Source organism: Enterobacter cloacae complex sp. XAL002 (assembly GCF_049236805.1).
GTDB classification, from domain to species: Bacteria; Pseudomonadota; Gammaproteobacteria; order Enterobacterales; family Enterobacteriaceae; genus Enterobacter; species Enterobacter intestinihominis.
In genome coordinates this window covers 113,626-170,753 of the sequence record NZ_JBMKJN010000007.1, presented here as the reverse complement: position 1 = coordinate 170,753, position 57,128 = coordinate 113,626, and the positions used below count along the sequence as shown (strand labels likewise).

Here is a 57,128-nt window from a genome sequence, read left to right as displayed (position 1 = left end):
CAGGAGATCTGGCAGCGGGTGGGCAAAGATCCCTCCGGTCAGCCCTTCAACTCCCTTCTCCAGCTTGAAATCGAACAGGGTAAGCCGCGCAACCCGTTTATCAACGCCGGGGCGCTGGTGGTGTGCGATATGCTGCAAAGCCGTCTGAGCGCGCCGCGCCAGCGTATGCTCCAGATTGTGCGGCAGCTTTCCGGCGTGCAGGACATCGCCTACGATCCGGTGGTAGCGCGCTCTGAGTTTGAACACTCTGCACGTAACGCCGCCATCGCCTGGCTGATGAAGTCCTTCGGCAACTTTCATAATGATGTCGCCACGGTTCTGCAAAACTATTTTCATTACTGCGCCCTGAAGATGAACTGCGTTGAACTGGCGCAGACTTTTCTGTTTCTGGCGCATCAGGGCCATGCCCCGCATCTGGGCGAGGACGTTGTCTCCCCGATGCAGGCCCGGCAGATCAACGCCTTAATGGCAACCAGCGGAATGTATCAGAACGCCGGGGAGTTTGCCTGGCGCGTGGGGCTGCCGGCTAAATCCGGCGTTGGCGGCGGCGTTGTGGCCATTGTTCCGCACGAGATGGCGATTGCCGTCTGGAGCCCGGAACTGGACGAGACCGGCAACTCACTGGCGGGCGTCGCGGCGCTGGAACAGCTGACCAAACGCCTTGGACGGTCCGTATACTGATGTCCACGTTAGATCCTCTGTTCACGCGCCTGGCTCGCTCCACGTTTCGTTCACGATTTCATTTAGGGATGAAAGAGCGGCAATACTGCTGGGATAAGGGCGCGGACACTATCGATAAGCATGCCGCTGATTTTATCGCCGCGCGGCTGGCGCCTGCACACCCGGTGAATGACGGTAAGCAGACGCCGATGCGCGGCCATCCGGTTTTTATCGCCCAGCATGCCACGGCAACCTGCTGTCGGGGCTGTCTGGCTAAGTGGCATGCTATCCCGCAGGGCGTGCCGCTGAGTGCGCAGCAGCAACAGTATATCGTCAACGTGATCCATCATTGGCTGGTCATTGAGGTAAATCGTGCCTCCTGAACTGACAATGTCTCTGTTTAAGCTACGCTTTTACTAATGCTCAGCGTCAGGAGACGTCATGAAAGCACCTCTAATTCCCGTGAATGAAACGGAGCGCATGAATGCGCTGCGCGAGTCCGGTCTGCTTGAGATCGACAATTATCCCGCGTTTGATCGTCTCACGCGGCTGGCAACACGCTTTTTCAGGGTGCCGCTGGCGATGATTACGCTGGTGGATGACCACGCTGCGATCGTGAAATCTGCCGACGGGCGGGCACTCGCCAGCCAGCCTCGCGATCTCTCGTTTTGTGGTCATACGATCCTGGGTGACGCGCCGCTGGTGGTGGCTGACACGCTGCTGGACGAACGCTTTGCGGATAATCCGCAGGTGGCGGGAGATCCGGGCGTGCGCTTTTATGCCGGTTTCCCGCTGCGTTTACGTGACGGGGCGTGCGTAGGATCGTTGTGTCTCATTGATTACGCACCGCGTGAGTTTACCGCGGCGGATTCCGCCGTACTGGCCGATCTCAGCGCGCTGGCAGAAGATGAATTTGCAGCCGTTAGCGCCGCCACGACCGATGAACTCACGGGCCTGTTTAACCGACGCGGGTTTAACCAGTTTGCGCAGTTTGCACTGTCGGTTTCGCAGCGTAGGGCAGAACCGTTAACGCTTGGCTGGCTGGATCTGGACCATTTCAAAACCATTAACGATCGCTTCGGGCATCAGGAGGGCGACAAGGCCCTGAAAGCGATGGCCGCCCTGATGCGCTCCTCATTCCGCGAGGCCGATATGCTGGTGCGTTTCGGGGGAGATGAGTTCGCGGTGCTGTTTGCGGATACCGATGAACCTGGCGCCTGGATCGCCATGCAGTATCTCGTCGAACAAACGGAGAAGTATAACGCGCGTCAGCTGCATTCCTGGTCGTTACAGTTCTCCTGGGGGCTGAGCGAGTTCGATCATCACCGCAACGATATGCAGGCATGGTTAAAACACGCGGATGCGCAAATGTACGCCATGAAGCGGCAACATCACGGCGAAAAATGACATAACGAAATCCTATGTCATCGCTTATTGCGTAACAAAAATGTTAATAGCAAAGTGGAGAGATTCAACCTAAGGACGCGCAATGAACTCTCCCATGCTGATTAAACCTCTCTCCCGACAGGACATCCTCACCCACATTGATGCCCTGAGCGATATCCTCGTCAACTGTGTAAACGGCGGCGCCTCCGTCAGCTTTATGCTGCCTTTTTCTCCCGAGAAAGCCCAAACCTTCTGGCTCGGCGTCGCAGACAGCGTCGGGCGCGACGAGCGTACCGTCCTGGGCTGTTTTGACGCGGAGCAGGGGCTGGTTGGCACGGTCCAGCTGATCACCGACCAGCCGGAAAACCAGCCGCACCGCGCAGATGTCGCGAAACTTCTGGTACATGAGAAGGCGCGCCGTAAAGGTGCGGCAATGGCGCTGATGGAAGCCCTGGAGGCGGTTGCGCGTGAAAAAGCGCTTACGGTGCTGGTGCTTGATACCTCGACCGGCAGCGGCGCGGAGACGTTTTATCAGAGAGCGGGCTGGCAAAAGGCGGGGGAGATCCCACGCTACGCCCTGATGCCGAACGGGGACATGACGGCGACCTCGGTGTTCTATAAATTTCTTTGATATTTTTCACCATCGCGTCCTGAGTTGATCCAGACAGGGGTTCTGGTCCTGAAGTTTTGATAAGTTATCACACCAATCTTATCAGGCTGTATGACTAATTATAAAGGACCTCCATTGTGAACACACTCAACCGTCGTGATTTCCCCGGTGCGCGCTACCCTGAACGTATCATCCAGTTTGGCGAAGGTAACTTCCTCCGCGCGTTCGTTGACTGGCAAATCGACCTCTTAAACGAGCATACCGATCTCAATGCAGGTGTGGTGATTGTACGGCCGATCCAGAGTGATTTTCCGCCGTCGCTGAGCACCCAGGATGGTCTGTATACCACGATTATTCGTGGTCTGAATGAGGAGGGGGATGCGGTAAGCGATGCGCGTCTTATTCGTTCCGTGAATCGTGAAATCAGCGTCTACAGCCAGTACGATGAATTCCTGAAACTCGCCCATAATCCGGAGATGCGGTTTGTCTTCTCCAATACCACGGAGGCGGGGATCGGCTATCACGCGGGCGATAAGTTTGACGATGCGCCAGCTGTCAGCTATCCGGCCAAACTGACGCGTCTGCTGTTCGAACGCTTTACCCACTTTAACGGGGCTGCGGATAAAGGCTGGATCATCATTCCTTGTGAGCTTATCGACTATAACGGCGATGCCCTGCGTGAACTGGTGCTGCGCTATGCACAGGAGTGGGCGCTGCCAGCGGCATTCATTGCGTGGCTGAATAACGCTAACACCTTCTGCTCGACGCTGGTTGACCGCATTGTTACCGGCTATCCGCGTGATGAGGTGGCAGAGCTGGAAGCCGGGCTGGGCTATCACGACAGCTTCCTCGACACGGCAGAACATTTCTACCTGTTTGTTATTCAGGGGCCAAAATCACTTTCAGCTGAATTGCGCCTGGATAAATACCCGCTCAACGTCCTGATTGTTGACGATATCAAGCCTTATAAAGAGCGTAAGGTGGCGATCCTCAACGGCGCACACACGGCGCTGGTTCCGGTCGCTTTTCAGGCCGGGCTGGATACGGTAGGGGAAGCCATGAACGACGGGGAGATTTGCGCGTTCGTAGAGAAGGCTATTTATGAAGAGATTATTCCGGTCCTGGATCTGCCGCGCGATGAGCTGCACTCCTTCGCCAGTGCCGTAACGGGGCGTTTCCGTAATCCGTATATTAAGCATCAGCTGCTGTCGATTGCACTGAACGGGATGACCAAGTACCGCACCCGCATTCTGCCGCAACTGCTGGCAGGGCAGAAGGCGACCGGTGAACTGCCAGCACGTCTGACCTTTGCCCTGGCGGCGCTGATTGCATTTTACCGTGCCGAGCGCAACGGTGAGCGCTATCCGGTGCAGGACGATGCGCACTGGCTTGAACGTTACCAGCAGCTGTGGACGCAACATCACGACAAACAAGTCACTACCCGTGAACTGGTATCGTCGGTGTTAAGCGTGAGCGAGCACTGGGAACAGGATCTCGCTCTGGTGAACGGACTGGTAGACCAGGTTGCGCAGGATCTGGAAGCAATTTTAAGCAAAGGCATGCGCGAGGCGGTGAAACCGCTCTGCTAATCATAATGCCCGGCGTTTGCCGGGTTTTTTACAGATCACTATTAGTTACAACATACTATACGTCCTTTTTTTAAAAAGCACAGGCAGCACCGTGCGGTCAGGGCTTAACAGGTCAGAAAATGCAATGAACTATTAACATGCTTGCAACCGTGATGAGGATCACGTTTAATAGCCGCGCTCTTTACTTTTCTGAAGCTGATTATGATTGTTCGTCCTCAACAGCACTGGCTGCAACTGATTTTTGTCTGGCATGGTTCGGTACTTCCCAAAATTTATACCCGACTGCTGCTTAACTTCCTGCTTTCCATCGCCGTGATTGTCATGCTGCCGTGGTACACCTCGCTGGGTATCCGCTTTACCGTCGCGCCGTTCAGCATTCTGGGCGTGGCTATCGCCATCTTCCTGGGATTTCGCAATAACGCCTGTTATTCGCGCTACGTTGAGGCGCGTCTGCTTTGGGGGCAGTTGATGATAGCGGCGCGCTCGCTGTTTCGCGAGGTAAAAAACACCTTGCCGGATGATAAACATCTTGGAGAGTTTGTCCGCCTGCAAATCGCGTTTGCTAACTGTCTGCGTATGACACTGCGCAGAGAAACCAATGCCGATCAGCTGTCCCGCTATCTGGCTCCAGACGATTTACGCAAAGTGATGGATGCCAACTCGCCGGCGAACCGTATCCTGCTGATCATGGGGGAGTGGCTGGCCGTGCGGCGGCGCAGCGGGCACCTTTCAGACATCCTGTTTCACAGCCTCAACAACCGCCTGAACGATATGTCCATCGTGCTGGCAGGCTGTGAGCGTATCGCCAATACGCCAGTCCCGTTTGCCTATACGCTGATCCTGCACCGAACGGTGTATTTGTTCTGCATCATGCTGCCGTTTGCGCTGGTTGTTGATCTGCATTACATGACGCCCTTTGTCTCTGCGCTGATTTCCTACACTTTTATCTCGCTTGATACGCTGGCGGAAGAGCTGGAAGATCCGTTTGGGACGGAAGATAACGATCTGCCGCTGGACGCCATCTGCAACATGATGGAGCGCGATCTGTTGCAGATGAACGATGAAGAGAACATCCCTGAAAGGCTAATGCCGGATAAGCATTATCAGCTGACCTGACGGGCATTCCACTCGTCGCGGGTGATTTCCCACAGCTCCGAATCCAGCAGGCCGCTGACATAGGCTTTCTTCTCTGTCCTGATGAGTCGCATGCCGCTGCTGTCTGAAATACGTCGGGAGCGGCTGTTGGCCGCCGCTTTCGGCGCGCGTAACACCGCTTTGTTAAGCGTATTGAACCAGTAATCCGTTGCCGCAATACTCGCCTCGCGCATATATCCCTGGCCCTGAAATTCCGGTGCGAGCCAGAAGCCCCGGTTGTTGTCTTCGACGTCGTACAGGCAAATTAACCCCATCAGTTCATCAGGCGCTTCACGGCTGCGAATCGTCCAGAACCACGCAATCCCTTTGGCCATATCGGGTAGTGCAACGTTATTAACATAATTTTCTGCACCGTTTTCCGGGTAGGGCCAGGGGACTGAAGCCACCATATAGCGGACAATTTCCCAGCGCGGATAGCGTTGCTGGATCTGGACGGCATCGGCGGCAACAAGGGGTTTAAGTAATAAGCGTTCTGTCGTAAGCGTGGGTATCGTCATCCGGTGATCTCCATATTTGAGCGTTATCATTTGTTTGGGTTCTGATATTTCATCAATATCACATTCCAGTTGGTCGTGCTTTTGTTATTCAGATTTATCCATAAAGGAGTATGTAATGCCAAGAAAAGCCAGGCCCGAAGAAGCCGAAACACTCTGGCACGTCCGTAACGAAGCGATGCGCCATGGCTGTAAAATCTGTTACGACGCAGAAGTGATTGCGCGCTGGACGTCAGAAAAGATGCCTGAACATTACCGTACCTCCAGGTCGATTTCGTGTTATAGGCCTGCCCATGCAGGAGCTGAACTGCTCCCAAATGGAGCTACGGTTTACGAAGTTCAATAGATTATTTACATATGCTTACATAAATACACTTTCTTTACATTAAGTAATGTAAGATATTTTTTTAGCACAAAATGCAAAACTAAATTAAATGGAGATGATTTATGTCGAATATAAGAGCATTAAGCCTTAATGAGATAGCATTAGTAAGTGGCGGCAATGGAAGCGGTAATTATGAAGGTGCCGGTAGTCGTAACACCAGCTCTAAATCTGGTAATTCAAAAGGAAACAATGGCTCTATTTACAAGGGCGTTGACTCATGCGGCGCAGGAATCATCGGTGGTCTAATCGCCGGCTCTCCTGGGGGGCCAGTGGGTATGACCGCTGGGGTAATTGGTGGAGCTATAGCTGGCCAGTGCACAAAAGATAGTTTTTCAGATCGTGGTAGTAAAGATAAAAGTAATAATTACAACGGCCCCGGACAATGCCGTTGGTAAGTAATTTGAGTTGTGTGTGATAATAATTTAAAAGCTCATTATAACTGAATGTTATTCTAGGTGTTTCGATATTTAATGATTATTCGAAGTAGTCATGATGAGCTATTATTTTTGATAAAGTTAATGTAATCACAAGTATCGGGTTAAGCATGAAACAATTTTTAAATTTCCTAATTTACTTATTTTTTTTCATTATCGCATTTACCCTTTTGAAATACGCTGAAGTTCTTGAGTTTGACGAAGTATCACGGCCAGGGATTATATCAAGGTTTCTTATTGCGTTGATTGTATTAATAGCAGTAACTCGATGGGGCGTTAACTTGATGAATAGGTTTAAAAGTAAATAAAGTACACTCCGATAAAAATTGTTGTGTTGCAGAATGGAATCATTACAAATGTTCACTGAAGTTAAAGTGCATGATATCAAAAAATGGTTACGATATCATAGCCATATTTGTTGATTCTTATATAAAATATGAATTAATAATAGGTTGAACATGATAATCTTTAGGCATGTCTATCCATTCATTTATAGTAAGAAAAACGTAATTGTTCTTTTTATTGCGTCTGTTATCTCAATAATAATTACGTTATCGCCATCCATAACCCTCCGCTATCTTACTCTCGATGTGTCATTTTTCTTATTGTTTATTGCGGAATTTTCAATTGCAATTTTCTTGTATATTTTTTACTTAAGGAAGTTGGATGGTTTTAAATTACGCCCAAGTAGAGATTTAACTTCAATAAAATTTTCTATTGTTGTGTTGTTTGTCATTTTGCTGGTTCAGTATAATGTTTATCTTTACAGGGATAATTTATATCATTATGGACCTTCCCATATTAGTTTTATAGCATTTATAATAGCCACATTCGTAGTCCCATATTATGAGGAGATTATATACAGGGGCTGTATCTTCGGTGTTTTCCACTCAATTTTTAATAAAAAGTATATTATCCCATGTATATTGACTTCATTGTCTTTTTGTCTAATGCATGGACAGTATTATAACATTTTAGATCAATCCATTCTTTTTTTGGTGTCAATATTGCTATTAATAGTTAGAATAAGAAGCAGAGGGCTTTTTTATCCTATTATAATTCATTCGTGCATGAATGCTTTTGTTTTGTCGTTAAATTTTTGAAGGGTATTTGGGATATGAATATCTTCAGGGAAGAGGCTTTAAATCATCAAACAGATTCTGATTATGGTGAGATTGTCTTACCTGCGTCATTCGGTTTATCAGTAAGCGCACTCACAACGTTATTCATATTTCTGTGCCTGATACTCTTTATTCTTTATGGTAGCTATACACGTAAGGCTCACCTTTCCGGAATCGTTATGGCCTCATCCGGGCTGGTAAAAATCACTCCTCAATATGCTGGCTACGTAACCAAATTGACCGCCTCAGAAGGTCAACACATTATTGCCGGTGAGACTCTTTATCATATCAGCGGTGAACATTTCAACGAACAGGGGGCAGGTACACTCGCTGCTATAAGACTTTCCCTACAAACTCAGTTTACAATGCTGACTTCTCAACAGACCCTGGAATTGCGTGACAACAGTCAGCAGCAGCATGCCATACAACAGCGAATAGTTTCCCTGAAACCTCAGGTTAAAAGTGCAGAAAAGCGTCTGTCACTTGCCGTGCATCAGGCTGCGCTGGCCGTGTCTGTTATGGAGCGCTATAAGAAACTTGCTGATACGCATTACGTATCAGATATCGAATACCAGCAGAAGCAGATTGACGTTTCAACGTCACAGCAAAACGTTGAGGATCAGCGTCAGGGGCTTCTGCAACTGCACACCGCGATGGAGGCTGCTAAAGACGACCTTGACCATCTCATCGTTCAGGGTGAAAGCCGGAAGGCTGAAATGGACAGGCAGTTGCAGGTTATCAGGCAACAGCAGGACGAACTGGCAGGTAAGGAAAATTTCACGCTGACTTCACCGGTATCCGGAACCGTTGCTGCCGTGCTGGTCAGACAGGGACAGTCTGTCAGGGCATCTGAACCTGTCATGACCCTCATTCCCGACAATGCCCGTTTGCAGATAGAACTCTATGCTACCAGTCAGAATGCTGGCTTTATTCAGGCGGGGCAGCGTGTTGCCCTGCGGTTCTCTGCCTTCCCCTATCAGAAGTTTGGTGTGCAGTACGGGACTATCCGTGAAATAAGCCATACAACGCTGACATCTTCTGATTTACTCTCCGTATCTCCTGTGACCTGGAAGGAGAATGAAGGTCATTACCGCGTCATCGTTGAACCTGAAAATACTTTTATTCTGGCTTATGGGAAACAGGAAGCCCTGCGCCCCGGCATGGTTCTTGAGGGGGATGTCAGCCTGGATACCCGCAATTTGTGGGAGTGGCTGACTGAGCCGCTCTGGAGCCTGAAAGGAAAGCTGTGATGGATACACTCAAATGGACCGGGAGAAAACAGCTTCCTCTCACCCGACAGACAGAGTCAGCGGAATGTGGTCTGGCATGCCTGGTCATGATGGCCTGCTGGCATGGTCTGCAAACAGACTTACCCACACTGCGCGAACGTTTCAGTATCAGCTCACAAGGGATGACCCTGCAGAGACTGACTGAATGTGCGGCCGGTATCGGATTATCCAGCCGGGCAGTTCGGCTGGAGCTTGAGGACCTAAGATCCCTTTCTCTCCCGTGTATTCTCCACTGGAACATGAATCATTTTGTTGTGCTACATAAAGTTCGCGGAAGCAGGCTGGTTATTCATGATCCGGAAAAGGGAAAAGTAACGCTCTCCCTACAGGATGCTGGAAAACATTTCACCGGCGTCGCGCTGGAGCTGATGCCAGCCAGTGATTTTACCGCTCGGGATGAAAGGAAAAAAATCCATCTGCGCCAACTGACAGGTAAAACACCGGGTCTGTTGTCGGCAATGTCGCGAATTATCGTTTTTGCCGTGGCACTCGAAATCCTGACACTGGGAAGCCCGCTTCTCAACCAGCTGGTGATTGATGAAGTCCTGGTGGCTGCCGACCAGAGTTTGTTGACCTTCATTATTATTGCGCTTCTGCTGATGTCACTGACCCAGATGCTGCTGTCACTGGCCCGCCAGTGGGCGAGTATTACACTGTCCGTCAATTTTAACATGCAGTGGACAGCACGGGTTTTCCATCATCTGGTCCATCTTCCTCTGGCCTGGTTTGATGCACGCAGTAAGGGGAGTATTAATGCTCGTTTTGAGGCGGTAGATACCATCCAGCAGGCGCTGACTACGCAAGTGCTGGAAGGTATTCTGGATGTGTTGCTCGTGGTGACTGCGCTTTGCATGATGCTGCTGTACAGTCCTGAAATGACATTGATCGCCGTACTTGCAGCCATTTTCTATGGTGTGTTGAGGGCACTGTGGTATCCGTCCCTTCGACAGTCGGCAGAAGATGCCTGGGATGCAGGTGCCAAGGAGTCCGGGCATTTTCTTGAAACACTCAACGGGATCCTCAGCCTGAGAATTAACGGTGTGACGGCACATCGTGAGGCCGCCTGGCTGAATCTCAACGTTGCCCGCAGAAATACGCAGTTGCGTCAGAGCCGTCTGCTGATGTGCTATGACATTGCTCACACTCTTACCGGCAGCGTGGTATCAGCAATCATTTTGTGGAAAGGCGCCGGGGAGGTATTGAATGGTACCTTCACCGTCGGCATGCTGGTTGCTTATTTATCCTATCAGACGCGTTTTTCTTCCAGTATCAGTAGCCTGACTGATAAGTTTTTTTCCTGGCGTATGCTCGATGTTTACAACGAACGACTGGCTGATATTGTACTGACCCCGACAGAAGGCCTTCAGCAACAGCCTTTTCGTGAGCATAACAACGCTTCGCACATTCCTTCTGTATCCCGCAGGGAGATGGATGAATATGCTCATGCTCCTCTAGTACTTGAGCACATCATCTTCAGCCACAAGGGAGGGGAAAATCCGATAATCGGCGGGGTGTCGCTGACACTCAATCCCGGAGAAGTCGTTGCCATTACAGGTAAATCCGGATGCGGGAAAACGACACTGGTGAAGCTTATCCTTGGGATCCACATCCCTGATGAGGGCAGGATCAGGGCATTTGCCATATTGCATACGCATCCGGATTATTTTCAGGTTCGTCAGCGTATCGGTACCGTACTGCAGGATGACCATCTTTTCAAAGGTTCTGTAGCAGATAACATTATTTTTTTCAGTGATGACCGAAATTATGAACGAATGATCCAGTGCGCAAGACTGGCACTTATCGACAGCGATGTTATGGCAATGCCGATGGGGTATCAGACGCTGATTGGTGAAACCGGCGGAGGGCTTTCCGGAGGACAAAAACAACGCATTCTGCTGGCAAGGGCGTTGTACAAGAAACCGGGATTCCTGTTACTGGATGAAGCGACCAGCCACCTTGATGTTGAGAGTGAAATCCGGATAAGCCAGACCTTACGTCAACTGGGGCTTCCTGTTCTGCTGATAGCCCATCGCCCGGAAACCATAGCCTCTGCAGACCGGGTTTTGTATCTGGCAGACGGCTACTTAACGGAGCTGAATCTCCAGCATACAGTCAATAATGGCGAGTCTGTTTGTGAATATACTAATGACGTGATGGCAAAAAATTAACCTTAACGTACATAATTTTCGATATCCAAACTTACCCCTATCTGGAAGATCTATTTGTTGACGCTGCCGAACGTGGCGCAGGGGCGGGTAAAGCGCTTATCGACGCCCTGATCGATGAGGGTAAGCGGGAAGGGTGGTCAAAACTCTACTGGGTAACCCGCATGCACAATCCGGCGCGTAAGCTGTATGACCACTATGGTGAAGCCGACGATTACGTCCGGTACCGAATCACCCCTTAACCGGGTTTGTATCACACTGTATCTGCGTCTGTGATACATACACAGGTATGCAATAAAACCGCATCCGCACACATCCTTTATACAAACGCATGGTGTTATATCTCCGTCAACTGAACTCACCCGGAGATAACATCATGTTTAACAAACTCGCATACTCAGCAGTCGCCCTGACCGTTTCGCTTGGCACCGTGATGTCCTGTCAGGCGGAAGCGATGGGCAAGGATTACGCGTCGGCCTTCAACCAGGTAAAACAGATTAACGCTGGCGATCTTAACGTCGGTTATGTCGATATCGGGCCGAAAGAGGGGCAACCGGTGATCCTGCTGCATGGCTGGCCGTACGACATTCACAGCTACGCTGAAGTGGCCCCCGCGCTGGCCGCGAAAGGGTATCGTGTCATTGTGCCGTCCCTGCGCGGGTACGGCACCACGCGCTTTATTTCTGATAAAACGCCGCGAAACGGCCAGCCTTCGGCAATGGCGAAAGACATCGTCAACCTGATGGACGCCCTGGATATCAAACAGGCGGTGTTTGCCGGTTATGACTGGGGTGCACGTACGGCGGATATCGTTGCGGCGCTCTGGCCGGAACGGGTGAAATCGCTGGTCTCGGTAAGTGGCTACCTGATCAGCAGCCAGGCGATTGGCAAACAGCCTTTACCGCCGAAGGCAGAAGTTCAGTGGTGGTATCAGTTCTATTTCGCCACGCCGCGCGGGGCGGAAGGCTATGCTAAAAATACGCACGATTTTGCCCGGCTGATCTGGTCCCAGGCTTCGCCGGACTGGAAATTCAGCGATGCCACCTTCAATGCCAGCGCCAAATCCCTCGATAACCCGGACCACGTTGCCGTCACGCTCAGTAATTACCGCTGGCGTCTGGGTCTGGAAAAAGGGGAGCCTAAATATGACGCCTATGAACAAAAACTGGCGACGCTGCCGAACATTACGGTGCCGACCATCACCATCGAAGGCGGTAATAACGGGGCGCCACACCCTGCACCTGCGGCCTATGCCGGGAAATTTACCGGAAAATATGAGCACCGTACTTTCGGCGCAACGGTGGGCCACAACCCGCCGCAAGAAGATCCGCAGGACTTTGTTAAAGCCGTTGTCGACGCGGATAAGCTCTGATATGTGCTATTTTCAATCCGTTACCTCTTAATCAGGAGCCTGCGGTGGAGCATATTGATCACATCCTTGTCGTCGATGACGACAGGGATATTCGTGAACTGATTGTCGATTACCTCGTGAAATCCGGCTACCACGCCTCTGGCGCGGCGAACGGGAAAGAGATGCGCGTAGTGCTCGACAAACAGCATATCGACCTGGTGGTGCTGGACGTGATGATGCCCGGTGATGATGGCCTGACGGTGTGTCGACAGCTGCGCAGCAGCAGGCATAAGGATCTGCCGATCCTGATGCTCACCGCGCGCAACGAGGACATGGACCGGATCCTGGGACTGGAGATGGGCGCCGACGATTATGTGGTAAAACCGTTTGTGGCCCGCGAACTGCTGGCGCGTATCAAAACTATCCTGCGCCGTTTTCGTACTATGCCGCCTAATCTTCAGGTGACCGAGGCAGGGCGCCTGGTGGTGTTCGGTGAATGGCAGCTGGATACCGTGGCGCGTCATCTGATTGATAACGAGGGGATGGTTGTGGCGCTCAGCGGGGCGGAATATCGCCTTCTGCGTGTATTTCTCGATCATCCTCAACGGGTGCTGACCCGCGATCAACTGCTGAACCTGACGCAGGGACGTGATGCCGAGCTGTTTGAGCGTTCGATTGATCTCCTGGTGAGCCGCGTGCGACAGCGCCTGAATGAAGATGCCCGCTCGCCAGCCTACATTAAAACCGTTCGCAGCGAAGGCTACGTTTTTACTATGCCGGTGACCATCGTCGAGGCCAATGAATGACGCTGTGGCCCCGCACCTTACTGGCCCGGCTGCTGATCATTGTGCTGCTTGGACTCTTGCTGGCTAACGCGCTCAGCCTGACGCTGGTCATGGTTGAGCGAATGCACAGCGCGCGCACGGTTATGCTGGGCAATCTTGAGAATGACGTGGCGACCAGCGTGGCCATTCTCGACCGGCTTCCGGCCAAAGAGCGGCCAGAGTGGCTGGAACGGCTCGGTCGCGGTAATTATCGTTATATCCTTGGTCCCGGCGAGGCAGGCGCTGCGCCAACGGACAAGCGCTCGCGGGATGCGATTCGCACCCTGAAAGAGACGCTTTCAGTTCAATATCCGCTCCAGTTTACGGCAGTGCCGGGGCCTGTTTCCCACATTCAGGCCCATCTGACGCTCCGCGACGGCGCATCGCTCACTATCGATCTGATCCCGCGCATGCCGCCAGTCGCCAGCTGGTTACCCGTGGTGCTGGTTCTTCAGTTGTTACTTGTCGCGCTCTGCTCCTGGATTGCCGTGCGCCAGGTTGTCCGGCCTTTCCTGCAATTCACGCGCGCGGTTGATTCCCTCGATCCTGCGGCCCATTCTCCTATGACTGAAAAAGGTCCGGTTGAGGTGCGACAGGCGGCGCAGGCTTTTAATGAGATGCAGTCGCGGATACAAACTTATCTGCGTGAACGCGCGCAGATTCTGGCGTCCATTTCTCACGATCTTCAGACGCCCATCACGCGTATGAAGCTGCGGGTCGAAATGGCGGATCAGCCCGAACTCCACGATAAGTTGTTGAGCGACCTGGATAATATGTCGCGCCTGGTACGAGAAGGTATTGCCTATGCCCGGTCATCAGAATCACTGAAAGAGACCACGCTTAAGCTGGAGCTGAACGCGTGGGTTAACAGCATCGCCAGTGATTATCAGGACATTGGTAAAAACGTGCAGTTTCATGCACGCAGTACACGTCTGCCGATCGTCACCCGCCCCCAGGCATTGCGCCGGGTAATGACCAATCTGCTGGATAATGCGCTCAAGTTTGGCCATAGCGCGGTAATAGAGATTGATGAAGATGAAAGGCAGGTAGCGATCCGCATTATGGATAACGGCCCCGGCATCCCGGAGGCAGAACTGGGGGCGGTGTTACAGCCGTTCTACCGGGTTGAAACGTCGCGCAACCGCGAAACGGGCGGCACCGGATTAGGCCTCGCCATTGCCGCGCAGCTCACCGCCCAGCTTGACGGGAAATTGCATCTTGCAAACCGGGCAGAGGGCGGGCTGGCCGTAAGCGTGACTCTTCCGCGCGTTTAATTGTACGCCTGTGTATCTGCGCGCCGTGCGGATACGAAGGCAGACAAAATTCAGTTTTTTGCACACGGCCTGAACACATTCGCAGGGTGAAATGACCTCACTGCACCTTCGCAGCAACTGTATCGTGAGGTCGTTATGTTTCTGATAATCGCTTTTTTAGGCGGCATGATTAGCCTGCTCAGTCCGTGCACGCTTCCCGTTATTCCTCTGCTGTTCGCCGGCTTTCAGGGGCAGCGCAAACACATTCTGGCGCTTCTGGCGGGAATGATAGTGATGTTCACGTTTGTGGCGATGGTAGTAACGGTTGCCAGTGACTGGATCGCTGACGCCACCGTTATCGGTCGCTGGATTGCGCTGCTGGTACTGAGCATTGCCGCCCTGGCCCTGATCTTCCCGCAGTTCGCTCAGCGCATTGCCAGCCCGGCGGTCAGCGCGGGGAACGTTCTTAACACCCACAGCGTTCAGCGACACGGCATGTTTTCGGCTTTTCTGGCAGGGCTGGCCGTTGGACTTCTGTGGTCCCCCTGTGCAGGACCGATTCTCGGGGCGATCTTCGGCATTAACATTACTGGCCACTCGGCCATCGCAACCGGAGCGCTGTTAGCCGCTTACGGCAGTGGGTGCGCGTTGATGCTGGGGCTGCTTGTCACGGGTGGCCGTAAGCTGATAACCCCTCTGAGAGCCAAATCCGCATTGATGGAGCGTCTGCGTCAGGGCGCAGGGGTGATGATGTTAGCCGCCGTGGCTTTCAACGCCTCAGGAATGACGTCGGTCCTGAAAGGCGCCAGGGGTATTACCGACCAGCTGGAAAACGCTCTCTTGAGCCTTGCGCAACCAACCTCCACGCAGGTGAAACTGCGACCGATCGCTGACGCAATGCCGAGCAGCCAGCTACCGACATTAAGCGGCGGTACGGGCTGGGTAAACGGTGACCCTGTCACGTCTAAGGCCTTGCGGGGGAAAGTTGTGCTTATCGATTTCTGGACCTGGGACTGTATCAACTGCCAGCATACCCTTCCGCATGTTCGAGACTGGGCGAAGAAATATGAGTCACAAGGTCTGGTGGTGATTGGCGTCCACACCCCTGAATACCCCTGGGAAAAGCCGTTATCATCGGTGAAAAACGCGGTCAACGAATGGCAGTTGCCGTACCGCGTAGTGACGGATAATAACTACAAAATCTGGAGCGCGTTCGGTAATCAGTACTGGCCAGCACATTACTATTTCGATGCGAAAGGGCAACTGCGTTACACCTCGTTTGGCGAAGGCAACTACGACAAGCAGGAGGCTGTAATTCAGCATTTGCTCAAGGAAGCGCGTTCCTGATTCGGCTTACGGAACCCGCTGAGCAACCATAAACAGGCGCGGAAAAGCCAGCAGTATCTGCCCGTTCTCCTGGAGCGGATACTGCTCTTCCAGCAGCTCGAGGTAGCGTTTCAGAAAGTTTTGCTGCTCGCTCTCGTTGAGATCCTGTAGCCACGGCCGTAACCCCGTCGCGCTGACCCAGTCAATAATCGCCTGATGAGAGCTCATCTGATGAAAGTAGGTGGTGCGCCAGATATCCACGTCGCATCCCGCGTCCGTCAGAATATCATAGTAGGCATGAATACCCGGCAGCTGCTCGCGGCCACGATCGGGGTAGCCCTGTTCCCAGGCAACTTCACGCATCAGGGCGTGCGTCGGCTCAAGCCAGTTGTCAGGCATTTGTATCGCCAGCACGCCGTTTAACTGGAGCAGTGAAACCAGATGCGGCAGAAGGTGGTAATGGTCCGGGATCCATTGCAGGGAAGCGTTGGCGTAGATCAGGCTGAGAGGCTGGTCAGGTTTGTAGTGACGGATATCCGATTCAACAAAGTGGCAGTCTGGCAGGGCCTGTCGGGCTTCCTCCAGCATCGCCGGGGAGTTATCCACACCGGCTATCTGCGCTGAAGGCCAGCGTTGTTTCAGCAGCGCGGTGCTGTTGCCTGGCCCGCAACCCAAATCCACGCCAGAGGTTATGTCAGCAAGCGGCACCCGGGTCAGTAACTCAGCGGCGGGACGTGTGCGTTCTGCGCTGTATTGTAGATATAGAGAAGGATCCCAGTCGGCCATTTTCGCATCTCCATGTTGAGGTGTTCAGCAAGAATAGCACAGGCAAATACCTGCGCCGGGGCAGGTATCCGGATAAACGTGAGATTATAAAATGCCTTTCAGGGCCAGGTGATACAGCAGCATGATGGTTTTACCGTCGACGATCTGGCCATTCTCGATGCCACGAAGCGCGTCGTCCAGCGTCATTTCCAGCACGTCGATATCTTCCCCCTCTGCTTTAACGCCGCCGCCCGCGCTGGTCCGATCCTGCGGGTGATATTCCGCCAGATAGAAGTAGAGTTTTTCGGTAACGGAGCCCGGGCTCATATAGGCCTCAAAAATTTTCTCTATGCGCGTCACCTTATACCCGGTTTCCTCTTCCGCTTCGGCCTTAATCCGGCTTTCCGGGTCAAGGTTATCGAGCAACCCGGCAGCCGCCTCAATGAGATCCTCTTCGTGACCATTGATAAACACAGGGAAACGAAACTGACGTGTAAGAATGACTGTTTTGCTGTCGCGATTATAGAGCAGGATCGTCGCGCCATTCCCGCGGTCATACACTTCACGCTCTTGCCGCTGCCAGTCACCATCGCTGCGCTGGAGGTCAAAAGTGTATTTTTTCAGGTTATACCAGTTGTCGGACAACGTTTCGCTGTTGATGATGCGTATATCTGCACGTTTTGATTGCACGTTTGGCTCTCCTCTCGTAGAGTATGCATCATAAACAGCATTTTCGTGTAATTACAATAATTATCGTGCAATATCAGGAATAATTCATGCTCACAAGTCAGCGTAAACAGTTGATTCTGGAAAAGCTGGAGGCGGAAGGCCAGGTCCAGTCAACTGCGCTCAGCCTCTTTTTCTCGGTGTCTGAGGACACTATCCGCCGGGATCTACGTGAACTGGCGGCAGAAGGGCGTTTGCAGCGTGTCCACGGCGGCGCGCTTCCGGCATCTTCAGCGATTGCGCCTTTTGCCGAGCGTCAGTCCGTTAAAATGGATGCAAAAAAACGCGTGGCACGTCGGGGCGCGCAGCTCATTTCACCGGGGCAGGTGGTGATCATTGATGGCGGGACGACCACCTCAGAACTTATTACCTTCTTGCCGCCAGATTTGCGGGTAACCGTGGTGACGCACAGCCCGGGTATTGCATTGGGGCTGGTCAACCATCCGTGCATAGAGGTGATCCTGATTGGCGGTCGTTTGTATAAACACTCCATCGTCACGGTCGGCGCGGCCGCTATTGAAGGCATCAACAATATTCATGCGGATCTGTTTTTCATGGGTGTCACCGGCGTGCATCCTGAGGCCGGGCTGACCACCGGAGATTATGAAGAAGCATGCATCAAACGTGCATTTTCCGGCAGAGCGGCGGAAACGGTGGTATTGGCCTCACCGGAAAAGATCAACACGGCCTCGGCGTTTGTGATTGGCGATTTGTCGCTGGTGAATACGCTCGTTGTTGAAAACACAACGGATGAACGCTGGGTCAACGTTATGAAAGAAAAGGGCGTTGCGGTGATCGCCAGCCAGTAAATATCTGCTTTTTTGCCAGCCTGACTGCGTGGCTGTCAAACAGACAAAGGTTATCCATCACGCGGATTCCTAGACTAAGGCTTTCATCTGTTTAAGGAAAAGCCATGAAAGCGATCTCCATTCTGGCGTATGGCGCGGACCCAACCGCGCAACGCCTGGCAACATCCGCCATTCAGCAGGCCATAAATAGTGCTCAACAGAACGATGTCATCGTTATTCCGCAAGGCCGTTTTCTGACCGGAGCGTTGTTTCTGAAAAGCGGTGTTTCACTTCGCCTGGACGCTGGCGCACAGCTCGTTGGAAGCCAGGATCTGGCTGATTATCCCCTGATAAATACCCGGGTGGCCGGCATTGATATGCGTTGGCCGGCAGGCATTATTACTATCATCGATTGTGAAAACGTCAGCATTACCGGTACAGGCACGATAGACGGGCAGGGTGCAATTTGGTGGCAACGCTACTGGGGCGATGACGAGCGCAGCGGCATGGTCGGCGATTACAGCGCAAGAGGATTGCGCTGGGTTGTTGATTATGACTGTCAGCGCCCGCGCAATATTCTGGTCTTTGAAAGCCAGAGCATTCTGCTGCGTGATTTTACCAGTCGGGAGTCCGGATTCTGGAACATGCACCTCTGTTATTCGCGCCATATCGCGGTTGAGGGCGTGCAAATCAGCAATTCTGCGGGGCCGAGCACCGACGGGATTGACGTCGACTCCTGCGAACAGGTGCGGATTGAACGCTGCATTGTGTCCTGCAATGACGACAATATCTGCATCAAATCAGGACGAGGACGCGAAGCGGCGCAAAATGCACGTCCCGCGCGGGATATAGTGATTCGAGGATGTACGCTGAATAAGGGATCCGGGATCACACTGGGGAGTGAAACTTCAGGTGGCATTGAACGCGTCCTGATAGAAGATAACGCGTTTAACGGAACGGGCGTCGGGTTTCGCATTAAATCTGCTCGCAACCGGGGCGGATTTATCCGTGATATCACCGTACAAAATCTACGGCTTACGGACGTGCGTTTTCCGGTGCTGATCCAACTGAACTGGTTTCCGCAGTATAGCTATGGCGACCAGAGCAATTTATCTGATAAACCAGAACACTGGCGCAAGCTGGCTGAAGGTGTTGAGGGCGAAACCGGTCTTACTGCGGTCAGCGGACTGACGATTAAAAAAATGACGGCGCGTCGATCAGACAGCAAATGCTTTTCGCGGGCATTTTTCATTGAGGGATATCCGGAGCGTCCTGTGGTCGGGTTAACGCTGGAGGGGATTTTGATTGACGCGTCAGAGTTCGGGAAAATTTCTGGTGTGGATGGGCTGCGCTTTAAGGATGTACAGGTGACTGCCGTGGAGATCACGCAAGACCGTAACGACAGTTATGAACGTTGATGGTATAGAACAGAGGGACATGATGCGCGGAATGAGCAGAACAAGGATGGGTCTGAACTGGCTGGATTTACTCGTATTCAATCTAAGTGCGCATAATGTATATTATGTTAAATTCAGTCCGTCGGTCATTTAGTTCATAACCGGCCACAGGATACGATTAATCATACACTTACCTATCCCTCTATCAGCTTCACGGCCCTGTGTTGGAGTATCCTATAAACTTGACCAGCGTGTTTTGATGGAATTAATTGCACAGGGATGCCTGCCGCCTGTCAAAAAACGTGACGCGGGTACAGGTGTAGGTATAGGTACCATGACTGATGTTCTGCTGGAGCCTTTCTGCCGCCTGCTTTCCTTGCTTGACGAGCCTGAAGCCATACCTGTTCTGGGACCGCTGATTCAAAGGGAGATACATTACCGGCTTTTGATGAGCGATCAGTCCGATCATCTCAGACAGATTGCAGCAGTAGACGGCCATGGCTACCGTATCGGGAAAGCTATCGACTGGTTAAAAACCAATATAGCATCACCTTTGCGTGTCGAGGAGCTGGCAGCTCGCGTGCAAATGAGTACGCCCTCTTTCCACCAACACTTCAGGCAGCTCGCGGGAATGAGTCCGCTCCGGTATCAGAAATGGCTGCGCCTCAATGAAGCCAGGCGACTGATGCTGACCGATCATTACGATGTCACCACAGCAGCCTATGCTGTCGGTTACGAAAGCCTGTCCCATTTCAGCCGGGAATATACGAGAATGTTCGGGGAATCACCTAAAAGAGATATAACTGTTCTGAGAAAAGCTGCCGGGAAAATATGATATTTAACGAGCTGGTTTTTTTCGTGCACTACCCCGCCCCGGGAAAGCATTATATGTATCATTAGCTTATTAATGAGCTTGCGAAGGCAAATTCCAGTAGTGTTTCGGAACTGAACATTCATTGACATTTCACCCCTGTAAATTGATGTGGATGTTCAACCCTCAGAGGATCAGGCAAATAATTTGTTGTAATTGTGTATTTTTATGTCATCCCTGACAGGTAAATTATTCTCTGTTCACCCTTAAAGGCTTAATTTTATAATGGTGCCAGGGTGTTAATATGAGGCATCAAGGAAAGCTCAACTATCCAGGTTGGCCACAACCAAAGTACATTCAGTTTTCATTCTGAAGCGGAAGCCTGATCCGATTAGAAATATTAACGGGAGTGTAGAAATGGATGAAGATAAAAATCTGACCCGTCGCGATTAGCATCGCGGCTGAAACTCAATTGAATATCTGAGGCTGTGCGTAATTTATTAATTTCAGTTATAAGTGTTATCAGTTTTATGATGTTGCAATCTGATAGCAGCACCATACACTAGTAAATAATCAATATCACATGACGGGTGGGAAAATAAATATCATTAGTTCGTGCTTTATTTGTACACCATAAATTGTTTATCGCTTTCCGTTTTATTTGACGTATCAATTAATTATCAGATTTGAGGTTTTATGAAAACAGTCGGATATGCTGCATTCTCTTCCAGTGCGACATTAGCGCCTTATCAATTTACCCGACGTGAGCTGAAGGAAAATGATATCGCCATCGAAATCCTTTATTGTGGTGTGTGTCATTCTGACCTGCATACGGTGAACGGCGACTGGGGCCCGCAGTCGTATCCGCTGGTACCCGGACATGAAATTGTTGGCGTGGTGAAAGCGACGGGTAGCGGTGTCACTAAATATCAGATTGGCGATAATGTCGCGGTCGGTTGTATGGTCGACAGTTGCATGCAGTGCGACCAGTGTACCCACGGTGAGGAGCAGTTCTGCCGCCAGGGCATGACACCCACTTACGGGGTTCCTGATCGAGTAACCGGCGAAATCACGCAAGGCGGTTATTCAAAGCATATTGTTGTCCGTGAAGAATTTGTGCTCAAAATTCCGGACGGCATGGATCTGTCCCGCACTGCGCCTATCCTTTGCGCTGGTATCACTACCTACTCCCCTTTAAAAACATGGAATGTGAAGTCAGGAAGCCGTGTCGGGGTGATTGGTCTCGGGGGGCTAGGTCATATGGCTGTAAAAATCGCTGTCGCCATGGGGGCTGAAGTTACGGTCATCAGCCGGAGCCGTAATAAAGAAAAAGAGGCGATTACTCTGGGTGCTAAAGGCATTCTTGCCTCCACCGATCAGGCTGAACTTGAAAAAGCAGCCAGTTCTTTTGATGTGATTATCGATACTGCTCCTGTCAAACATGACGTAAATACCTTCACTCCTCTGCTGGATGTCGACGGTACGTTAATCATTGTCGGACAGGTTGGTCCGCTGGAAGAACCCGTAACGGTCCCGCTGATTATGGGACGACGTCGCATTGCAGGATCGTTAATTGGTGGCATTGCCGAAACGCAGGAGCTTCTTAATTTCTGCGCGGCACATGATGTCTATCCGGATTGTGAAATGATCAACATAGAGCACATCAATGATGCTTTCTCCCGTCTTGAAAAAGGGGACATGGCTCATCGTTTTGTCATTGATATGGCTACGTTAAGTGCAGAATAATTCTTCAGCGTGTCTGTAGCGTCGGAAAAGACTTGATCGGAACTGCCTGCCGCACACCTGCACATCCGGCTATCAGGCGTATTTCGGGCATGCGCTCCGGGGACGAAGGATCTTTGTAACGGCCAGGTGGATAAGCCTGGCCTTTCACTGCTTCCCGGGTCAAGCGGTTCTGAGCAGAAATGGCATTATACTGGCGGCTCATATCGCAGCGTTTCAACAATCATTGAGAGCGCAGGCAGCATCTGACGTTCTCCCGGATAGTAAATATAAAAACCCGGTCGTTCTGCCCACCATCCAGGCAGGATCGGCACAAGTTTTCCTGAATCCAGCCATGGCTGGCTGAGTATCTCCGGTAAAAAGGCAATGCCGTAACCCGCCAGCGCTGCATCCATCGCAGCATAATATGAATTAAAGATCAGATGGCCCGCAGGCCGTAAAATCTGCCCCGTTTCATTTTCCTTCACTATCCATGGCGTTGTGCTTCCCCCTGGCGTAAAGCGGGTACTAATACAGAAATACTGGCCTAAATCACCGGGTATAAGCGGTAGCCCTTTATCCTGAACATAACCGGGAGAGGCAACTGCTGAATAACGTAAGTCCGGGCTGATGCGCACAGAGGCCATATTTTTGCCAAGCGAATCACCGTCCCTGATACCGGCATCAAATCTCTCCGTAATTATATCGGTCAGTGCTGCATCCAGAGAGAGCTCAAGCCTGACGTCCGGATAATGGCGTAGCGTTTCGCTGAGGCGTGGCCATACAAAAGTCTTATAGGCAAAATCAGAGACCGTCATTCTTACCGTACCCGCAATAGTACTGCTCAAATCCCTGACGGAGGTCAGCTCACGGGCAATCGTATCCAGCCTGGGGGAAACGCGTTCCAGCAATCTTTTACCCGCCTCGGTCGGGGAAACGCTGCGTGTGGTACGAATCAAAAGACGCAGCCCGATCCGCTCTTCCAGATTGCGGATGGCATGGCTTAATGCTGATTGCGAAACGCCGAGCTCTGCGGCCGCTCTGGTAAAGCTTCTGTGCCGGGCAATGGTAATAAATGCAGTTAGATCCCGGAATATTTCGCCTGACATGCTTCGTCACCTGTTCTCTGGAAAAAATCTGTTTAACAACATGTACTGATTATTCGCTGCTCTGGTTTAAGTGACTGGCAGCGATATCCGGTTCAGTCATTCACATGAAAGCGGAGTGCCTCCACCATCAGACTCATGGCTCTGGAATGCTGTCGCCGGTTTGGATAATAAAGGTGTAGCCCTGGCCAGAGAGGGCACCAGTCCTGGAGCACAGAAATCAGCTCTCCGCTATCAATCAAAGGCTGAACCATATCCAGCGGAAGATAAGCCAGACCGAAGCCCCGCCTGACTGCCTCCAGTATGTCGTAAACGTTATTACATATTACCGGCCCGTCGATTTTGACGCTGAACTCGCGGTTGTCCTCAATAAATTCCCAGTCATACAACCCACCGTAGGTGGACATACGTAAACGAACCCCGCTGTGCTGACTCAGTTCGTCCGGATGTTGCGGGATCGGGTTGCGCGTAAAATACTCTGCTGAAGCAACAACCGCATTTTTCACGTCTGCACTGATGCGGACGGAAATCATGTCCTGGGCCAGGTCGGCCCCAAACCGGACGCCGGCATCATACCCCCGGGCAGCAATATCTACGCTTTCATACTCGCTGATAAGCTCAACGGTAATGTCCGGATACTGTCTCAGAAAAGGGGTTAACCGGGGCCACAGAACCGAGCGTATGACGTAGTCAATGGCGGTAATGCGCAGCGTTCCGGTAGGTCTGTCGCGTAAGTCATTGAGGGATTCCAGTTCATTTGTGATCTGCTCAAACTCCGGTACCAGACGCTCGACGAGATGCTGGCCCGCCATTGTCATCGCAACGCTTCGTGTGCTGCGTTGGACAAGGCGCACTCCCAGCCGTTCCTCAAGACCGCGTATGCTCGAGCTGAGTGCAGGTTGTGTGACGCCCAGCTGAGCCGCTGCTCGGGTAAAACTGCCCGTCTGGGCAACTGCAATGAGTGCGATTAATTCACTGAACCCTTCTCTTGCCATCTTTCTCCCTCACCGGCTGTGTTACCCCCGGACGACACAGTGTCTCCAGATAATGTGGATAAGTTATCACGGGCATTAATGAATTTCACTTATGAATGTAAGAAATTAAACCAGGTGTTTAACCGAGCCAGCCTGATGTACATTAATAACCACTGGCTGATCTTCAATAACGTTTTTATTTCCCGTCCAGGAATTATATCAGAATTGATTCTTTTCGGCTGGCTATAGGCACCTGAAAAATAAAGCTGAACGTATACGGATATTTTTACAGTCCAACTTGTGCTTTCGGCTTATACGGTGGCTCCTGTCAATCTCATCAGTGAGGTAATACTATGTCCTTAATTAAGGTTTCTCTTTTGTGTGCTTCAATGCTGGCGGCAGGCTCTGTTATGGCTGCACAAAAAATTCCTTCGACTGTCGCCGAGGGCGTCAATGTTTCAGGTTCGCAAAAAGTTACGTTTAAAAATGGCAGCTTAACCATGGCGGGTAATTTATATCTCCCGCCTGATTATGACAGCGCCCGTAAATATCCGGCTATCGTAGTCTCTCATCCCTGGGGGGGCGTTAAGGAGCAGACATCCGGGCTTTACGCACAACAGCTGGCAAAGCGTGGGTTTATTACTCTGGCTTATGATGCGTCGCATTATGGTGAAAGCGGTGGGTTGCCTCGTGACCTGGAGAATCCGTCCGACCGTGTATAGGACATCCGCAGTGCTATTGGCTATCTTGCCAGCCTGCCGCAGGTTGATCCGGGCCGCATTGGTACTCTCGGCATTTGTGCTGGCGGAGGCTATACGCTGCACGAAGCGCAAAACGATTTACGCGTAAAGGCTGTTGCCGGTGTCGTCACCTATGATATTGGCGATGCAACCCGCAACGGTATTGAAGGCCTGCCGGTTACGGCAAGCGATCGCACAAAATTGATGCAAAGCGTGGATGAACAACTGAACAAAGAGGCCAGCGGTGCATCGGTGCTGGTTCAGCAGTTGCTGCCTTCACGGGATACGGTAAATGCCAGTACGCCTAACTTTGTCCGGGAGGCGACTGATTATTACCTGACTCCGAGAGGAGCTCATCCGAATGCACGTAACCGTTATGTCGTCACCAGTCCAGGACTCCATATGGCCTACTATCCACTTGAGCATATGGATTTGATTTCGCCCCGCCCCGTGCTGCTCATTGCCGGTGAAAAAGCTGAAACAAGAAAATTCAGCCAGCAGGCTTATGACGGAGCGAAAGAACCGAAAGAGCTGGTTATTATTCCTGGTGCATCACATTTTGATTTATATGACAAGCCGCAGTTTGTTAACCCTGCACTGAATAAGCTGGCAGAGTTCTTTAGCAAAAACCTTTAATCATATCCTCACGTAGGTGTATGTGAATAAGCAGCAGAAAGTCCGAAATTACGCTAAGGGACCTTCTGCGGGCAAAATATTAAGAGGAGAAAATTATGAATATTTCACTGAAAAATAAAGTCGCGCTGGTCACCGGTGCCGCGTCCGGTATTGGATTTGCAACTGCTCGTGCTTATGCAGAAGCGGGGGCAGCCGTCGTGTTAGCGGATATTAATTCTGAACTGGTAGATAAGGCCGCAAACGATCTGATTTCCCGTGGCTTCGAAGCTAAATCATTTACCTGTAATGCGGCAAATCTTGATGAAGTTGAAGCGATGGTTCAATTCACTGTTTCTACTTACGGTCGTCTGGATATCGCATTTAATAATGCCGGTGTACAGAATAAACTTGTCGAAATCGCGGACGCTACCGTGGAGGACTTCGACCGCGTTAATGCCGTGAACCTCCGGGGCGTCTGGGGATGTATGAAGTATGAACTTCAGCAGATGCGCAAGCAGGAAAGTGGTGTCATCGTAAACTGTTCTTCTATCGGCGGAATTGTGGGCGGTGCAGAACGTGCGAACTACCACGCCGCGAAGCACGGTGTGCTGGGCCTGACCAAGAGTGCAGCTCTTGAATATGCAGGCCGGAACATCCGGGTGAATGCAGTTTGTCCGGGACTTATCTGGACGCCAATGGTCGATGCTATGGTCGCATCAGGCCAGAAAGAAGCCCTGGAAGGCATGGTGAAAGCCGTTCCGTTGCAGCGCCATGGTAATCCGGAAGAAATTGCCGATGCCGTGCTCTGGTTATCCAGTGATGCATCGTCCTACGTTACAGGCCAGTCAATTTCGGTTGATGGCGGCCTGACCATGCGCTAAGCATAGCTGCCCTAATTATTACCCCCTGTTTGTTTTCCCTCATTGAAACACTGCCCTGTTTAACAGGGCTTTTTTAACTTTTCTGTTAAACCGCCTGTACGGTCATCTATCACCTTTCAAGCCCTTATCTTCAACGGGATGACTGATGCAGCCATGCTACCAGACGCAACAAACCTTCGCTTTCATAACCCTCCTGCAATAATCGGTCTTCTCTACAGATCCTAACCCGAATCCTTGCCCACTTTTCTCATACCGAGTGTTATTTCTACACGAGCGTTGGGAAGACATTCCTGAACTGACGAAGAGGGCGCATTTCTTCTTAGTTCATGAAGTCCTTTTGATATGAACTCATCCTATTCATAAAAAGATATTCTAAAACAATGTGATATACGCTAGATGCATTATGAACTAAGCTTTCGTAAAACATAAGTTAAATACGGTGGGTTTATTCTTTAGTTCATGAGTTCCTCTCTTTCAGGAACTTACCGATGAATCAGTCGGTTGCCTAAATGTTGGCCTGGGGATCTTTAATGTAACCACGCTTGCAGCCAGCGTTTATGGGGTGTTTGGTATGACTGGTAAAGCTGATGCCTGGCGTCTTTTCCGTTATCTTCCCGGAGACTATTACCGCAAGGTGGAAACCATGTCTCCGGGCAAACTGACGATGAAGGTTATGGGATGGGGGGTGAGCGCGAAGGTGGTACTGGAACTCCTTACCCGTGATGACCGGAGTCGCTGAACTGTGTTCTCATCAGCTTCCATGATTTATAGCCAAGTCTGACCGGCATCACCAGAAGCAGAACAATTAGCAAAAAGACGACGGCAATCATACAGGAGATAACATGGCTTGCGCTGCCAAAGATCGCGGTAACCAAGGTGATGATGGCCATCCCGCCGGTGATCCAGGCTACCGACAGAAAATAACCGGCCAGATCCTTCAGAACCTTTTCCTGCGATTCCCCCGTCGCCTGGTGACGTTTGATTCGCTCGATATCCTTATTTAAAAGATCGGTTCCTTGCTGCTTTATCAGCCAGGCGGGCTGAACATTCATTCCATAAAATCCCGCCGCTACTGAGGAAGCCTGAGAAACAGTGTCCGTTCCTGAGTCTGCGATGCTTTAAAACCATGGTGGATATAAAACGCTTTGGCGTCCTCAGTGAGTGCATGAACCATGATCGCCCGCACCCCAATATTCTCTGCTACCCGATAACAGCGTAAAACCGCATCCTGGAGTAAATCGGCTCCCAACCCATTTCCGCGTATTGAGACATCGACAGCCAGACGGGCAAGAATAATCACGGGAATGGGATCCGGCATGTTACGCCGCAAATTACCTGTCGCTTCCGTATGGTTAACGCTGCCGGTAGCCAGAGAGTAAAATCCCGCGACCTGCTTTGTGCCCGTTTTACAAACGACAAACGTTCGGGATGCGCCAAGCGCCTGGTTTTTCAGACCTCTTTGTTTTAACCATTCGTCAAGTACGGCCTCTCCACTGACGAACTCCGCCAGTTGATGGACGCTGGATAAGGGCTCTGGGGGGGTTACACGTCCCACTGAGGTTTCCTTGCCAGCAGTTTTTCTATGGCAGGATCGTCGGCGACCGGGGCATCAAGCATATCAATGAACTCTGCATACTGTTCATCGTTAAAATTGAATACACGCCGATCGAGGATCACATTTTCGGCTGCCTGACAGGCCATCTCCAGAATGAAGTCAGTACGTGATTTATGGAGGATCTCTGCGGCGGCATCGATAAGCGCCCGCTGGGATTCTTTGGCTCTAAGATTGAGTTGAACATCTGATTTCATGGGTATACCTCTTGTATAGCAATTGCTTTACAAGCATAGCATAAGCGGCGCGTATAGCAATCGCTATACAGGTCCCTTAATCATGTCTGACCTCTTCACTCTGCATATCGCAAGAATTTGCTCTCTCAGCCAGCGGTGCGCGGGATCGCGTTCCATTCTTGGGTGCCACATCTGTGATACCGTAATTAGACGGCTTTTGAACGGCAACTCGAAAACGTGTACCTGGTCCGTTACCTGCTGATTGAGTAAATAGAGAGCGAGTATCATGGCGATAAGATCCGATGCCACCGCCACGGACAGCGCCGTCGGAAATCCCGGTACGACGCTCGCGATTTTACGTTTTGTTCCGAGTTCGGCCAGCGCATCGTCAACGGATCCGTGCAGTGCACCCTCGGGTGACGCTACCACATGGCCCCAGGCGACATAATCCTTCACCCCTATTTCTGCCTGCTTAGCCAGCGGATGCCCCTTACGCACGATGCCCACAAACCGATCCTCAAACAGTCGTTGCAGCCGTATTTCAGGCCCCATATTACTCTGGACGCCAATCTCCAGATCAACCAGCCCTTCCCGAAGATAGCGCGATGTTTTTTCCGGCTTAGGCGCAAAGCGTATACAGACGTCCGGCGCGGCGTCGGCCACAGCCGCTATAAGCGCAGGCCCAAACGCCACCACAAAACCATCGTTTGCCCTGATGGTAAAAAGTCGCGCCAGACTTCGCGCGCTGAACGTTTCAGTTGAGGGCTGTAATACCGCCCTGGCCTCGTGCACTGCACGCCTGGCACGGTCCCGGGTCGCTTCGGCCCACGGGGTCAGTACCATATTACGTCCGGCGCGCACCAGAATCGGATCGCCAGTGACGTCGCGTAACCTGCTTAATGTCCGGCTCATTGCCGAGGTGCTGAGGTTCAGACGACGTGCCGCGCCTGCCACGCTCGCTTCGCTCAGCAATATGTCGAGTGCTATCAGCAAATTAAAATCGGGTTCTGACATCTCCTTCCTCCCTGCATATTCAGATAAGGCGTTTCATGCAACGATAAAGTGTAAATGGTGCGCCTTCCGCCCTGCAAAAGCCATCTTTATAGTTTTGTCATCCACACACTCTTCTCTAAGGACAACAAGATGATGCTTTTTTCCAGCCAACCCGGCGACGATGGACTGCCTGGCCCGACGCGCACACGGGTGATGGCCGCGATAATGACCACCACGTTAATGGGCGTGTTTGATGGCACCATGATCAACATTGCCCTGCCCTCCATGGCTCAGGAGATGCAGGTGCCAGCCAGTTATGCCGTCTGGTTCGCCAACGGGTATCTGCTGGCGGCTGCAATGACGCTGGCGATATTCGCGGCGCTTGCGGCCCGCCTGGGTTATCGCCCCGTATTTCTGGCAGGCCTGACGACCTTTACCCTGACATCGCTGGGTTGCGCGCTGGCGAAAACGCCCGAAGTGCTTATCGGTATGCGCGTGCTTCAGGGGATCGGCGGCGCAGCGACGCTGAGTATTGCTCCCGCGATACTGCGGTCCGTATTTCCCGGACGATTGCTTGGCCGCATTCTGGGTTTGCACGCCCTGCTCATCGCCTCCAGCTCCGCTATCGGCCCGGTATTGGGCGGTACGATCCTTCACACCCTGAGCTGGCAATGGCTTTTTGCGATAAACGTTCTTCCCGGCACCCTCGCCTTGCTGCTGGCGGTCAAAGCGCTGCCGCGGGATGCGGTTCGAAAGCAAGCGCCCTTTGACACCCTGGGCGCCATATTGTCGGCGCTGCTGTTGGGTTCGACGATCGTGGCGGCGAACAGCCTCCATGATGCTACTTATCACACAGGTAGTCTTTGCTGGACGGTTCTCGCTGCGCTGAGCGGCATGGCTTTTATCTGGCAGATCCGCCGCACGGATAACCCCTTACTGCCGCCAGCCATATTCAAAAATGAACGTTTTACCCTCGCGGCCTTAACGTCGATGATTGCTTTTGTCAGCCAGGGTATCACCTTTATTGCGCTGCCCTTCCTGTTTCAGAGCGAATACGGCTACAGTCCGGTGATTTCTGCCCTGCTATTTACGCCGTGGCCGTTAGGGATCGTGCTGATTGCGCCGCATGCAGGCCGGTGGGCGGACACGATTTCAGCCCCGGTGATTTCAACCCTGGGGCTGATGATTTTTGTCGTCGGTTTGATTCTGCTGGCAACATTACCCGCCAGCCCTTCGATGTGGGATATCTGCCTGCGAAGCCTGGTTTGCGGGATGGGATTTGGCTGCTTTCAGAGTCCCAATAACCGGGAAATGCTCTCAAACGTTAGTCGTGACTATGCGAGCTATGCATCCGGTGTGTTATCCATTATGCGCACGTTCGGGCAGTGTCTGGGGGCCGCCGCTGTGGGCGTACTGCTGGCGACAAATGAGAGAGCAATTCATGCTGCACTGTGGATCGCTGCGGCGGCTTCTGCGGTAGCGGTCATCGTCAGCGCGAGCCGACTGCGTAAAATCACTCATCCTGCGGAAACAGGTTGAGCGAGCAAAAGCTCCCGGGTCGCATCTTCAAAATTAGGGCGCGGCCCGTACACCACTTTTACATGCTGTAATTCATTAATGATTTCATTACTGATGTCGTGACCATAATCCACTGTAGAGGCGCTATCTTTATTGAAAACGACCGAATAGTGATGATCTATTCTGTATTTTTCAACGGTATCAGATATGACTCTCTGGCTTATATGCCGCAGGCGACCCTGCTCTGCCCGCAGTTGCGTGTTTTTACTCATATCATCGATCGCTTTCATTTCACGGCGCAAGGGTTCTGGCAGAGCGTAATATTTTTTCTCAACTTCAAGCGCGGATTTTTTAGCTAATGCGAGAAGTATTTCGTTCTGCTTTTTTTCCTGTGCCAGTAACGGTGATTCACGCAGGATCCGCTTGTAAGAAATACATGCAACCCCTTTTTGTCCGGCGTGAGGCTTAAGGTGACCGTTAAAAGAATATAATCCTACAAGACACACAAAAATTAACAGAATGAATGAAAAGCGTGGCTCAGACCGTTTAGTAATCATTGTCAGTTCCACCGAATAAATAGGGTCGCAGAGGAAATGTACACGACAGAAACACATAACGGTAGCGCAGAGGTGTACAAAAATAAACCGCAGCGCTACCCCCTGTCATGATCAAAGGTATCAATTATATTTAAGGGTGATTGTCCCAGTGGCATTTGCTTGCCCTGGCGTGACAACGTCACTGGTTTTGTAATACCACGCTTTGAAACGTAAGGTTTCAGACTCTCCGGCCCCGCCTGCATTTGCCGGATCGCTATAGGTTGTTGCGGAGCCGATATCAGCAATCGCGGTACCATCGGCAGCCAGCCCACTGCCTTGTGATGCGGCTTTTACACGACTGGAATTAAAAGCTTGCACCTCCTGACCAATGGCCCAGTAGGTAAAACTGCGTAGCGCCGGTTGATAGGCTGATATCACGACCCCCACACCGGTCGCCGTCGTACCCGATTCAGACTGGTCTAAGGCAATCACTGAGCCATTATCATTGTCGCCCTCGGCAAGCGGCCCGTTGATGGTCATGGTCACGTTGGTGCCTGGCTGACAGCTCAGACCAACATCCTGTTCGGGTCCTTCCACCATCTTAAGATTATCAAACGCAGAGGTATCTACATCGCCCATATTAAACAGCAGGGAAGAAACGGATGCTGAGCATCCCATCGCATACACTTCTATCTGCGTATTTGACAAATAGACTTCTGACGCATTATCACCGTTATCCGAACTGCTTTGCCCTTCACGAAATTCCACCGTCGCCAGTTTGCCGCTCTCGAGGGCCAGATTACCGCCCGGGATTGTACCCCCCGTCGCAATCAACTGCACACGATAGGCCGAGCCCGCCAGCGTATGGCTGCTCTCGCCATCGCCGGACTGCCATGAGTTATCAACCGCACGTTCATAATCATACGGACCGGCCTGGTTAAGCGTGTAGGTCTTAATGCCAATACCCGGTATCGTGGTCGGGTAGATATTATCTCCCACCGGCGACGCCGATGCTAAATGAGTCGGGTTATAATGAAATCCTACGTAATAATCCCTGCTACAGTTTTTAATCGTGACATCCCCATCCGTCCCGCTGATATATCCAGAATCGTATAACACTTCGCCAAAGGTATAATTTTTCGCACTGACCAACAGTTTCGAGGGTAATGGGATCGTCGTAACGGTAACATCATCGCCGTTATCCCGGTTGCAGGCCGCATGACTTAATAGTGGGACTGTCCCCAGCAATAACACCAGATAATATAAATATTTTGACATGAAATTAGTCTGCTCACTTAAGCTCAGTTATAAACAACATTCAATGTAATCGCACTGCTGAATGCACCCGGTGTTGGGGTCCCATGTGGGGTATACATTCGGGCAGTAAAAGTCATCGCGCCGGTTTGGTTTTCGAGCGCAACCGGGTAGCTCACGCCGTTGGCCAGCGCGACACCGCTGATGGGATGTTCGTGGTCACGGATAAACAACTGAAGGCCGACATCGGTCGCGCCGCCTGCATCTGCCGCCACCTGATTGGCGTAAATGACAGAAGCATAAGCCGGATCTTCAGCGTAAGATGCGCCTGTAAAGGTAACCGTTGCCTGGCTTAACCCTGCGGTGCAGCTGTCAAACGCGATGGTCACTGGCACATTTCCTGTGTTCCCCCCCGCTACGGCAAAGTCTTTCCAGTAATATTTCCCGAGGTTGACTGCCTCCGGTTTGGTGACGTTACATGAGCCATCAATAATGTTTCCGGTGACATGGAACTCAATATCATTGCGATCGGTGTACGCCATTGCCGGCGACACGCTCAGCATGAATACCATTCCCGGGCCGATGAGCGATTTAAGGCCGGAACGGAGAATAATGAGGCGTGACATTAATTTGCTCCCGATACGGGATGGCAAACCCCGTTGATGAATAAAATATCGGCCTCTGTTTTAGCGCCGGCAAGTGTGTAATCAACGGCGCACTGCTTGTTCACCGTCTCCCCCCACTTAACAATTAACCGCCCTTTCCCGGCGAGCCCGACGAGATACACTTCCCCGCCGTCGCCAACAATACTGCTGCGCGTGTCATCCGACTCGCCGCTGGTTTGTGTTACTACTGCGCCAAACGGCACCGGTTTACCGTTGTAGGTCAGGGTCATCATCGCCTTTTGTCCAATCCAGGTGTTGTACTTCACGCGTACTACCGCCCCTTTGGTCGGCACCACGGTTTTGGCGATGTTATCAATGGCCGCAGAAGTATCGCTGGCATCCACTGTGTTGAGTGAGATCGAATTGCTGTGATACGGACGAACGTACGGCACAATGGCGTTACCGAAATAATCGGTATGAACGTTCGTCTGCCCGTTGATCGGCATACCGGAAACACCCGGTGTTTCAACCAGCGCTACGCTATCGTTCAGCTGACGCGCCAGGGTGATACCGTCGCGATGCAGCACCATGCCCCCGCGCAGGCTGTAATTCACTCGTCGGCTGTAATCGTCGTAGCTATAGCCTGCGGACATATCGGCATAAGTACTTTGATAACCCACAGTGACATTGCCGTTAGTAGCTTCAGAATCGGCGTTATAGCCTTCTGAAACCTGCCAGTTCAGCTGGTTTTCCTGCATCGCGGTACCGGAAATTCCGATGTTGTGCGTGGTATCGCCGTTTTTACTACTGTTCATCGAATAGTTAGCCGAAACAGACCGGGCCGATTCACTGTGGCTGAAGGCGCTGAACGGTACGCTCAGGTTAAGCGAGAAGACGTTATCGTCGTCGTAGTTATCGGAATCGTTATTGTAACCGCCATTGACGTTTTTAGAGTGGGCATAGTTCAGCGAGTACGACACCGGTCCAAGCGTGCTGCTGAAGCCCAGGTTCATGGAGTCCGCATGTTCACTGTTCCAGTAAGAGGCGTCGTACATGCTCAGTGACAGGGTGCCGAAAGGCAACGTCTGTGAGATTGTCACATCAAAACGGTTTCGCTCCCGGCCATTATCAATAGTGCTATTGCCCGGATCCCAGTCATTGAGGAAGTCCTGAAACGAAAGATAACCCCGGGTTGAAAATTTATAACCGGCGACGGCAATATCGGTGTTGGTCTGCTGAAGCGTCTTACTGTAGCGCACGCGATACGACTGGCCGCTATGGATTACAGGGGCGAAGCCTTGCATGCTGTCCGGCTTCATATCGTTATCCGAGTACATCTGCACCCCGGTGAAACCGACGCTATCAAAAATGCCGCCGCGCGTGGTTCCTTGTCCCAGCACCAGCTGGCTTTTAAGAGATTTAATATCCCGTGAGGCGTAGGTATACACGGAATCCCAGTCATTTTCGGATTCGGAATGGGTATAGGTGGAATAGTTGCGAAAGCGCCAGGCGCCTACGTTCAGCCCCGGTTGCAGGCTAAGAAACTGATTACTGCTGTCGGTGCCGTTGCGCTGATGCAGATCCTGTTGACCTGAGACGCTGTAATTAAGTAAACCCGCCGTGATCCCTTCATCCCAGCGCTCCGGTGAAACATAACCCCTTGCGGTGTTAAATAAAGCAACCTGCGGCAGGATCAGGTCGAAACGCTGCTGCGCCAGATCGATTTTTTCGTCCGCGCCTGGGATGGCATACAGATCCACACATTCGCTGGCTTTTTCCTGTTCGCCAAAATAGTTATCGACACGAACGTTCCAGGCTTTCAGCTGAGTGACGTTTAAGCATGCCCCTGTGCGGTCTGACGTAGGGGCACTTTTCAACCGTCGAAAAGAGAGGGTTTTACTGTCTACCAGATTGCCGTTGATAAAAATGTCGACGTTATAGTCCCCGGGCGGCACCTCATCTTTGGCAAACAGACTGAGATCCATTGCTGGCACTTCTGCGCTGTCTGTTTCCAAAAGATGAGGGTTGAAATGTTCCTGCGCACGTGCGCTGAAAGAACTAAAGACAACACTGAGCCCGAGCCCTAAAGAAAGGACGTAGGTTTGTTTCACTTTTTCCATTGTAACCCTGTATCCGTGCGGGAGACTTACGGTGTCGATTAATATGAGGTGACTTTGTCCGGGCCTTTCACGCCATAATCATTAATAAGCGACCAGGTTACTTTGCCGTGAGGTGACATAACACCTTCAGAAATACTCAACGTGGAGAATGGCGCGACAAAATACTGCCCGCTTAACGCCTGGTGATTAATTTCAATTCGTGAGAAGTTCATATAAAAAGGTGTCGGGTTATTGACCTGTAAACCCTTCGCGGTCAGGTTCCACTTAAGCTTTTCCGCACTGGATTCTGGCGTCTGCCCCTTTAATGCTGCCGGACGGTAGATCAGCTTAATCTTTGAGTTGATGGCAATTTGCATCGTATTTTTACCTTTACTACCGTCGGTAGCGGGGATCCCTTTCACGTTCAGCCATAACAGCGATTCACGATCTTCCGGAACAGGTAAACCTGAACGCACAATACGAATTGACGCTTTTTTCCCGGCTTCCAGACGGAATAGCGGTGGCGTAATAATCATATTTTCTTTTTTTAACGGGCTGCCTTTAGCCGGGCTAATCCACGACTGTACCAGGTTGGTAACCTTGTCAGAGTTTTCAACGGACAAAGAGGCGGCCTGGCGGGAGCCATCAAAAATAACCCGCGTACTCCCGGTAACAATACTGGCGGACGCGTTCAGGCTGGCGGCGCTGGCCACGCAAAAAATAACAGCGGCGATGGGTTTCATAATGCACTCACAAACTAAAAAGGAGGGTTTCCCCTCCTGCGGAATCAGTTATAACGGACGTTATAGGTAATAACAGCGTTAACATCGCCGGCAACGGCCTGCCCGGTGGCAATCATCTGCGCGGTATAGGTTTGACTCGCTGTGCCATCGGTGAAAGTAATAGGATCGTTATCTGCATTATTTTTGACGATGGTACCATTTGAGCCGCCCTGCTTGAGCTGAACGGCCACGTTGGTTGCCGCACCCAGCGTAGCAGTGTTTGCAAAATAGGATGGATCGGCTGCAACAGCATCAACAGGGCCTGAGAAGACAATATTTGCAGTCGTGCTGGTTGGGCAGTTATTCAGGTCGAACACAAACTGTTTTGGCGCGCCAAGGTCGCCTTTTGTAGCGAGGTCGGTTGCCGCCGTTGAGCCCAGATCAACGGTCGCATTTGCCGTGCCGCCATCAACGGCAATATCACAACCCTGATCGAGCACCGTTCCATTAAATGTGATAGTGTTAGAAGCCGTCGCCGCGCTCGCGCCACAGAAAGTCAGAATAAGCGTCGCACCAATTTTAGTCAGTTTCATTCGTTGATATCCCAATAGAAATAATAAATATCTTCATTTTTATTCCTGCCAGGACGAGACAATAACAAAGTAGCTCCACTGAGCTCACAATGAATAATGCACCGTTTGTGACAAGGCAAATATAAACCCTCAGGCAGGAATTAGATTCGCAACATCAATAAACGACATCAGCAAACCCGAAGTAAGGTTACAAGAAAGTTACGGAGTTTCGTAAAATAAAGTAATTTAATTTTAGACAACCTTTTGTTATGGCCTGGATTGGCATTTTGTTAGCATTCGCGCTGTTTTTTCTGAGCAATAACGCCACCGGCAGTGTTGCTAGCAGCATATCCAGACTGACATATTTGAGCGAATGAGAACAATAGGCATGATCAACAAAAAAAACATGATCGCATTAACCCTTTGTGGCCTGATGATGGCAAGTGGCAGTGCGCTGGCGGGCCTTCCTTCTGGTGACAGCGACAATAATATTAATACCAACCCAGAGAACGATGCGGGGACTCAGGGCACGGGCGGCGTAGTCCATTTTACCGGTAAGATTACCGATGCATCCTGTAATATCACCACCGACTCAGCAGGGCAAACCGTTGAATTAGGCACCTGGGCTGCAAGCTACTTTGCCACCCAAAAAGAGACCACGCGCACGCCTTTCCAGATCTCAGTTGAAGGTTGCCCGGATTCCGTTAAAACCGTTGCCGTGTTGTTTGATGGTAACAAAGATGCGAATGATAATACCCTGCTGGGTTTAAATTCCTCCGTGGACAGCGATGGCAATACGGCGACTGGCGTTGCCGTTAAACTCTATGAAAGCGACCGTAACACGCAGATTAAAATTGGTGATATTTCTCAGAGTATCGACCTTGCCGAAGGGGAAGATTCAAAAACACTCAATTTCTACGCCAATTATAATGCCACCACCGATGTCGTCAGCACCGGAGAAGCCGACGCAGATGCCAATTTCCTGATGGTTTATAACTGATCGACTGATGATAAGCAGAGCTTTCTCTGCTTATCTTTTTCCTCTACGGGGATCTGAAAATGAAGAAACTCACCGCGGCCCTGTTCTTTTATTCGCTCGGCATGAGTCTGTCAGCACACGCGGGGGTTGTGATGGGCGGTACGCGTGTTGTTTACCTTGAGGGGCAAAGAGAAGTGGCATTTTCCATTACCAATATGGAAAAAGAAACCCCTTATCTTATTCAGTCGTGGATTGAAAATATTGACAGTAAGAATAAAACCGCTCCGCCCTTTATCGTGACGCCTACGTTATTTCGTTTAGATGCGGAACAGAAAAACTCGCTGCGCATCAATTATCTTGGAACGCCATTACCCACTGACCGGGAATCTGTTTTTTGGCTTAACATCAAAAATATTGCCCCGAGCAAAAAAGCAAACAGCAACAAATTGCAGATTAACGTGAAGTCAAAATTCAAGTTATTTTTCCGTCCCGCAGGGTTGAAAGGCAATGCCGAACTTGCCTACAAAAAATTAAAATTTACCTGTCGTAATAATACGCTTAGCGCACACAACCCCTCGCCCTGGTTTGTATCGTTTTACAAGGTCAGCGTTGGGAACACCGACGTTGAAATGCCGGGAATGATTGACCCCTTCTCCGATCGTCAATGGCACATTCCCTGCTCGGGGACCATTCGCTGGCAGGCGATCAACGATTACGGCGGGCTGACGAGAGTCGCCACGCAATCCTGACGCTGTGACAACACGCCTTTGGCGAAAGCCAACGACCGCACATGCATTCTCTCGGCCCACGCAATTTACCCCGCATTTATACGCTCGCGATGCTTGCGGGTGCGGTCACGTCTGGCATTCATGTGCGCCGGGCACAGGCCGATGAGTACTTCGATCCTCAGGCGCTGGAGATCGCTGCAGATCAGCAGCAGGCTAGCGACTTAAGCTATTTTTCCCGACAAGGCGGTCAGCAGCCGGGACATTATCGTGTCGCGGTTGTTGTTAACCAGACGCAGCGGGATGAGCGCGAAATTGCATTTGTCGATACCGGGGGAACGCTCTCACCGGTCCTCAACCTGGCGTACCTCAAGAGACTTGGGGTAAACATCGCGGCCTTCTCTTCGTTCGATGCGCTGCATGACGAGGAGACATTTACGGACATCGGCAAATATATTCCCGATGCGTCGACGCATTTTGACTTCACCCATCATCGGCTGGTTTTCAGCATTCCGCAGGCAGCCATGTTGCAAAAAAGTGCCGATTATATTCCTCCCGAACAGTGGGACGACGGCATCCCCGCTGCTTTTGTCGATTACAATCTTACGGGCTCGACAACCAACATCGACAATATTCATGACAACAGCAGCTATCTGAGCCTGCGATCCGGTATCAACCTGGGGGCGTGGCGTTTACGCAATTACGCCACGTTTGAATATGGTAATACCCATCACTGGCAGTCCCAGGGAACATCACTCCAGCGGGCCATTACGCCGCTGAAGAGCGCGTTAACAATAGGGAATGCCTACACGGCTGGCGAGGTTTTTGACAGTTTTCAGTTTACGGGGCTTCAGCTTGCCTCGGATGAGAATATGCTGCCGGACAGCCAGCGCGGTTTCGCGCCCACGATCCGCGGGGTCGCTCACAGCAATGCCCGCGTCAGCGTTCGCCAGCACGGTTACACCATCTATGAAACCTATGTTGCGCCTGGCGCATTTGTTATTAGCGATCTCTTCCCCACTTCGCAAAGCGGCGATCTTGAGATCACGGTCCATGAAAGTGATGGCAGCGAACGCACGTTCACCCAACCCTACTCCTCGGTGGCCTTTATGCTACGGGAGAAACGACTGAAATTCAGCGCCAGCACCGGACGGTATAACAGCCCTGACGCCGAGGGCGACACCCCGCCGTTTGTTCAGGCCTCCGCCTTTTACGGATTGTCTTCAAGCCTGACGCTGTACGGCGGAGCGGAGCTTTCCGGCCACTATCAGGCTCTCGCGCTGGGATTAGGTAGAGATTTTGGCCGGTTTGGGGCACTGGGTGTGGACACCGTTGCGGCGAAAGCACACCTCAGTGATGACAGGCTTGCCCTCGGGCAGCAAATACGCGCTCAGTACCAAAAAAATCTCGCTGAGACGAACACGTCGCTCACCCTTTCGACCAGCCATTATACGACGCATGACTTTTACAGTTTCAGTGAAGCAAATGATGACAGCGATCCAGACCAGCACGTGCATAACCGGCGTAACCGCACACAGTTCAGTTTGACGCAGGATCTCGGTGCGCTGGGCAATATCAGCGCATCCTTTTACCGCCAGGATTACTGGAACGCCTCGGCGGTCGATCAAACCGTCCATCTTGGCTATTACGCAAACTACAAAGGGGTGTCGTTGAGTGTTGGGTATTATCTCACCCGCTCAAGCGCTGATGATAGCGACAACGAACGGGCGATAAACCTTAGCATCAGCGTCCCACTCAGCCGCTGGCTACCCGGCGCAACAACCAGCTACAGCCTCCACAATAACCTTGATGGCCATACTACCCGGCAGGTTTCGCTGTATGGTACGGCGCTGGCCCACGATCGCCTGAACTATAACCTCCAGCAGGGCTTCGACAACCAGGCCAATACCGCGAACAGCAACCTTGCGCTGGCTTATCACGGCGGTTATGGCAGCGCCAGTCTCGGGTACAGCCACGATCGCTATAGCAACCGCGTGAACTACGGCGCGGCAGGCGGCATTGTGGCAACACAGTATGGGGTGACGTTGAGCCAAAGCCTTGGGGATACCCTGGCGCTGATCCGCGCTGACGAGGCGTCGGACGTTCAGGTTGAAGGGGCGACCAATGTTCACACCGACTCCCGAGGTTATGCCGTGATGCCAACCTTATCGGCGTATCACAAAAACACCATTTCGCTGGATACCGAAACGCTGGCAGAAAATGTCGATCTGGACCAGAACAGCAGAACGATTGTGCCGACCAGCGGCGCGGTCGTCCTGGCGAATTACCATACCCACGTGGGCATCAGAACGCTCATCACCCTTACGGCACACGGGCGCCCGCTTCCATTTGGCGCCAGCGCGTATGTCTCGAACGGGACGTCTGCGAAATCAAGCGTCGGCATCGTTGGCGAAGCAGGACAGGTCTATCTCAGCGGCGTGCCGCTACGCGGGACCTTGCATGCCAGCTGGCGGCAGAAAGGCCAGGATATGCGCTGTAGCGCCCCATTACGCCTTCCGGATACCGCTGGCCGCACTCCGGTCACGCTTATGAACCTTCAGTGCCAATAATTTACTGAGACACCTGTGAACAATATCAACCGTTTAATCAATCTCCTGATGCTCGCTTTTTTGCTGATTCACGCTACGGCAAGGGCGTCTCAGACCTGCCCGCCGACCATGGGCGATGCGGTCATTAACTTTCAAAACTACTCGATCACTGATAACCCATCGATCCCTCCGGGGTCGATGCTTTCAGGCGCTATCCTGGGCCAGGAAAACCGCTCGTTTTATAACTGTCCTGAGGGAACCGGCCCGGTAACGATGCGCTTTGTGGCCAATAACGCCTTAACCGTAGCGCCCGTCAGCGGCGTGGCGCCGAACGGTACGGGCGCCCCGGCCTCCGTTTATGACGTGCCAGATATTCCCGGCGTCGGGTTTGCGGTGGGCATTCGCGAAACCACGCACTGTGCAGCCGAACCCGTGCATTACATCGCCTCGGGGGATGACAGCGTTGCGATTTGCAGCACAAACGATCCCTCGCAAATGGCGACCCAGTTCTTCGTCGTGTTTTATAAAACCGCGCAGGAGATTGTCTATGAACAGCCGAACAGCGGGCAAATTCGCGCAGGAACGCTGATTCTGGAGGATGCTAACGGCGCGGTGATATCTGAAGCTGGCGTGACGGTGGAAGTCGCTGCCGCCGACCTGAAAGTGCATAAATCGAGCTGTTATATCTCGGATAACAACATCACCGTTAATATGGGACAAAGTAGCGTAAGCGATCTCAACAAAGGAATGGATGGGGATAAACACCGCTTCATCATCCCTCTGGTCTGTGACGCATCCCAAACGGCAGCGGTGAAGATCGGGTTCTTTGGTCCGACTGAAAAAGACGAGCAGAATCACGATGTGCTGGCGCTAAGTCAACAGGAGAGCGCCGCTACCGGCGTGGGGATCCGCATTCTGTATGGCGATAACTACGGTGCCGCCAGAGGTACAACCGTTCCTCTCAACAGCACCGGTGTCGAACCTTTTGCCAACGCTGCCCGGCAGACCGCGTTTTCCCTGGATTACGACGCACAATATGTGCGCACCGAAACCCAGGCCACCGCGGGGCTGGCAGACAGCCTGGCGACATTTAGTCTGATATACAACTAAGCGCTACTCCAGTGCCAGCAGCGCAAAACTCGCCAGCCAGTGCCCGCCGCTGTAGTGACTGCCGACAACATGCTCCACGCTTGCCGAGAGATGGCGCGCAACGGCATCGCGTAATGGCTTCCGGGCATGATGATTTTCCGGCAGGGCGCGGGCAATGTGCTTCATACACCAGGCACGGCTGAGGTTGAGACCGTCCAGATGCGCGATTTTCGGGTCGGTGCGATCGCTCACCTCAGCCGGGTTCATGAGCGCAGAAATGGCGCCCACTTCAGGCAGAAACGCATCGAACCAGGCCGGGAAATCCTCCACCACCTTACTCATCAGCAGGGCCTCGGTCAGCGCTCCGGAGATATACTCGTCGCCACCCGGCTCATAATGCGCAGGATAATGCGTGTCCGCGAGGTAAAACCGCGTTGCCGCGTCCAGGATGGCGCGCTCAAGCGTGTCATCGTTCACCGCCCGGGCATAATCCAGCCCCAGCGCGAGCGCAAACGCCGTGTTGTAGTGCGTCCCGACGCGGATCGGATAGGTAAGCTTGCTGAGGTAATCCACCAGCCGCTGGCGAATATCCCGCGTTAACGGTTGCAGCGTCTGGTACCAGCGCTCCGCCTGCGGCAGTGACGATTGTTTCAGCTCCTGGGCCAGCGCCAGCAGCCAGCCGTAGCCATAAGGTCGCTCAAACGACGCGCGGAACGGCGCGGTAAAATAGGCCAGCTCCTTCGCCACCTTCTCGTCGGTCAGGTGTTCTTCGAAGAGAGTGATGATCTCTTCCCGACACGGCAGTTCGGGCCAGAGACGCAGGCAGCGCAGCAGCAGCCAGTAGCCGTGCACCGCAGAGTGCCAGTCAAAACAGCCGTAAAAGATCGGGTGCAGCTCGCGAGGCGGCAGAACGTCGCCGTCATCGTTGAGCAGATGCATAATGTGGTTCGGGTATTCCTGACGTAAATAGGTCAACGGCATTCTGGCGAAGGCGTCAGCCTGATGTTGCGTTAATTCCATTGCAGCTCCTTAGCGAAACACGAGGAAATACATTAAGAACACGTTCACCACCAGCAAGGTTAACGCGGTCGGGATCTGGATCTTGATAACCTGATATTTGTCTTTTAGCTCCAGCAGCGCGGCGGGCACGATGTTGAAGTTGGCGGCCATCGGGGTCATCAGCGTGCCGCAATAGCCTGCGTACATGCCGATAGCCAGCAATGGTGCCGGGTTACCGTGATGGACGTTAATCAGGAATGGCAGAGCGATACCGGCGCTTAACACCGGGAAGGCAGCGAAGGCGTTGCCCATAATCATGGTAAACAGCGCCATCCCCACGCAATAAATGACCACCAGCATGAAGCGGCTGTCCGGGTTCACAAACAGGCTGACCACCTTTTGTACCGATTCACCGGTATTCGCCACCACAAACACCCCGCCGAGCATCGCGAGCATCTGCGGCAGGATCACCGCCCAACCAATGGTATCGACCAGCCGACGCGACTGACGAACCGCATGCAGCGGCGTACCTTTTGTCAGCCACCAGCCGGTGAGGATAGCCGCCACACAGGCCACGCACAGCGCCGCCAGCGTAAGCTGCTTCTGGTCGAGCAGATAGACACCGCCAATCGACACGCCTTTCAGAAACAGCGTCCCGATGACCGTCACCACCGGGATCATCAGCGCGGGCAAGAATAGCCAGTTTTTCAGCCGGTGTGATGAGGTAACCCGCTCCTCCTCGGTGGACATTTTATAATGCCCCTTCCCGACCAGCCCGAAACCGGCCAGTAGCGCAATCACGATAACGGCGCCGCCAATAATGCGATACGCCAGCGACTTACCCAGCTCCTGCACCATCAGATCGCCAAACAGGAAGATCCCGCCAAACAGAAACCAGAACAGCGCGGTGGTATAGCGTTTCGGGTTAGCGCGATCGCGAAGGGTCATCACAACCAGCAGCATCACGACAAAGCCGATCAGGTAGTACACGCGGTTAATGGTGATAAGGGTCATCATGGTGCGATCTCCTGCGTACCCTGCTCTGCTCTCCAGGCCATCACGTCGCGACGAATGCTGGCGTCGAGGCGCAGCAGACGCGTCATATGGATGATCAGTGCCGCAATAGCGGTCGGAATGGCCCACAGGCCGATATGCAGCGGTTCGATCCCCTCGATCCCGTTCTCTTTCAGGAACGCATCAATCAGCAGTACCGCGCCAAAGGCGATAAAGATATCTTCCCCAAAGAAAACCGCGATATTGTCACAGGCGGCGGCATGGGCTTTGATTTTGTCGCGGATAGTCTGCGGCAGTTCGCCGTATTCATTCAGGGCCGCCCCTTCGGCCATCGGCGCCAGCAGAGGACGCACCGTTTGTGCGTGGCCGCCAAGCGACATCAGGCCCAGCGCAGCCGTCCCTTCGCGGGCAACAAAGTAGAGCATCAGGATACGCGCCGAGGTGGCGCTGGCGATCTTCGCGACCCAGGCCTGGGCGCGCTCTTTCAGCCCATAATACTCCAGCAGGCCAATCACCGGCAGGATCAGAATGAAAGTGGCGAGCGATCGGCTATTCACGAACTTTTCGCCAAAGGTTTCCAGCAGCATACCGAAATCCATGCCAACCAGCAGGCCCGTTGCCAGCCCCGCCACCACGACAACCAGCAGCGGGTTGAAACGCAGTGCAAAACCAATAACCACCACCGGAATCCCGATAAGTGGCAACAGTGTAGAACTGTCCATAAACGTTACCCTATCCAAAGTGAGCGTTGCGCGCCGACGGCTATTTTTTATACTTCGCAGCAGAGCGAAGCCGGTGCATTACGGCGCGCGATGTTGTGTTTTGCGTCAGGCTCCACAGAACCTGCACTAAAAAGCTATATCTGAACGTCAAAAACATGTAAACAATTTATCAATAAAATGTTCTTATTTTATCGACGGGTTTACATTCTGGAGAAAGGATCGGTATGACGACAAAGAAAACGAAAACAGCGTTAAACCACGACGACATTGCGGACGGGCGTATCGTCTCCTCCCGCCATCTCGTCTCAGAGCGGTGTGCCGAACTGTCGGAGCTGGAATACGCGTTGATCATGACCAGCAATGCGTTTAACAAATGGATGGTGCGCTGCATGACCGCAGCAGGTGAACCGGATATGGGCGCTTTCGACGTCTCGCTTCTGCACCACGTAAACCACCGCAACCGCAAGAAAAAGCTGGCCGACATCTGCTTTGTGCTGAACGTGGAAGATACCCACGTGGTGACGTATGCGCTGAAAAAGCTGGTAAAGGCGGGTTACGTCACCAGTGAAAAAGCGGGGAAAGAACTCTTTTTCTCGACGACGGAGGAAGGCAAAGCGCTGTGCATGAAGTACCGGGAGGTACGGGAAGCCTGCCTGATCAACATTCATGCGGAAAGCGGCATTCCAGGCGCGTCGATTGGTGAGACCGCGCAGTTACTCCGCGCGATCTCCTCCCTGTATGATACCGCCGCACGCGCGGCGGCCTCGCTTTAAGGACGGCGGAAAAGCGTTATGCTCCGCCCGGCCAGTTCATAATCGACGGATTCCGTGATGATTTCCCCTGTGGGGGCATCATCCGCCGTCGAAAGCTCCAGCACCCAGCCCCCTTCGCCAAACTGCGGGATCTGAAATGGCACCGTGCCTTCAAACGGGTTGAACAGCATCAGCACGTCGTGCCAGATGCCCTCTTCCTGCTCAAGATCCGGACGGCTGATGGCAAGACCAAGGGTGGAACCCTCGTCCCACTGTTCCGACTGCTGCGGTCCGCCACCGGCGTTAAACCAGCGAATCTCAAGCCCGTCGCGCCAGTTTTCACGGCGCAGCAGCGGCTGCTCAGCGCGCAGAGCAATCAACCGACGGGTAAAGTCGCGCAGCTTCTCGTCGTTTTCAGAGAGTCCTTCCCAGTTTATCCAGGAGATCTCGCTGTCCTGGCAATAGCCGTTATTATTGCCCTTTTGCGTCCGGCCAAACTCATCACCTGCCAGCAGCATCGGCGTGCCGTGGGAGAAGAAGAGCGTGGTGAGGAAGTTGCGCTTTTGCCGCTCGCGGGTGGCGATGATATCGGGGTTCTCCGTCGGCCCTTCTTCACCGTAGTTATACGACCGGTTATCGTTATGTCCGTCGTTATTATCTTCCCCGTTATCGGCGTTATGCTTCTCGTTGTAGGATACCAGGTCGTTCAGCGTAAAGCCGTCATGCGCGGTGATAAAATTGACGCTGGCCCACGGACGACGTCCGCGCAGATCGTACAAATCACCGGACCCTAACAGACGGGCGGCAAAATCGTTAGAAACGTTATCTCCCTTCCAGTATTCACGTACCGTGTCGCGGTATTTGTCGTTCCACTCGCCCCAGCCTGGCGGGAAGCCCCCCACCTGATACCCCCCTGGGCCGATATCCCACGGTTCACCGATAAGCTTCAGCTTCGACAGCACCGGATCCTGGGTCACGGCATCAAAGAAGCCGCCGCGCGGGTCAAATCCCTCCGGCTCGCGTCCGAGAATGGTTCCGAGGTCAAAGCGGAAACCGTCAATCTGCATCGATTCCGCCCAGTAACGCAGGGAGTCCATGACCATCTGCAACACGCGCGGGTGCGAGGTGTTTACGGTGTTCCCGGTGCCAGTGTCATTAATGTAATACCGGTGCTGATCCGGCATGGTGCGGTAATAGCAGAAGTTATCAATCCCCTTAAACGACAGGGTTGGCCCCAGCTCGTTGCCCTCCGCCGTGTGGTTATAGACCACGTCGAGGATCACCTCGATGCCCGCGTCATGATAAGCACGCACCATGTCGCGGAAACCCTGGATCCCCGCCGGGCCGTAATAGCGGGACGCTGGCGCAAAGAAACCGAGCGAGTTATAGCCCCAGAAGTTTTTCAGGCCGCGATCGAGCAGGTGCTGATCGTCCGGGAACCAGTGAACCGGTAGCAGCTCGACCGAGGTAATGCCGAGGCTTTTGATGTACTCCACCGAGACTTTATGCCCCATCCCCTCAAACGTACCGCGCAGTTCAGGCGGAATAGCCGGGTTAAGCTGGGTAAAGCCTTTTACGTGGCTTTCATAGACCACGGTATGCGGCCACGGGATATCGGGCCGGCGTGAGTCCTGCCAGTCAACGGCATTGGGGTCGATGACCTTACATTTGGGCGTAAACGGCGCGCTGTCTCGCGTGTCAAAACTGAGATCCAGCTCGTCGTGTCCCAGCTCATAGCCGAAGTGGGCATCGTTCCACTCAATTTCACCTACCAGTTCACGGGCATAGGGGTCAATAAGCAGCTTATTGGGGTTGAAGCGGTGACCGTTCTCCGGATCGTAGGGGCCGTAAACGCGGTAGCCATACAGCGCCCCCGGTTTCAGGTCCGGCACATAGCCGTGCCAGACCTCATGGGTATATTCCGGCAGTTCCAGACGGGCGATTTCTGTTTTTCCCGAAGGATCAAACAGACACAGCTCCACCCGCTCCGCGTGGGCGGAAAACAGGGCGAAGTTCACCCCTTTTCCGTCATAATTTGCGCCCAACTGTTGGCCATGACCGGCCCGAATTTCAAACGTTGTATCCTTTGGCATTTTTGTTCTCCTCGATTATTCGCAGGTAAGCAGAACCAACAAACATCCCTTTTCAGACGTTAAATCCAGCGTCTCTGGCAGAAGGCGACGCTCACCGGTAAACAGATCCCGGTAGTGCTTCCCGGCCAGCGCCTGGGGTATGGCCACGGTAGTATTGGCCCACAGCATCGCATTATCGGTGACGTCAAACACCAGGCGCGGCACGGCGACGATCAGCGCCTCGTCATCTTCGATGCGGGCATAAACGATCAGATTCTCCTCCCGCTCGCCGGTTACCTTCAGCGGCAGCCAGTCACCGTAGCGGAAAAGCGCGGGGTAATGTGGCCGAAGCCGTAACAGCGTGGCGGTAACGTACTGCTTCACGCTGCCGTCTCGCCAGCGTTGCGCATCGTTAAAAACGGTGCCATCCGTTACGCTGAGGTTTTCCGTCAGTGCGGCAAAATCCGGTTCGCGGCGGTTATCCGGGTCGACGAGGCTGAAGTTAAGCCCCTCGCTGCCCTGGTAGATGTCCGGTACGCCAGGCGCAGTCAGTTTGATCACCGTCTGGCTCAGGCTGTTCATTAACCCAGCCCGAATAAACGGCTGGAGTGCGGCACTGAAATCACGCAGGAACAGGGTGTTATCCGGGGAAAGCAGATGGCGCACGTAGTCCAGGACCACGCTCTCGTAACCTTCGTTGCTGTCGATCCAGTCGGTACGCTGCTTGGCCTCGCGCAGGGCTTTCTCGATAAAGCCGAGGAAACGCTCTTCCAGTGACTTAAGGCCATCACGATCCTCAGGCGACAGGGTTGCTGGCCAGACGCCCGCCAGCGCCTGGAAGATCATCCAGGTGTCGGCGGCGTTCGGCGCGGTGCCATCATTGAGGAATCGGACCTGCGTCTGGTTCATCTGCCGCCAGCGCGCCAGATTTTCTCCCCACAGATCTGGCGCTTCCGTCAGCGTATACAGACGAGCTCGTGCATCCTCGCCGCGTTTGGTGTCGTGGGTGGAGGTTCCCAGCAGCGCATCGGGCTGGCGGGCAAGTCGAATGCGCATCTCCTGATGAAAACGGGAAAGTGAAAACGCGCGCGGCGTCGGGTCGGCGCCGACTTCGTTCAGGGCCAGCTCCAGGTTATGGCGGAAGAACAGCGTATCCTCTACCGATTTCGCCATCAGCGGCCCGGTCAGCTGCTGAAAACGGGTGCGGAAAAGCGAGGCCAGCGCGTGGTCATGCTCCGGCAGATCGCCGGAAAGAATACGCACAATCAGACTCAGAGCGGGTTCAGAGGTGTTGACACTGGCGACCACGCGGCTGAGCAGCGCCACATCCGGTGGCGTCAGCCCCTGTGCGGTGCCGTAGGTGCGATACACCGGAAACGCGATAAGAAGCTCGCGCAAGGCATGGCGGATATCCTCATGCTCCACTTCGGCACCGTTATGCCCGGCCAGCTCGCTGGCTATTTTGAGCAGCGTGGTAAATTCACCTTCAAAATTACGATCGGTCATCAGGCCTTTGGCGTTGCGAAGTTCCGCCTGCCTGTCAACGGTCGTACCCAGCGTCTCGTCGTAGAGCGTCTCCAGCCGCGAGAGGTTGGTATCATCCACCAGCACTTCCGCCAGGGAGGCGATAAACTCATAGCCCGTAGTACCTGAGATGGGCCACTCCGGAGGAAGCTGTTCCCCTTTGGCGAGGATTTTTTCCACCGTGATGTAGCAATCCGGTCCGGTCGCCGCACGCAGTCGCTGCAAATAGCCCAGCGGATCGGCAAGCCCGTCCACATGGTCAATGCGCAGGCCGTCGACAACCCCGGCGTGGACAAGCTCAAGGATGAGGCGGTGCGTGTCTGCGAATACCGCCTCATCCTCTACCCGCACGCCGACCAGCCCGGTGATTTCAAAAAAGCGCCGCCATGAAAGCTGTTTCGGCGCTTCCCGCCAGGACATCAGCCGCCAGCTTTGCGCCTCGTGGATCTCAGCGATGCTCTTGCCTTCGGCATACGTGCCGGGATTAAGCGGATAGGCGGTATCATAGTAAACCAACGCCGCGCTGTCGGTGACACTGTCACGTTTCAGGGTGATAGCCCCCCGCTCCAGCTCGGCTTCAAAGGTGTCGCCAAGAAACGGCAACGTCAGCGGTCGGGACCAGTCGATATCAAAATATGCCGCATAGCGGCTCTGCCGACCATGCTCGATAACATCGCGCCACCAGCGGTTTTCCAGCGAGGTCGACATATGGTTAGGAACGATATCCAGAATCAGGCCCATTCCCGCATGCTTTAATGCTGCCGCCATGCGGTCAAACCCTTCCCGCCCGCCAATCGCCGGGTCGATTTCGTTGGGGTCGGTCACGTCATAGCCGTGGGTGGAATCCGTGGTTGCGGTGAAAACAGGTGACGCGTAAAGATGGCTAATTCCGAGGTCTTTCATATACGGAATCAGGTCTACCACGCGATCGAAGGTCATGCCGTTGCGAAACTGAATTCGGTAAGTAGAGGAAGGGATCATAGCGCTGCTTCTCCATCAGCAAAGCGAACAACAATGCTGTGCGGCGGCAGGTTTTCGACTGCCTCCGGCCAGCTAAAGATCGTTTTTCCGGGCAGGTCCGCTAAGGCGAGGGGCTTTTTGCCGATATTCAGCGCCAGCGACAGCGTACCGGACGGAAAACGCCAGCTCACGGCAACCATGCCGAGCGCCGTTTGCAGGACGTTACCCTCCACGGCGCCCCGCTGTTTCAGTAACGGGACGATAAAGCGTTGACGCAGCGCAATCAGTTCGCGCGTAACGTGCAGCCACGCCCTGCCTTCCGCCGTGTCTGCCTTGTTCCAGTCAAGCTTCGACCGCATAAAGGTATTTACGTCATTGGGATCCGGTACGGTTTCATCGTGCCCGGCATGGCCGGTAAACTCTTTCGCGCGCCCCTCCCGCACGGCTTTCGCCAGGTCGCCGTGGAAGTCGGTGAAAAAGAGGAACGGATGCGTTTCGCCATACTCCTCACCCATAAACAGCAGCGGGATATGTGGCGACAGGAGCAGCGCCGCGAACAGCACGCGCGTTTTCTCCGCCCCAGCCAGAGAGATAAGCCTCTCCCCCTGGGCACGGTTGCCGACCTGGTCGTGATTCTGAATAAAATCGACAAAAAACTGCGGTGGTTGCTCGCGACACTCTACCCCGCGCGATTTCCCGGTCTGAAGCGAGATTTCCCCCTGGTAGACAAAGCCCTCCGCCAGCGCCCGCGCCAGCTTTTTCTCCGGCTCAAAGGCAAAATCCTGATAATAGGCGTGTGATTCCCCGGTCGCGAAGACATGCGCGGCGTTGTGAAAATCATCATTCCATTCGGCGGTGAAAAGCGGCGTCTGACCATGCTCATCGCGCGGATGCAGGAAAATCACGTTGCGACTGTCTTCGGTGGTCAGATGGATATGCCGATCCGGAAAGGCGTCGCGGATCCGTTGCGCTATCTCGGGAAGAATATGGGTCTCAGCGTCGTCATGGATCTGGTCGATGGCGTCGAAGCGCAGACCGTCAAGATGATACTCCGAGAGCCAGAATAACGGCGCCTCAGAGATGTATTGCCGGACGGCTTCAACCTCATAGGCTATACCGTTGCCCCACGGGGTCATACGATCCTGATGGAAAAACGCCGGCGAGAGCAACGGCAGGTAGTTCCCTTCCGGGCCAAAGTGGTTGAGTACAATATCCAGCACCACGGAAAGCCCGAGCGCGTGGGCGGCATCGATGAAGGCATGAAAATCATCCGGTGTGCCATAAGCTGAGTGCGGGGCATACAGCAGTACGCCATCATACCCCCATCCGCGCGCGCCCCCGAACTGGGACACGGGCATCACTTCCAGTTGCGTAATACCCAGTTCGGCCAGATAAGGCAATTTATCGATGGCCGCCCTGAAGGTTCCTTCCCCGGTGAAGGTGCCGATATGCATCTCGTAGATCACCGTCTCTTCCCATGGCCGCCCTTGCCATTCCCGCTGTGCGGGCAGGTTGTGACGCGGGTCGATTACCACCGACGGGCCGTTGACGTCAGCCTGTTGCGCGCGCGAGGCCGGATCCGGCACCGCCATTCCATCCTGTGAAACAAACTGATACGGCGTACCGTGTCTGACGCCGGGCACGTCAACCTGAAACCAGCCATCGCCCACCGCCGCCATCGGAATGTCGGTATCGGTTAAACGCAACGTGAGATCTTTCTGCCCTTCTGCCCAGACGCGAAAACGTACAACGTCATCGGAAATAAACTCAGCACCCCAGTGCCTGCGACATGTTCTGAATTCCATTCATTGTCCTCGAATGACCACATTTTACGCGGAACGAAATACAAGCTTAGACCAGGATGAACAGAGTGTTATGCCAGCAGGGTATGCCGCTTCGTCTATTATCTATTTATAACTCCCACTTAAGGAATACTATGCATATTCGAAAAGGATTAAGCACCGACCTCGCCCGTCTTGAATGTTGTGATTTTTCTTTTACGGTCGATGAGATTGCCAGAGAGCCTTTTCTCAATGGTGATTTGCATATCGAGGCGCTAACCGATCCTTATCATAAAACCTATGAACTGGATCTCCAGACGCTGGAAAATCATTGCGTTAATCCCGATTCAATATTTCTTATCGCCGAAACGGATGACGGTGAAATCGCCGGTTTTATTACCGCGTCCTGCAACTGGAATAAATTTATTTCGGTGGATTACATTGCCGTGGAGCGTTCAAAACGCCGAACGGGCGCGGCGCACAAGCTGATGTCTGCCACCCACGTCTGGGCGCGAAGCCTCAATGCGCCCGGCTTACGGCTGGAGACGCAGAACGTTAATGTTTCTGCCTGCCTTTTCTATCGTCACTATGGATTTATTCTGGGCGGTTACGATCGTTACCTTTACAACGCCCTGCCGGAAAAAGATGAGGTCGCCCTTTTCTGGTATTACATGCTGGCTTGAGAAAATATTTTATATCCGCCACTGGAATATAGATTTGTCTGAATTTGTCAATTTTGCCCGCTTACGTTTAATTAACGACTAATCTTGGAATTCACTATTAAGGAGGCCGGTATGTCTACAGGAAATAATCACACGCTGCATTACCCTCGTCCACCGTTTGCAGAACAACCGCAAAGGGCTCCCGGGCTGGCATCGGAAATGAAGCCAATACCGGATCATGGTGAAACAAGTTATATCGGGTCAGGAAAACTGGCAGGAAAAAAAGCGCTGATTACCGGCGGTGATTCCGGCATTGGTCGCGCGGTAGCCATCGCCTATGCCCGTGAAGGTGCAGATGTCGCTATTGGCTATCTGCCGGAAGAGGAGTCCGATGCGGCATCGGTCATTGCGCTGATTCAGGCCGAAGGCCGTAAAGCGGTCGCCATTCCCGGCGACATTCGCGTGGAGTCCTTCTGCGACACGCTGGTGGAAAAAGCCGTTGCCGAACTGGGCGGCCTGGATATCCTGGTGAATAACGCCGGACGCCAGCAGTACTGTGAATCTATCGACGATCTCACCACGGCAGATTTTGACGCGACGTTTAAGACCAACGTCTATGCCCCCTTCTGGATCACCAAAGCTGCGCTGCGCCATTTGCAGGAAGGTGCCGTGATCATCAACACCACTTCCGTTCAGGCGTTTAAACCGAGCGCGATCCTGGTGGACTATGCGCAGACCAAAGCCTGTAACGTGGCCTTTACCAAGTCTCTGGCCCAGCAGCTGGGACCGCGTGGTATTCGGGTAAATGCCGTCGCGCCAGGTCCATACTGGACGCCTCTTCAGTCCAGCGGCGGTCAGCCTCAGTCTAAAGTTCAGAAGTTCGGGGAAGATACGCCCCTGGGGAGACCGGGTCAGCCGGTTGAAATCGCACCGCTGTATGTGCTGTTTGCCTCCGATTCCTGCTCATACGCTTCCGGGCAGGTGTGGTGCTCTGATGGCGGTACCGGCGTGCTGTAAAGCATCCTCTCAGACCTATCCATTTCATGGATAGGTCACATTCACTCCCCTGCTGTTCTCAAAAATCGCAGTTGAACTATGATGAACTTACTATTGAGGAGCCCATCATGTTTACTGTGAAAAAACTTGTGATATCAACCCTGTTGACCGGTTCAGTTTTATTCTTTCCAGCGATCCACGCGGTGGCCAGCGTTCCGCAACATGTGGTGAAACAGCAGGCTGGCGGCTACAGCGTTCAGGTTGGCGACACGATTATCACCGCCTTTACGGACGGCAGCGTGCCGCAGGATCTGCACGCCTTACTGCGCCGGACGACGGCGGAAAATACCGATGCGTTACTGGCCAAAAACTTCCAGGCCAATCCGGTGGAAGCATCGATTAACGCGTTTTATATCGCTTTGCCCGGTCACAAAATCCTGGTGGATACCGGTTCCGGTCAGCTCTTTGGCCCCGGCAAAGGCGGGCGGCTAATTGAAAGCCTGGCGACCCAGGGCATCAAACCCGAAGATATTACCGATGTTCTAATCACCCATGCGCACTCCGATCACGCCGGTGGTCTGGTCAAAGACGGTCAGCGCGTGTTTACCCACGCGCAGGTCTATGTCGGCAAACCGGATATCGATTTCTTCTTTAACGTCGAGAACCAGAAAAAATCGGGCTATGACCAGAACTACTTCGATGTCGCGCACAAGACATTAAAGCCTTATCTGGATGCCGGAAAAGTGAAGACTTTCTCAGGCACCGAACAGCTTCTGCCGGGCATCAGCGGTACGGTTCACCCGGGCCACACCCCAGGTTCCGCGTTTTACACGCTGGAGAGCAAAGCTGAAAAAATTACCTTTGTCGGCGACATCATCCACGTCGCCGCAGTTCAGTTCCCGCAGCCCAACGTGACGATTGCTTACGATGAGGATCAGGACGGCGCCGCCCGGGTGCGCAACGCAGCTTTCGCTGAGTTTGTGAAAAACAAAGATCTGATTGCGGCGCCACATCTGCCTTTCCCCGGGATCGGCTATGTGACGAAAGGTGAGCGGGAAGGCTATGCGTGGGTCCCGGTGACCTATACCAACCGTGACGCAAAATAAGATGTCCCCCTCCGATATGGATATGGACCTGATCCTGACGCTGGATGCGTTACTCAGGGACCAGAATATCACCCATGCGGCCGCGCGGCTGGGCATCAGCCAGCCAGCAATGTCTGCCCGCCTGGCACGCCTGCGCGTGTTGTTTGGTGAGCCGCTGTTTGTCCCTTCCCCACACGGACGTGGGGTGTTACCGACGCCGCGCGCCGAAGCGTTAAGGCCGCAGGTCGCGACGGTTTTGCAGGGCATAGCGGCGATGCTTGAACCCACCACGTTCAACGCGCAGAACAGCAACCGCACCTTTGTTATTGCCCTGCACGAAAACCCGGCGCTAATGCTGGGGGCAGAGTTGCAGAATCAGATTAGCAGTGCGGCACCAGGTATCCGCCTGCGTTTTGCGCTCCCGGAAACCCAGCTGCTGTCAGCGCAGATGGAAAATGGCGATGTGGATATTTATATCGGCGTTAACGCGGGGGCGCACGATGCATGGGTCAGACGCAAACTTTTTGACGATGAATATGCCACAGCCCAGCGGAAAGGCCATCCGCGCGGTACGGGGCCGGTGGATCTGGAAAGCTATTGTAGTCTTTCACACCTGGTGGTTTCATCCGAGGGCGACCCGTTCGCGGGCTTTGTCGATCAGCATCTGGCGGGGCTTGGCCACCAGCGTAACGTGGTGATGTCGACGCAAAGCTATGCGATGGCGCCTGCGATTGTTGCCGGTACCGATTTGCTCTGCACCCTACCCAGACGCATGTTGCTACGCTTTACGCAAACGCTTGATATTTTTCCGCCACCGCTGGATCTCCCGCCGATCGTCATCGGTATGTACTGGCACCCGAAAAACAGTCAGGATCCGGCTAATCGCTGGCTGCGAGAACAGCTTCTTCAGGCCGCCGGACGTCAGGTATGATCGAGGATACTCAGCAATTTTTTCAGCACCTCAGAGCGAATAATCCGGTGGCAAACCAGCGTCAGCTCGCTCTCCCGGAGTCGGTCAAGAATATCCACAAAGACGACATTTTGTACGCATATCGCCTTCGCTGAAGCTGGCAGCATGGCGATACCAAACCCTGCCGAGACAAGGCTTATCACCGTGGGGACATCGGTGGCATTTTGCACAACGTCAGGCTGTATGCCAGCGCTGTGGCAGGCATCATAGAAATATTGCTCCAGCCCCATCCCCTCCGGGTCGCGCAGGGCGATCCACTTCTCCTCTTTCACCGACGCAAGCGTCAGCGCGGCGGAGCCCGCCAGACTGTGTTGACGAGGTAAGGCCAGCACGGCTTTTTCCGTTGTAAAAGGACGGCTTTGCAGATCGTCAGGCAGCAGCGGTAACGGGGCACGAATAATGGCCACATCCAGCTGGTTGCTTTGCACGCCGGTATAAAGGGTTTGCACGTTTCCCGTCATCATGGAAAGGCTGATGGCTGGCCATTTCTCATGTAAAAGCCGCAGCGCGTCGGGCAGCTTACTGTCGAATATCGCGCTTGAAACGCATCCGAGATTCAGCACGCCCTGTTCCCCTCTGGCCGTCTGTCTGGCATCCAGAATCGCCTGATCGGTCATAAAAATCGCCACTCTGGCTTTACTGAGAAACGCCTCACCGGCTGGCGTCAGCGTCAGGCGACGATTCGCCCGGCTAAAGAGCACTACCCCCAGACGATCTTCAAGCGTTTTGATTTGCTGGCTTAGTGCCGGTTGCGCCATGTTAAGGAGCTCCGCCGCACGATGCATGTGAAGCTCTTCCGCCACCACGATAAAATTGCGCATCAGTCGAAACTGCATACTGTGCCTTCATTATTGATAATAAAATTCATATTAAAATAGCACAAATGATGCAATTGATAGCCTTCTTCGTCCGGTTAAGAATGGATGCAATCATCCGAGGGGGAAAATATGGAAAACCACATCAACGATCTCAGAAGTGCTATCGAACTGCTTAAACGCCATGAAGGTCAATACCTTGAAACCAGCCATCCGGTCGATCCTGACGCGGAGCTGGCGGGTGTGTACCGGCACATTGGTGCTGGCGGCACGGTAAAACGTCCGACGCGCATCGGCCCGGCCATGATGTTTAACGCTATTAAGGGGTATCCCGACTCCCGTATTCTGGTCGGTATGCACGCCAGCCGCGAGCGGGCGGCGCTCCTGTTGGGCTGCGAGCCCTCTGAACTGGCAAAACATGTCGGCCAGGCCGTGAAAAACCCGATTGCTCCCGTTGTGGTCCCGGCTGCCCAGGCGCCGTGTCAGGAGCAGGTGTTTTATGCCGACGATCCGGACTTCGATCTGCGTAAATTGCTTCCGGCACCGACCAACACGCCGATAGATGCCGGTCCGTTCTTCTGTCTGGGGCTGGTGCTGGCAAGCGATCCGGAAGACGCCTCGCTGACCGATGTCACTATTCACCGTCTTTGCGTTCAGGAGCGCGATGAGCTTTCCATGTTCCTTGCCGCGGGCCGCCATATTGAAGTGTTCCGTAAGAAAGCCGAAGAGGCGGGCAAACCCTTGCCGGTCACGATCAATATGGGTCTCGATCCCGCTATC

55 protein-coding genes and 2 pseudogenes (2 of these 57 only partly in view) are annotated in these 57,128 nt (G+C 53.1%); 35 read left to right on the top strand and 22 right to left on the bottom strand.

All coding sequences use genetic code 11. The features are described 5' to 3' along the window. The 6 genes from glsB to ACOT0L_RS09080 form a co-directional block, all read left to right on the top strand. Positions 1-681 carry the 3' portion of a glutaminase B gene (gene glsB / locus ACOT0L_RS09105; RefSeq protein WP_003857165.1) on the top strand. It extends 246 nt beyond the left edge of the window, so only the last 681 of its 927 coding nucleotides appear in the window; its start codon lies beyond the left edge, outside the window; the stop codon is at positions 679-681. Continuing rightward, positions 681-1,043, top strand: coding sequence for a DUF4186 domain-containing protein (locus ACOT0L_RS09100; RefSeq protein WP_048965757.1), 363 nt, complete (start codon positions 681-683; stop codon positions 1,041-1,043). Before glsB ends, ACOT0L_RS09100 begins: the two co-directional genes overlap by 1 nt. A 58-nt stretch (positions 1,044-1,101) precedes the next feature. Beyond that, positions 1,102-2,067, top strand: a complete 966-nt coding sequence (locus tag ACOT0L_RS09095; protein ID WP_108367553.1) for a sensor domain-containing diguanylate cyclase — start codon at positions 1,102-1,104, stop codon at positions 2,065-2,067. Between the two features lie 82 nt (positions 2,068-2,149). Further along, a complete protein-coding gene (locus ACOT0L_RS09090) occupies positions 2,150-2,677 on the top strand; it encodes a GNAT family N-acetyltransferase (RefSeq protein ID WP_023300102.1) in 528 nt (175 codons plus the stop codon). A 116-nt stretch (positions 2,678-2,793) separates the two neighbouring features. Then, on the top strand, positions 2,794-4,245 hold the full coding sequence (locus tag ACOT0L_RS09085) for a tagaturonate reductase (protein ID WP_126503020.1): 1,452 nt from the start codon (positions 2,794-2,796) through the stop codon (positions 4,243-4,245). A 201-nt stretch (positions 4,246-4,446) separates the two neighbouring features. Next, a complete protein-coding gene (locus ACOT0L_RS09080) occupies positions 4,447-5,361 on the top strand; it encodes a bestrophin family protein (RefSeq protein ID WP_003857155.1) in 915 nt (304 codons plus the stop codon). Here ACOT0L_RS09080 and ACOT0L_RS09075 read toward each other — a convergent pair. After that, a complete protein-coding gene (locus tag ACOT0L_RS09075; protein ID WP_048965759.1) occupies positions 5,349-5,897 on the bottom strand; it encodes a GNAT family N-acetyltransferase in 549 nt (182 codons plus the stop codon). The genes ACOT0L_RS09080 and ACOT0L_RS09075 overlap by 13 nt on opposite strands. Before the next feature lie 444 nt (positions 5,898-6,341). Between ACOT0L_RS09075 and ACOT0L_RS09070 the strand changes: the two genes are divergently transcribed. From ACOT0L_RS09070 to ACOT0L_RS09030, 9 genes are all read left to right on the top strand, one after another. Then, positions 6,342-6,674 carry a hypothetical protein gene (locus tag ACOT0L_RS09070; RefSeq protein WP_023300105.1) on the top strand — a complete coding sequence of 111 codons (333 nt, stop codon included), beginning with the start codon at positions 6,342-6,344 and terminating at the stop codon, positions 6,672-6,674. 497 nt (positions 6,675-7,171) lie between these two features. Further along, positions 7,172-7,816, top strand: coding sequence for a CPBP family intramembrane glutamic endopeptidase (locus ACOT0L_RS09065; RefSeq protein ID WP_126503019.1), 645 nt, complete (start codon positions 7,172-7,174; stop codon positions 7,814-7,816). Between the two features lie 14 nt (positions 7,817-7,830). Beyond that, complete coding sequence (locus ACOT0L_RS09060; RefSeq protein WP_126503018.1) at positions 7,831-9,084, top strand: HlyD family secretion protein; 1,254 nt, start codon at positions 7,831-7,833, stop codon at positions 9,082-9,084. Beyond that, positions 9,084-11,291: a peptidase domain-containing ABC transporter gene (locus ACOT0L_RS09055; protein WP_126503017.1), complete on the top strand. Its 2,208-nt coding sequence runs from the start codon at positions 9,084-9,086 to the stop codon at positions 11,289-11,291. Before ACOT0L_RS09060 ends, ACOT0L_RS09055 begins: the two co-directional genes overlap by 1 nt. A gap of 11 nt (positions 11,292-11,302) precedes the next feature. After that, positions 11,303-11,530, top strand: a complete 228-nt coding sequence (locus tag ACOT0L_RS09050) for a GNAT family N-acetyltransferase (protein ID WP_254909581.1) — start codon at positions 11,303-11,305, stop codon at positions 11,528-11,530. 134 nt (positions 11,531-11,664) lie between these two features. After that, the gene (locus tag ACOT0L_RS09045) at positions 11,665-12,660 is read left to right on the top strand and encodes an alpha/beta fold hydrolase (protein ID WP_038416060.1); all 996 of its coding nucleotides are present in this window, start codon (positions 11,665-11,667) and stop codon (positions 12,658-12,660) included. A gap of 44 nt (positions 12,661-12,704) precedes the next feature. Further along, positions 12,705-13,445, top strand: coding sequence for a response regulator (locus ACOT0L_RS09040; protein WP_023300109.1), 741 nt, complete (start codon positions 12,705-12,707; stop codon positions 13,443-13,445). Next, positions 13,442-14,737, top strand: a complete 1,296-nt coding sequence (locus tag ACOT0L_RS09035; RefSeq protein ID WP_126503016.1) for an ATP-binding protein — start codon at positions 13,442-13,444, stop codon at positions 14,735-14,737. Before ACOT0L_RS09040 ends, ACOT0L_RS09035 begins: the two co-directional genes overlap by 4 nt. Positions 14,738-14,872: 135 nt before the next feature. Beyond that, positions 14,873-16,063 carry a cytochrome c biogenesis protein/redoxin gene (locus tag ACOT0L_RS09030; RefSeq protein WP_126503015.1) on the top strand — a complete coding sequence of 397 codons (1,191 nt, stop codon included), beginning with the start codon at positions 14,873-14,875 and terminating at the stop codon, positions 16,061-16,063. Positions 16,064-16,069: 6 nt separating this feature from the next. Here the strand turns inward: ACOT0L_RS09030 and tam are convergent, their stop codons facing one another. Both tam and ACOT0L_RS09020 read right to left on the bottom strand, forming a co-directional pair. After that, on the bottom strand, positions 16,070-16,828 hold the full coding sequence (gene tam / locus ACOT0L_RS09025; protein ID WP_126503014.1) for a trans-aconitate 2-methyltransferase: 759 nt from the start codon (positions 16,826-16,828) through the stop codon (positions 16,070-16,072). A gap of 84 nt (positions 16,829-16,912) precedes the next feature. After that, on the bottom strand, positions 16,913-17,497 hold the full coding sequence (locus tag ACOT0L_RS09020; protein WP_047050949.1) for an NUDIX domain-containing protein: 585 nt from the start codon (positions 17,495-17,497) through the stop codon (positions 16,913-16,915). 86 nt (positions 17,498-17,583) lie between these two features. Between ACOT0L_RS09020 and ACOT0L_RS09015 the strand changes: the two genes are divergently transcribed. From ACOT0L_RS09015 to ACOT0L_RS09000, 4 genes and pseudogenes are all read left to right on the top strand, one after another. After that, positions 17,584-18,342 carry a DeoR/GlpR family DNA-binding transcription regulator gene (locus ACOT0L_RS09015; RefSeq protein WP_023300114.1) on the top strand — a complete coding sequence of 253 codons (759 nt, stop codon included), beginning with the start codon at positions 17,584-17,586 and terminating at the stop codon, positions 18,340-18,342. Between the two features lie 104 nt (positions 18,343-18,446). Then, the gene (locus ACOT0L_RS09010) at positions 18,447-19,739 is read left to right on the top strand and encodes a glycoside hydrolase family 28 protein (RefSeq protein ID WP_126503013.1); all 1,293 of its coding nucleotides are present in this window, start codon (positions 18,447-18,449) and stop codon (positions 19,737-19,739) included. Positions 19,740-19,923: 184 nt separating this feature from the next. Next, positions 19,924-20,553 (top strand): annotated as a pseudogene (locus tag ACOT0L_RS09005) (helix-turn-helix domain-containing protein); the annotation flags it as partial. Between the two features lie 672 nt (positions 20,554-21,225). Continuing rightward, positions 21,226-22,275, top strand: a complete 1,050-nt coding sequence (locus ACOT0L_RS09000) for an NAD(P)-dependent alcohol dehydrogenase (RefSeq protein WP_022648132.1) — start codon at positions 21,226-21,228, stop codon at positions 22,273-22,275. A gap of 185 nt (positions 22,276-22,460) precedes the next feature. On the opposite strand, the gene ACOT0L_RS08995 is transcribed toward ACOT0L_RS09000, so the two are convergent. Both ACOT0L_RS08995 and ACOT0L_RS08990 read right to left on the bottom strand, forming a co-directional pair. Next, positions 22,461-23,360 (bottom strand): LysR family transcriptional regulator, encoded by a 900-nt coding sequence (locus tag ACOT0L_RS08995; protein ID WP_126503012.1) that lies wholly within the window; start codon positions 23,358-23,360, stop codon positions 22,461-22,463. Positions 23,361-23,452: 92 nt separating this feature from the next. After that, a complete protein-coding gene (locus ACOT0L_RS08990) occupies positions 23,453-24,352 on the bottom strand; it encodes a LysR family transcriptional regulator (protein ID WP_126503011.1) in 900 nt (299 codons plus the stop codon). Between the two features lie 332 nt (positions 24,353-24,684). Here ACOT0L_RS08990 and ACOT0L_RS08985 point away from each other — a divergent pair, with 332 nt between their 5' ends. The 5 genes and pseudogenes from ACOT0L_RS08985 to ACOT0L_RS08965 all read left to right on the top strand — a co-directional run bounded on the left by ACOT0L_RS08985 (position 24,685) and on the right by ACOT0L_RS08965 (position 27,306). Beyond that, positions 24,685-25,053: an alpha/beta hydrolase gene (locus ACOT0L_RS08985; protein WP_221765950.1), complete on the top strand. Its 369-nt coding sequence runs from the start codon at positions 24,685-24,687 to the stop codon at positions 25,051-25,053. Between the two features lie 3 nt (positions 25,054-25,056). Further along, positions 25,057-25,182, top strand: a pseudogene (locus ACOT0L_RS08980) (alpha/beta hydrolase); the annotation flags it as partial. 102 nt (positions 25,183-25,284) lie between these two features. Then, positions 25,285-25,707, top strand: coding sequence for an alpha/beta hydrolase (locus ACOT0L_RS08975; RefSeq protein WP_221765949.1), 423 nt, complete (start codon positions 25,285-25,287; stop codon positions 25,705-25,707). Positions 25,708-25,802: 95 nt separating this feature from the next. Then, positions 25,803-26,567, top strand: a complete 765-nt coding sequence (locus ACOT0L_RS08970; RefSeq protein ID WP_023300126.1) for an SDR family NAD(P)-dependent oxidoreductase — start codon at positions 25,803-25,805, stop codon at positions 26,565-26,567. A gap of 517 nt (positions 26,568-27,084) precedes the next feature. Continuing rightward, on the top strand, positions 27,085-27,306 hold the full coding sequence (locus ACOT0L_RS08965) for a DUF4225 domain-containing protein (RefSeq protein WP_276524936.1): 222 nt from the start codon (positions 27,085-27,087) through the stop codon (positions 27,304-27,306). Here the strand turns inward: ACOT0L_RS08965 and ACOT0L_RS08960 are convergent. The 4 genes from ACOT0L_RS08960 to ACOT0L_RS08945 all read right to left on the bottom strand — a co-directional run bounded on the left by ACOT0L_RS08960 (position 27,281) and on the right by ACOT0L_RS08945 (position 29,369). Then, a complete protein-coding gene (locus tag ACOT0L_RS08960) occupies positions 27,281-27,619 on the bottom strand; it encodes a hypothetical protein (protein ID WP_126503010.1) in 339 nt (112 codons plus the stop codon). The genes ACOT0L_RS08965 and ACOT0L_RS08960 overlap by 26 nt on opposite strands. A gap of 17 nt (positions 27,620-27,636) precedes the next feature. Then, a complete protein-coding gene (locus ACOT0L_RS08955) occupies positions 27,637-28,122 on the bottom strand; it encodes a GNAT family N-acetyltransferase (RefSeq protein ID WP_126503009.1) in 486 nt (161 codons plus the stop codon). Next, positions 28,110-28,376 carry a DUF1778 domain-containing protein gene (locus ACOT0L_RS08950; protein WP_003857131.1) on the bottom strand — a complete coding sequence of 89 codons (267 nt, stop codon included), beginning with the start codon at positions 28,374-28,376 and terminating at the stop codon, positions 28,110-28,112. Before ACOT0L_RS08950 ends, ACOT0L_RS08955 begins: the two co-directional genes overlap by 13 nt. 63 nt (positions 28,377-28,439) lie before the next feature. Next, entirely contained in the window at positions 28,440-29,369 is a 930-nt protein-coding gene (locus ACOT0L_RS08945; protein WP_126503008.1) for a LysR family transcriptional regulator, read from the bottom strand. Between the two features lie 129 nt (positions 29,370-29,498). On the opposite strand from ACOT0L_RS08945, the gene ACOT0L_RS08940 reads away from it, so the two are divergent. Then, positions 29,499-30,887, top strand: a complete 1,389-nt coding sequence (locus tag ACOT0L_RS08940) for an MFS transporter (protein WP_126503007.1) — start codon at positions 29,499-29,501, stop codon at positions 30,885-30,887. Here the strand turns inward: ACOT0L_RS08940 and ACOT0L_RS08935 are convergent. The 6 genes from ACOT0L_RS08935 to ACOT0L_RS08910 all read right to left on the bottom strand — a co-directional run bounded on the left by ACOT0L_RS08935 (position 30,866) and on the right by ACOT0L_RS08910 (position 36,675). Beyond that, the gene (locus ACOT0L_RS08935; protein ID WP_023300131.1) at positions 30,866-31,423 is read right to left on the bottom strand and encodes an OmpH family outer membrane protein; all 558 of its coding nucleotides are present in this window, start codon (positions 31,421-31,423) and stop codon (positions 30,866-30,868) included. The genes ACOT0L_RS08940 and ACOT0L_RS08935 overlap by 22 nt on opposite strands. Before the next feature lie 120 nt (positions 31,424-31,543). Then, entirely contained in the window at positions 31,544-32,680 is a 1,137-nt protein-coding gene (locus ACOT0L_RS08930) for a type 1 fimbrial protein (protein ID WP_022648145.1), read from the bottom strand. A gap of 23 nt (positions 32,681-32,703) precedes the next feature. Beyond that, positions 32,704-33,282 (bottom strand): fimbrial protein, encoded by a 579-nt coding sequence (locus tag ACOT0L_RS08925; protein WP_260473313.1) that lies wholly within the window; start codon positions 33,280-33,282, stop codon positions 32,704-32,706. Further along, positions 33,282-35,381 carry a fimbria/pilus outer membrane usher protein gene (locus tag ACOT0L_RS08920; RefSeq protein ID WP_126503006.1) on the bottom strand — a complete coding sequence of 700 codons (2,100 nt, stop codon included), beginning with the start codon at positions 35,379-35,381 and terminating at the stop codon, positions 33,282-33,284. The genes ACOT0L_RS08925 and ACOT0L_RS08920 overlap by 1 nt, the downstream gene beginning before the upstream one ends. A gap of 38 nt (positions 35,382-35,419) precedes the next feature. Then, positions 35,420-36,103, bottom strand: coding sequence for a fimbria/pilus periplasmic chaperone (locus tag ACOT0L_RS08915; RefSeq protein WP_126503005.1), 684 nt, complete (start codon positions 36,101-36,103; stop codon positions 35,420-35,422). A gap of 44 nt (positions 36,104-36,147) precedes the next feature. Next, positions 36,148-36,675: a fimbrial protein gene (locus tag ACOT0L_RS08910; protein WP_022648149.1), complete on the bottom strand. Its 528-nt coding sequence runs from the start codon at positions 36,673-36,675 to the stop codon at positions 36,148-36,150. A 367-nt stretch (positions 36,676-37,042) separates the two neighbouring features. Between ACOT0L_RS08910 and ACOT0L_RS08905 the strand changes: the two genes are divergently transcribed. The 4 genes from ACOT0L_RS08905 to ACOT0L_RS08890 are packed head-to-tail and all read left to right on the top strand — an operon-like array spanning position 37,043 to position 42,017. Beyond that, a complete protein-coding gene (locus ACOT0L_RS08905; protein WP_022648150.1) occupies positions 37,043-37,654 on the top strand; it encodes a fimbrial protein in 612 nt (203 codons plus the stop codon). A 59-nt stretch (positions 37,655-37,713) separates the two neighbouring features. Continuing rightward, positions 37,714-38,382, top strand: coding sequence for a fimbrial biogenesis chaperone (locus ACOT0L_RS08900; protein WP_023300135.1), 669 nt, complete (start codon positions 37,714-37,716; stop codon positions 38,380-38,382). Between the two features lie 41 nt (positions 38,383-38,423). Next, a complete protein-coding gene (locus ACOT0L_RS08895) occupies positions 38,424-40,928 on the top strand; it encodes a fimbria/pilus outer membrane usher protein (protein ID WP_260473312.1) in 2,505 nt (834 codons plus the stop codon). A 15-nt stretch (positions 40,929-40,943) separates the two neighbouring features. Beyond that, complete coding sequence (locus ACOT0L_RS08890; protein ID WP_126503004.1) at positions 40,944-42,017, top strand: fimbrial protein; 1,074 nt, start codon at positions 40,944-40,946, stop codon at positions 42,015-42,017. A 3-nt stretch (positions 42,018-42,020) separates the two neighbouring features. Here the strand turns inward: ACOT0L_RS08890 and ACOT0L_RS08885 are convergent, their stop codons facing one another. Genes ACOT0L_RS08885 through ACOT0L_RS08875 form a run of 3 tightly spaced genes read right to left on the bottom strand, consistent with a single transcriptional unit; the run spans position 42,021 to position 44,731 of the window. Then, positions 42,021-43,016, bottom strand: a complete 996-nt coding sequence (locus tag ACOT0L_RS08885; RefSeq protein ID WP_023300138.1) for a DUF2891 domain-containing protein — start codon at positions 43,014-43,016, stop codon at positions 42,021-42,023. A gap of 9 nt (positions 43,017-43,025) precedes the next feature. Further along, complete coding sequence (locus ACOT0L_RS08880) at positions 43,026-44,012, bottom strand: DUF979 domain-containing protein (RefSeq protein ID WP_022648155.1); 987 nt, start codon at positions 44,010-44,012, stop codon at positions 43,026-43,028. Next, entirely contained in the window at positions 44,009-44,731 is a 723-nt protein-coding gene (locus ACOT0L_RS08875) for a DUF969 domain-containing protein (protein WP_022648156.1), read from the bottom strand. The genes ACOT0L_RS08880 and ACOT0L_RS08875 overlap by 4 nt, the downstream gene beginning before the upstream one ends. A 224-nt stretch (positions 44,732-44,955) precedes the next feature. On the opposite strand from ACOT0L_RS08875, the gene ACOT0L_RS08870 reads away from it, so the two are divergent. After that, on the top strand, positions 44,956-45,504 hold the full coding sequence (locus ACOT0L_RS08870) for a winged helix DNA-binding protein (protein ID WP_022648157.1): 549 nt from the start codon (positions 44,956-44,958) through the stop codon (positions 45,502-45,504). Here ACOT0L_RS08870 and glgX read toward each other — a convergent pair. From glgX to treZ, 3 genes are read right to left on the bottom strand one after another with little or no spacing between them, the layout of a single operon-like run. Then, entirely contained in the window at positions 45,501-47,576 is a 2,076-nt protein-coding gene (gene glgX, locus ACOT0L_RS08865) for a glycogen debranching protein GlgX (RefSeq protein ID WP_126503003.1), read from the bottom strand. The genes ACOT0L_RS08870 and glgX overlap by 4 nt on opposite strands. A gap of 15 nt (positions 47,577-47,591) precedes the next feature. Further along, positions 47,592-50,060, bottom strand: coding sequence for a malto-oligosyltrehalose synthase (treY, locus tag ACOT0L_RS08860; RefSeq protein WP_126503002.1), 2,469 nt, complete (start codon positions 50,058-50,060; stop codon positions 47,592-47,594). Then, positions 50,057-51,844 carry a malto-oligosyltrehalose trehalohydrolase gene (treZ, locus tag ACOT0L_RS08855; protein WP_126503001.1) on the bottom strand — a complete coding sequence of 596 codons (1,788 nt, stop codon included), beginning with the start codon at positions 51,842-51,844 and terminating at the stop codon, positions 50,057-50,059. Before treZ ends, treY begins: the two co-directional genes overlap by 4 nt. Positions 51,845-51,975: 131 nt before the next feature. Between treZ and ACOT0L_RS08850 the strand changes: the two genes are divergently transcribed. From ACOT0L_RS08850 to ACOT0L_RS08835, 4 genes are all read left to right on the top strand, one after another. Then, the gene (locus ACOT0L_RS08850; protein ID WP_022648161.1) at positions 51,976-52,503 is read left to right on the top strand and encodes a GNAT family N-acetyltransferase; all 528 of its coding nucleotides are present in this window, start codon (positions 51,976-51,978) and stop codon (positions 52,501-52,503) included. A gap of 111 nt (positions 52,504-52,614) precedes the next feature. Next, positions 52,615-53,499, top strand: a complete 885-nt coding sequence (locus ACOT0L_RS08845; protein ID WP_022648162.1) for an SDR family oxidoreductase — start codon at positions 52,615-52,617, stop codon at positions 53,497-53,499. A gap of 107 nt (positions 53,500-53,606) precedes the next feature. Beyond that, positions 53,607-54,584 (top strand): MBL fold metallo-hydrolase, encoded by a 978-nt coding sequence (locus ACOT0L_RS08840; protein WP_126503000.1) that lies wholly within the window; start codon positions 53,607-53,609, stop codon positions 54,582-54,584. Position 54,585: 1 nt separating this feature from the next. Then, positions 54,586-55,494 (top strand): LysR family transcriptional regulator, encoded by a 909-nt coding sequence (locus ACOT0L_RS08835; protein WP_045622684.1) that lies wholly within the window; start codon positions 54,586-54,588, stop codon positions 55,492-55,494. On the opposite strand, the gene ACOT0L_RS08830 is transcribed toward ACOT0L_RS08835, so the two are convergent. Beyond that, positions 55,485-56,369: a LysR substrate-binding domain-containing protein gene (locus tag ACOT0L_RS08830; RefSeq protein WP_126502999.1), complete on the bottom strand. Its 885-nt coding sequence runs from the start codon at positions 56,367-56,369 to the stop codon at positions 55,485-55,487. The two genes, ACOT0L_RS08835 and ACOT0L_RS08830, sit on opposite strands and share 10 nt — an antisense overlap. A 111-nt stretch (positions 56,370-56,480) precedes the next feature. Here ACOT0L_RS08830 and ACOT0L_RS08825 point away from each other — a divergent pair, with 111 nt between their 5' ends. Beyond that, positions 56,481-57,128 carry the beginning of a UbiD family decarboxylase gene (locus tag ACOT0L_RS08825; protein WP_023300147.1) on the top strand. The gene runs 834 nt beyond the window's last position, so the window shows 648 of its 1,482 coding nt (coding positions 1-648); it begins with the start codon at positions 56,481-56,483; its stop codon lies beyond the right edge, outside the window.

What these genes read in the sequence shown, in the direction of transcription:
- ACOT0L_RS08970 (WP_023300126.1), top strand. Translation starts at nt 25,803, where the DNA reads ATGAATATTTCACTGAAAAATAAAGTCGCGCTGGTCACCGGTGCCGCG.
- ACOT0L_RS09070 (WP_023300105.1), top strand. Translation starts at nt 6,342, where the DNA reads ATGTCGAATATAAGAGCATTAAGCCTTAATGAGATAGCATTAGTAAGT.
- ACOT0L_RS08960 (WP_126503010.1), bottom strand. Translation starts at nt 27,619, where the DNA reads ATGAATGTTCAGCCCGCCTGGCTGATAAAGCAGCAAGGAACCGATCTT.
- ACOT0L_RS08945 (WP_126503008.1), bottom strand. Translation starts at nt 29,369, where the DNA reads ATGTCAGAACCCGATTTTAATTTGCTGATAGCACTCGACATATTGCTG.
- ACOT0L_RS08840 (WP_126503000.1), top strand. Translation starts at nt 53,607, where the DNA reads ATGTTTACTGTGAAAAAACTTGTGATATCAACCCTGTTGACCGGTTCA.
- ACOT0L_RS08930 (WP_022648145.1), bottom strand. Translation starts at nt 32,680, where the DNA reads ATGTCAAAATATTTATATTATCTGGTGTTATTGCTGGGGACAGTCCCA.
- ACOT0L_RS08935 (WP_023300131.1), bottom strand. Translation starts at nt 31,423, where the DNA reads ATGATTACTAAACGGTCTGAGCCACGCTTTTCATTCATTCTGTTAATT.
- ACOT0L_RS09065 (WP_126503019.1), top strand. Translation starts at nt 7,172, where the DNA reads ATGATAATCTTTAGGCATGTCTATCCATTCATTTATAGTAAGAAAAAC.
- ACOT0L_RS09060 (WP_126503018.1), top strand. Translation starts at nt 7,831, where the DNA reads ATGAATATCTTCAGGGAAGAGGCTTTAAATCATCAAACAGATTCTGAT.
- ACOT0L_RS08940 (WP_126503007.1), top strand. Translation starts at nt 29,499, where the DNA reads ATGATGCTTTTTTCCAGCCAACCCGGCGACGATGGACTGCCTGGCCCG.
- ACOT0L_RS08900 (WP_023300135.1), top strand. Translation starts at nt 37,714, where the DNA reads ATGAAGAAACTCACCGCGGCCCTGTTCTTTTATTCGCTCGGCATGAGT.
- ACOT0L_RS09035 (WP_126503016.1), top strand. Translation starts at nt 13,442, where the DNA reads ATGACGCTGTGGCCCCGCACCTTACTGGCCCGGCTGCTGATCATTGTG.
- ACOT0L_RS08990 (WP_126503011.1), bottom strand. Translation starts at nt 24,352, where the DNA reads ATGGCAAGAGAAGGGTTCAGTGAATTAATCGCACTCATTGCAGTTGCC.
- ACOT0L_RS08850 (WP_022648161.1), top strand. Translation starts at nt 51,976, where the DNA reads ATGCATATTCGAAAAGGATTAAGCACCGACCTCGCCCGTCTTGAATGT.
- ACOT0L_RS08920 (WP_126503006.1), bottom strand. Translation starts at nt 35,381, where the DNA reads ATGGAAAAAGTGAAACAAACCTACGTCCTTTCTTTAGGGCTCGGGCTC.
- ACOT0L_RS08910 (WP_022648149.1), bottom strand. Translation starts at nt 36,675, where the DNA reads ATGAAACTGACTAAAATTGGTGCGACGCTTATTCTGACTTTCTGTGGC.
- ACOT0L_RS08845 (WP_022648162.1), top strand. Translation starts at nt 52,615, where the DNA reads ATGTCTACAGGAAATAATCACACGCTGCATTACCCTCGTCCACCGTTT.
- ACOT0L_RS08875 (WP_022648156.1), bottom strand. Translation starts at nt 44,731, where the DNA reads ATGGACAGTTCTACACTGTTGCCACTTATCGGGATTCCGGTGGTGGTT.
- ACOT0L_RS09045 (WP_038416060.1), top strand. Translation starts at nt 11,665, where the DNA reads ATGTTTAACAAACTCGCATACTCAGCAGTCGCCCTGACCGTTTCGCTT.
- ACOT0L_RS08905 (WP_022648150.1), top strand. Translation starts at nt 37,043, where the DNA reads ATGATCAACAAAAAAAACATGATCGCATTAACCCTTTGTGGCCTGATG.
- ACOT0L_RS08895 (WP_260473312.1), top strand. Translation starts at nt 38,424, where the DNA reads ATGCATTCTCTCGGCCCACGCAATTTACCCCGCATTTATACGCTCGCG.
- ACOT0L_RS09030 (WP_126503015.1), top strand. Translation starts at nt 14,873, where the DNA reads ATGTTTCTGATAATCGCTTTTTTAGGCGGCATGATTAGCCTGCTCAGT.
- ACOT0L_RS08830 (WP_126502999.1), bottom strand. Translation starts at nt 56,369, where the DNA reads ATGCAGTTTCGACTGATGCGCAATTTTATCGTGGTGGCGGAAGAGCTT.
- glgX (WP_126503003.1), bottom strand. Translation starts at nt 47,576, where the DNA reads ATGCCAAAGGATACAACGTTTGAAATTCGGGCCGGTCATGGCCAACAG.
- ACOT0L_RS09075 (WP_048965759.1), bottom strand. Translation starts at nt 5,897, where the DNA reads ATGACGATACCCACGCTTACGACAGAACGCTTATTACTTAAACCCCTT.
- treZ (WP_126503001.1), bottom strand. Translation starts at nt 51,844, where the DNA reads ATGGAATTCAGAACATGTCGCAGGCACTGGGGTGCTGAGTTTATTTCC.
- ACOT0L_RS08870 (WP_022648157.1), top strand. Translation starts at nt 44,956, where the DNA reads ATGACGACAAAGAAAACGAAAACAGCGTTAAACCACGACGACATTGCG.
- ACOT0L_RS09000 (WP_022648132.1), top strand. Translation starts at nt 21,226, where the DNA reads ATGAAAACAGTCGGATATGCTGCATTCTCTTCCAGTGCGACATTAGCG.
- ACOT0L_RS09015 (WP_023300114.1), top strand. Translation starts at nt 17,584, where the DNA reads ATGCTCACAAGTCAGCGTAAACAGTTGATTCTGGAAAAGCTGGAGGCG.
- ACOT0L_RS08885 (WP_023300138.1), bottom strand. Translation starts at nt 43,016, where the DNA reads ATGGAATTAACGCAACATCAGGCTGACGCCTTCGCCAGAATGCCGTTG.
- ACOT0L_RS08985 (WP_221765950.1), top strand. Translation starts at nt 24,685, where the DNA reads ATGTCCTTAATTAAGGTTTCTCTTTTGTGTGCTTCAATGCTGGCGGCA.
- ACOT0L_RS09090 (WP_023300102.1), top strand. Translation starts at nt 2,150, where the DNA reads ATGAACTCTCCCATGCTGATTAAACCTCTCTCCCGACAGGACATCCTC.
- ACOT0L_RS08915 (WP_126503005.1), bottom strand. Translation starts at nt 36,103, where the DNA reads ATGAAACCCATCGCCGCTGTTATTTTTTGCGTGGCCAGCGCCGCCAGC.
- ACOT0L_RS09080 (WP_003857155.1), top strand. Translation starts at nt 4,447, where the DNA reads ATGATTGTTCGTCCTCAACAGCACTGGCTGCAACTGATTTTTGTCTGG.
- ACOT0L_RS09055 (WP_126503017.1), top strand. Translation starts at nt 9,084, where the DNA reads ATGGATACACTCAAATGGACCGGGAGAAAACAGCTTCCTCTCACCCGA.
- ACOT0L_RS09100 (WP_048965757.1), top strand. Translation starts at nt 681, where the DNA reads ATGTCCACGTTAGATCCTCTGTTCACGCGCCTGGCTCGCTCCACGTTT.
- ACOT0L_RS08925 (WP_260473313.1), bottom strand. Translation starts at nt 33,282, where the DNA reads ATGTCACGCCTCATTATTCTCCGTTCCGGCCTTAAATCGCTCATCGGC.
- ACOT0L_RS09010 (WP_126503013.1), top strand. Translation starts at nt 18,447, where the DNA reads ATGAAAGCGATCTCCATTCTGGCGTATGGCGCGGACCCAACCGCGCAA.
- ACOT0L_RS08950 (WP_003857131.1), bottom strand. Translation starts at nt 28,376, where the DNA reads ATGAAATCAGATGTTCAACTCAATCTTAGAGCCAAAGAATCCCAGCGG.
- ACOT0L_RS08835 (WP_045622684.1), top strand. Translation starts at nt 54,586, where the DNA reads ATGTCCCCCTCCGATATGGATATGGACCTGATCCTGACGCTGGATGCG.
- ACOT0L_RS08880 (WP_022648155.1), bottom strand. Translation starts at nt 44,012, where the DNA reads ATGATGACCCTTATCACCATTAACCGCGTGTACTACCTGATCGGCTTT.
- ACOT0L_RS08995 (WP_126503012.1), bottom strand. Translation starts at nt 23,360, where the DNA reads ATGTCAGGCGAAATATTCCGGGATCTAACTGCATTTATTACCATTGCC.
- treY (WP_126503002.1), bottom strand. Translation starts at nt 50,060, where the DNA reads ATGATCCCTTCCTCTACTTACCGAATTCAGTTTCGCAACGGCATGACC.
- ACOT0L_RS09095 (WP_108367553.1), top strand. Translation starts at nt 1,102, where the DNA reads ATGAAAGCACCTCTAATTCCCGTGAATGAAACGGAGCGCATGAATGCG.
- tam (WP_126503014.1), bottom strand. Translation starts at nt 16,828, where the DNA reads ATGGCCGACTGGGATCCTTCTCTATATCTACAATACAGCGCAGAACGC.